General features: G+C 74.4%; 56 protein-coding genes and 3 tRNA genes (2 of these 59 running past the window's edge). 29 read left to right on the top strand and 30 right to left on the bottom strand.

The window, feature by feature from the left end; translation table 11 throughout:
- The 3 genes in view from HLA93_RS08660 to argS are tightly spaced (each overlapping or abutting the next) and all read right to left on the bottom strand, a layout consistent with a single transcriptional unit that may run on beyond the window.
- On the bottom strand, positions 1-249 hold the beginning of the coding sequence (locus tag HLA93_RS08660; protein ID WP_222193991.1) for a homoserine dehydrogenase. The gene continues 1,047 nt to the left of window position 1, outside the view; only the first 249 of its 1,296 coding nucleotides appear in the window; the start codon lies at positions 247-249; its stop codon lies beyond the left edge, outside the window.
- Positions 246-1,739: a diaminopimelate decarboxylase gene (gene lysA, locus HLA93_RS08665; RefSeq protein WP_222193992.1), complete on the bottom strand. Its 1,494-nt coding sequence runs from the start codon at positions 1,737-1,739 to the stop codon at positions 246-248. The genes HLA93_RS08660 and lysA overlap by 4 nt, the downstream gene beginning before the upstream one ends.
- Positions 1,736-3,397, bottom strand: coding sequence for an arginine--tRNA ligase (gene argS, locus HLA93_RS08670; RefSeq protein WP_222193993.1), 1,662 nt, complete (start codon positions 3,395-3,397; stop codon positions 1,736-1,738). Before argS ends, lysA begins: the two co-directional genes overlap by 4 nt.
- Before the next feature lie 217 nt (positions 3,398-3,614).
- On the opposite strand from argS, the gene HLA93_RS08675 reads away from it, so the two are divergent.
- From HLA93_RS08675 to HLA93_RS08685, 3 genes are all read left to right on the top strand, one after another.
- Positions 3,615-4,475, top strand: a complete 861-nt coding sequence (locus tag HLA93_RS08675; RefSeq protein WP_222193994.1) for a DUF3105 domain-containing protein — start codon at positions 3,615-3,617, stop codon at positions 4,473-4,475.
- Positions 4,476-4,517: 42 nt separating this feature from the next.
- Complete coding sequence (locus tag HLA93_RS08680) at positions 4,518-5,201, top strand: DUF305 domain-containing protein (protein WP_222193995.1); 684 nt, start codon at positions 4,518-4,520, stop codon at positions 5,199-5,201.
- 103 nt (positions 5,202-5,304) lie between these two features.
- A tRNA-Arg gene (locus HLA93_RS08685) sits at positions 5,305-5,376 on the top strand.
- A gap of 76 nt (positions 5,377-5,452) precedes the next feature.
- Here HLA93_RS08685 and HLA93_RS08690 read toward each other — a convergent pair.
- Positions 5,453-7,090: an ABC-F family ATP-binding cassette domain-containing protein gene (locus HLA93_RS08690; protein WP_222193996.1), complete on the bottom strand. Its 1,638-nt coding sequence runs from the start codon at positions 7,088-7,090 to the stop codon at positions 5,453-5,455.
- A gap of 56 nt (positions 7,091-7,146) precedes the next feature.
- Entirely contained in the window at positions 7,147-8,181 is a 1,035-nt protein-coding gene (locus HLA93_RS08695) for an adenylate/guanylate cyclase domain-containing protein (RefSeq protein ID WP_246626143.1), read from the bottom strand.
- 509 nt (positions 8,182-8,690) lie between these two features.
- Here HLA93_RS08695 and HLA93_RS08700 point away from each other — a divergent pair.
- From HLA93_RS08700 to HLA93_RS08720, 5 genes are all read left to right on the top strand, one after another.
- Entirely contained in the window at positions 8,691-9,605 is a 915-nt protein-coding gene (locus HLA93_RS08700) for an ABC transporter ATP-binding protein (RefSeq protein ID WP_308128018.1), read from the top strand.
- Positions 9,605-10,372, top strand: coding sequence for an ABC transporter permease (locus tag HLA93_RS08705; RefSeq protein WP_222193997.1), 768 nt, complete (start codon positions 9,605-9,607; stop codon positions 10,370-10,372). Before HLA93_RS08700 ends, HLA93_RS08705 begins: the two co-directional genes overlap by 1 nt.
- Before the next feature lie 244 nt (positions 10,373-10,616).
- Positions 10,617-14,531, top strand: a complete 3,915-nt coding sequence (locus tag HLA93_RS08710) for a multifunctional oxoglutarate decarboxylase/oxoglutarate dehydrogenase thiamine pyrophosphate-binding subunit/dihydrolipoyllysine-residue succinyltransferase subunit (protein WP_222193998.1) — start codon at positions 10,617-10,619, stop codon at positions 14,529-14,531.
- 23 nt (positions 14,532-14,554) lie between these two features.
- A complete protein-coding gene (locus HLA93_RS08715; protein WP_222193999.1) occupies positions 14,555-14,740 on the top strand; it encodes a DUF6104 family protein in 186 nt (61 codons plus the stop codon).
- A gap of 123 nt (positions 14,741-14,863) precedes the next feature.
- On the top strand, positions 14,864-15,568 hold the full coding sequence (locus HLA93_RS08720; RefSeq protein ID WP_222194000.1) for a metal-dependent hydrolase: 705 nt from the start codon (positions 14,864-14,866) through the stop codon (positions 15,566-15,568).
- A gap of 25 nt (positions 15,569-15,593) precedes the next feature.
- Here HLA93_RS08720 and HLA93_RS20880 read toward each other — a convergent pair whose 3' ends face one another.
- The gene (locus tag HLA93_RS20880; RefSeq protein WP_308128019.1) at positions 15,594-15,977 is read right to left on the bottom strand and encodes a S26 family signal peptidase; all 384 of its coding nucleotides are present in this window, start codon (positions 15,975-15,977) and stop codon (positions 15,594-15,596) included.
- A gap of 50 nt (positions 15,978-16,027) precedes the next feature.
- Here HLA93_RS20880 and sodN point away from each other — a divergent pair, with 50 nt between their 5' ends.
- The 6 genes from sodN (at position 16,028) to HLA93_RS08755 (ending at position 20,759) form a co-directional block, all read left to right on the top strand.
- Positions 16,028-16,432: a superoxide dismutase, Ni gene (gene sodN, locus HLA93_RS08730; RefSeq protein ID WP_222194002.1), complete on the top strand. Its 405-nt coding sequence runs from the start codon at positions 16,028-16,030 to the stop codon at positions 16,430-16,432.
- 143 nt (positions 16,433-16,575) lie between these two features.
- Positions 16,576-17,808, top strand: a complete 1,233-nt coding sequence (locus HLA93_RS08735; RefSeq protein ID WP_222194003.1) for a PP2C family protein-serine/threonine phosphatase — start codon at positions 16,576-16,578, stop codon at positions 17,806-17,808.
- Between the two features lie 76 nt (positions 17,809-17,884).
- Entirely contained in the window at positions 17,885-18,550 is a 666-nt protein-coding gene (locus tag HLA93_RS08740; protein WP_222194004.1) for a phosphatidylserine decarboxylase, read from the top strand.
- An 11-nt stretch (positions 18,551-18,561) separates the two neighbouring features.
- Entirely contained in the window at positions 18,562-19,359 is a 798-nt protein-coding gene (gene pssA, locus HLA93_RS08745; protein ID WP_222194005.1) for a CDP-diacylglycerol--serine O-phosphatidyltransferase, read from the top strand.
- The gene (locus tag HLA93_RS08750; RefSeq protein WP_222194006.1) at positions 19,356-19,847 is read left to right on the top strand and encodes a GNAT family N-acetyltransferase; all 492 of its coding nucleotides are present in this window, start codon (positions 19,356-19,358) and stop codon (positions 19,845-19,847) included. Before pssA ends, HLA93_RS08750 begins: the two co-directional genes overlap by 4 nt.
- A gap of 129 nt (positions 19,848-19,976) precedes the next feature.
- Positions 19,977-20,759, top strand: coding sequence for an HAD-IIA family hydrolase (locus HLA93_RS08755; RefSeq protein WP_222194007.1), 783 nt, complete (start codon positions 19,977-19,979; stop codon positions 20,757-20,759).
- Between the two features lie 125 nt (positions 20,760-20,884).
- Here HLA93_RS08755 and HLA93_RS08760 read toward each other — a convergent pair whose 3' ends face one another.
- Positions 20,885-21,367 carry a hypothetical protein gene (locus HLA93_RS08760; protein ID WP_308128020.1) on the bottom strand — a complete coding sequence of 161 codons (483 nt, stop codon included), beginning with the start codon at positions 21,365-21,367 and terminating at the stop codon, positions 20,885-20,887.
- A gap of 78 nt (positions 21,368-21,445) precedes the next feature.
- Here HLA93_RS08760 and HLA93_RS08765 point away from each other — a divergent pair, with 78 nt between their 5' ends.
- The gene (locus tag HLA93_RS08765) at positions 21,446-22,402 is read left to right on the top strand and encodes a diacylglycerol/lipid kinase family protein (RefSeq protein WP_222194008.1); all 957 of its coding nucleotides are present in this window, start codon (positions 21,446-21,448) and stop codon (positions 22,400-22,402) included.
- A gap of 441 nt (positions 22,403-22,843) precedes the next feature.
- Positions 22,844-23,095 (top strand): WhiB family transcriptional regulator, encoded by a 252-nt coding sequence (locus HLA93_RS08770; RefSeq protein WP_222194009.1) that lies wholly within the window; start codon positions 22,844-22,846, stop codon positions 23,093-23,095.
- A 101-nt stretch (positions 23,096-23,196) separates the two neighbouring features.
- On the opposite strand, the gene HLA93_RS08775 is transcribed toward HLA93_RS08770, so the two are convergent.
- Positions 23,197-24,675, bottom strand: coding sequence for a sensor histidine kinase (locus HLA93_RS08775; protein ID WP_222194010.1), 1,479 nt, complete (start codon positions 24,673-24,675; stop codon positions 23,197-23,199).
- Positions 24,676-24,761: 86 nt separating this feature from the next.
- Between HLA93_RS08775 and HLA93_RS08780 the strand changes: the two genes are divergently transcribed.
- Positions 24,762-25,259 carry a GNAT family N-acetyltransferase gene (locus HLA93_RS08780; protein WP_222194011.1) on the top strand — a complete coding sequence of 166 codons (498 nt, stop codon included), beginning with the start codon at positions 24,762-24,764 and terminating at the stop codon, positions 25,257-25,259.
- Between the two features lie 24 nt (positions 25,260-25,283).
- Here the strand turns inward: HLA93_RS08780 and HLA93_RS08785 are convergent, their stop codons facing one another.
- Together HLA93_RS08785 and HLA93_RS08790 are read right to left on the bottom strand one after the other, a co-directional pair.
- Entirely contained in the window at positions 25,284-25,565 is a 282-nt protein-coding gene (locus HLA93_RS08785) for a biotin/lipoyl-binding carrier protein (RefSeq protein WP_246626144.1), read from the bottom strand.
- A gap of 46 nt (positions 25,566-25,611) precedes the next feature.
- Positions 25,612-26,658, bottom strand: coding sequence for a biotin carboxylase N-terminal domain-containing protein (locus HLA93_RS08790; RefSeq protein ID WP_222194012.1), 1,047 nt, complete (start codon positions 26,656-26,658; stop codon positions 25,612-25,614).
- A gap of 236 nt (positions 26,659-26,894) precedes the next feature.
- On the opposite strand from HLA93_RS08790, the gene HLA93_RS22510 reads away from it, so the two are divergent.
- Positions 26,895-26,969: a 50S ribosomal protein bL37 gene (locus tag HLA93_RS22510; RefSeq protein WP_014742531.1), complete on the top strand. Its 75-nt coding sequence runs from the start codon at positions 26,895-26,897 to the stop codon at positions 26,967-26,969.
- Positions 26,970-27,049: 80 nt separating this feature from the next.
- Here the strand turns inward: HLA93_RS22510 and rsrA are convergent, their stop codons facing one another.
- Entirely contained in the window at positions 27,050-27,418 is a 369-nt protein-coding gene (rsrA, locus tag HLA93_RS08795) for a mycothiol system anti-sigma-R factor (protein ID WP_222194013.1), read from the bottom strand.
- The gene (locus tag HLA93_RS08800; protein WP_222194014.1) at positions 27,415-28,107 is read right to left on the bottom strand and encodes a sigma-70 family RNA polymerase sigma factor; all 693 of its coding nucleotides are present in this window, start codon (positions 28,105-28,107) and stop codon (positions 27,415-27,417) included. Before HLA93_RS08800 ends, rsrA begins: the two co-directional genes overlap by 4 nt.
- Before the next feature lie 256 nt (positions 28,108-28,363).
- Between HLA93_RS08800 and ybaK the strand changes: the two genes are divergently transcribed.
- Complete coding sequence (ybaK, locus tag HLA93_RS08805) at positions 28,364-28,840, top strand: Cys-tRNA(Pro) deacylase (RefSeq protein WP_222194015.1); 477 nt, start codon at positions 28,364-28,366, stop codon at positions 28,838-28,840.
- 46 nt (positions 28,841-28,886) lie between these two features.
- On the opposite strand, the gene HLA93_RS08810 is transcribed toward ybaK, so the two are convergent.
- Positions 28,887-30,446, bottom strand: a complete 1,560-nt coding sequence (locus HLA93_RS08810; RefSeq protein ID WP_308128021.1) for a fused MFS/spermidine synthase — start codon at positions 30,444-30,446, stop codon at positions 28,887-28,889.
- A 20-nt stretch (positions 30,447-30,466) separates the two neighbouring features.
- The gene (locus HLA93_RS08815) at positions 30,467-31,213 is read right to left on the bottom strand and encodes an SOS response-associated peptidase (RefSeq protein WP_222194016.1); all 747 of its coding nucleotides are present in this window, start codon (positions 31,211-31,213) and stop codon (positions 30,467-30,469) included.
- A 178-nt stretch (positions 31,214-31,391) separates the two neighbouring features.
- On the opposite strand from HLA93_RS08815, the gene HLA93_RS08820 reads away from it, so the two are divergent.
- From HLA93_RS08820 to rsgA, 3 genes are all read left to right on the top strand, one after another.
- On the top strand, positions 31,392-32,861 hold the full coding sequence (locus tag HLA93_RS08820) for an NAD-dependent succinate-semialdehyde dehydrogenase (protein ID WP_222194017.1): 1,470 nt from the start codon (positions 31,392-31,394) through the stop codon (positions 32,859-32,861).
- 85 nt (positions 32,862-32,946) lie between these two features.
- Positions 32,947-34,236, top strand: a complete 1,290-nt coding sequence (aroA, locus tag HLA93_RS08825) for a 3-phosphoshikimate 1-carboxyvinyltransferase (RefSeq protein ID WP_222194018.1) — start codon at positions 32,947-32,949, stop codon at positions 34,234-34,236.
- A 40-nt stretch (positions 34,237-34,276) separates the two neighbouring features.
- The gene (gene rsgA / locus HLA93_RS08830) at positions 34,277-35,293 is read left to right on the top strand and encodes a ribosome small subunit-dependent GTPase A (protein ID WP_246626145.1); all 1,017 of its coding nucleotides are present in this window, start codon (positions 34,277-34,279) and stop codon (positions 35,291-35,293) included.
- A gap of 92 nt (positions 35,294-35,385) precedes the next feature.
- Here the strand turns inward: rsgA and HLA93_RS08835 are convergent, their stop codons facing one another.
- Together HLA93_RS08835 and HLA93_RS08840 are read right to left on the bottom strand one after the other, a co-directional pair.
- Complete coding sequence (locus tag HLA93_RS08835) at positions 35,386-36,117, bottom strand: peptidase E (RefSeq protein WP_222194019.1); 732 nt, start codon at positions 36,115-36,117, stop codon at positions 35,386-35,388.
- Positions 36,118-36,163: 46 nt separating this feature from the next.
- Positions 36,164-36,700, bottom strand: coding sequence for a DUF2087 domain-containing protein (locus HLA93_RS08840; RefSeq protein ID WP_222194020.1), 537 nt, complete (start codon positions 36,698-36,700; stop codon positions 36,164-36,166).
- A 63-nt stretch (positions 36,701-36,763) separates the two neighbouring features.
- Between HLA93_RS08840 and HLA93_RS08845 the strand changes: the two genes are divergently transcribed.
- Positions 36,764-36,946: a DUF2795 domain-containing protein gene (locus HLA93_RS08845; protein ID WP_222194021.1), complete on the top strand. Its 183-nt coding sequence runs from the start codon at positions 36,764-36,766 to the stop codon at positions 36,944-36,946.
- Between the two features lie 155 nt (positions 36,947-37,101).
- Positions 37,102-37,920 (top strand): histidinol-phosphatase, encoded by an 819-nt coding sequence (hisN, locus tag HLA93_RS08850; RefSeq protein ID WP_222194022.1) that lies wholly within the window; start codon positions 37,102-37,104, stop codon positions 37,918-37,920.
- Positions 37,921-37,930: 10 nt separating this feature from the next.
- Here the strand turns inward: hisN and HLA93_RS08855 are convergent, their stop codons facing one another.
- The 3 genes from HLA93_RS08855 to HLA93_RS08865 all read right to left on the bottom strand — a co-directional run bounded on the left by HLA93_RS08855 (position 37,931) and on the right by HLA93_RS08865 (position 40,388).
- Positions 37,931-38,110: a hypothetical protein gene (locus tag HLA93_RS08855; RefSeq protein WP_222194023.1), complete on the bottom strand. Its 180-nt coding sequence runs from the start codon at positions 38,108-38,110 to the stop codon at positions 37,931-37,933.
- A gap of 98 nt (positions 38,111-38,208) precedes the next feature.
- Entirely contained in the window at positions 38,209-39,594 is a 1,386-nt protein-coding gene (locus HLA93_RS08860; RefSeq protein WP_222194024.1) for an FGGY family carbohydrate kinase, read from the bottom strand.
- Between the two features lie 92 nt (positions 39,595-39,686).
- A complete protein-coding gene (locus HLA93_RS08865) occupies positions 39,687-40,388 on the bottom strand; it encodes a GAF and ANTAR domain-containing protein (protein WP_222194025.1) in 702 nt (233 codons plus the stop codon).
- A gap of 182 nt (positions 40,389-40,570) precedes the next feature.
- On the opposite strand from HLA93_RS08865, the gene HLA93_RS08870 reads away from it, so the two are divergent.
- The 3 genes from HLA93_RS08870 to HLA93_RS08880 all read left to right on the top strand — a co-directional run bounded on the left by HLA93_RS08870 (position 40,571) and on the right by HLA93_RS08880 (position 43,416).
- Positions 40,571-40,798 (top strand): hypothetical protein, encoded by a 228-nt coding sequence (locus HLA93_RS08870; protein ID WP_222194026.1) that lies wholly within the window; start codon positions 40,571-40,573, stop codon positions 40,796-40,798.
- Positions 40,799-40,882: 84 nt separating this feature from the next.
- Positions 40,883-42,280 (top strand): cystathionine beta-synthase, encoded by a 1,398-nt coding sequence (locus tag HLA93_RS08875; RefSeq protein WP_222194027.1) that lies wholly within the window; start codon positions 40,883-40,885, stop codon positions 42,278-42,280.
- Positions 42,277-43,416 (top strand): cystathionine gamma-synthase, encoded by a 1,140-nt coding sequence (locus HLA93_RS08880; RefSeq protein ID WP_222194028.1) that lies wholly within the window; start codon positions 42,277-42,279, stop codon positions 43,414-43,416. The genes HLA93_RS08875 and HLA93_RS08880 overlap by 4 nt, the downstream gene beginning before the upstream one ends.
- Before the next feature lie 67 nt (positions 43,417-43,483).
- Here the strand turns inward: HLA93_RS08880 and map are convergent, their stop codons facing one another.
- Positions 43,484-44,254, bottom strand: coding sequence for a type I methionyl aminopeptidase (gene map, locus HLA93_RS08885; RefSeq protein WP_222194029.1), 771 nt, complete (start codon positions 44,252-44,254; stop codon positions 43,484-43,486).
- 45 nt (positions 44,255-44,299) lie between these two features.
- On the opposite strand from map, the gene HLA93_RS08890 reads away from it, so the two are divergent.
- Positions 44,300-44,569, top strand: a complete 270-nt coding sequence (locus HLA93_RS08890; RefSeq protein ID WP_222194030.1) for a helix-turn-helix domain-containing protein — start codon at positions 44,300-44,302, stop codon at positions 44,567-44,569.
- Positions 44,570-44,639: 70 nt separating this feature from the next.
- Positions 44,640-45,515: a glycosyltransferase family 2 protein gene (locus tag HLA93_RS08895; RefSeq protein WP_222194031.1), complete on the top strand. Its 876-nt coding sequence runs from the start codon at positions 44,640-44,642 to the stop codon at positions 45,513-45,515.
- Here HLA93_RS08895 and HLA93_RS08900 read toward each other — a convergent pair.
- The 10 genes from HLA93_RS08900 to HLA93_RS08945 all read right to left on the bottom strand — a co-directional run.
- Complete coding sequence (locus HLA93_RS08900; protein WP_222194032.1) at positions 45,500-45,685, bottom strand: ferredoxin; 186 nt, start codon at positions 45,683-45,685, stop codon at positions 45,500-45,502. The two genes, HLA93_RS08895 and HLA93_RS08900, sit on opposite strands and share 16 nt — an antisense overlap.
- Entirely contained in the window at positions 45,682-46,974 is a 1,293-nt protein-coding gene (locus HLA93_RS08905) for a cytochrome P450 (protein ID WP_308128023.1), read from the bottom strand. Before HLA93_RS08905 ends, HLA93_RS08900 begins: the two co-directional genes overlap by 4 nt.
- An 83-nt stretch (positions 46,975-47,057) precedes the next feature.
- Positions 47,058-47,930, bottom strand: a complete 873-nt coding sequence (locus tag HLA93_RS08910) for a polysaccharide pyruvyl transferase family protein (RefSeq protein ID WP_222194033.1) — start codon at positions 47,928-47,930, stop codon at positions 47,058-47,060.
- A 66-nt stretch (positions 47,931-47,996) separates the two neighbouring features.
- Entirely contained in the window at positions 47,997-48,284 is a 288-nt protein-coding gene (locus HLA93_RS08915; protein ID WP_222194034.1) for a GNAT family N-acetyltransferase, read from the bottom strand.
- Positions 48,285-48,332: 48 nt separating this feature from the next.
- Entirely contained in the window at positions 48,333-49,493 is a 1,161-nt protein-coding gene (galK, locus tag HLA93_RS08920; protein ID WP_222194035.1) for a galactokinase, read from the bottom strand.
- Positions 49,490-50,647 (bottom strand): galactose-1-phosphate uridylyltransferase, encoded by a 1,158-nt coding sequence (gene galT / locus HLA93_RS08925; RefSeq protein ID WP_222194036.1) that lies wholly within the window; start codon positions 50,645-50,647, stop codon positions 49,490-49,492. The genes galK and galT overlap by 4 nt, the downstream gene beginning before the upstream one ends.
- 119 nt (positions 50,648-50,766) lie before the next feature.
- Positions 50,767-50,843, bottom strand: a tRNA-Met gene (locus HLA93_RS08930).
- Positions 50,844-50,959: 116 nt separating this feature from the next.
- Positions 50,960-53,104: a DEAD/DEAH box helicase gene (locus HLA93_RS08935; RefSeq protein ID WP_222194037.1), complete on the bottom strand. Its 2,145-nt coding sequence runs from the start codon at positions 53,102-53,104 to the stop codon at positions 50,960-50,962.
- A gap of 271 nt (positions 53,105-53,375) precedes the next feature.
- Positions 53,376-53,452 (bottom strand) — tRNA-Met (locus HLA93_RS08940).
- An 88-nt stretch (positions 53,453-53,540) separates the two neighbouring features.
- A protein-coding gene (locus tag HLA93_RS08945) for a UPF0182 family membrane protein (RefSeq protein WP_246626278.1) crosses the window boundary here: on the bottom strand, positions 53,541-55,691 show its 3' portion. 846 nt of this gene lie beyond the right edge of the window; only the last 2,151 of its 2,997 coding nucleotides appear in the window; its start codon lies beyond the right edge, outside the window; the stop codon is at positions 53,541-53,543.

Below are 55,691 nucleotides of genomic sequence, written 5' to 3' on the forward strand. Positions count from 1 at the left end.
CTCGATCCCGCCGATCACCTCCACGACCAGGTCGACGTCGGGCCGGGTGACCAGGCCCTCGGCGTCGGTGGTGAGCAGGTCTGCGGGGACCTCGGGGTGCCGGTCGGGACGGCGGACGGCGACACCGGCCACCTCCACCCGGCGGCCGATCCGGGCGGCGAGGTCGTCGGACTGCTCGGACAGCAGCCGCAGCACGGCCCCGCCCACGGTGCCGCAGCCCAGCAGGGCCACCTTGAGGGAGTCACTCACGACTGGGCTCCAGCGGGGTGCTCGGGGGCCGGCTGGTCGATCGCCGGACTCGGGGCGGGCAGGTCGGCCAGGACGGCGTCCAGGGCGAACACGTCCGACAGCGTCTGCCGCCGGACGATCTCGGTGGCGGCGCCGTCGCGGACGGCGACCACCGGCGGCTTGAGCAGGTAGTTGTAGTTGCTGGCCATCGACCAGCAGTAGGCGCCGGTGGCGGCGACCGCGAGCAGGTCGCCGGGCTGGACGTCGGAGGGCAGCCACAGGTCGCGGACCAGCACGTCGCCGCTCTCGCAGTGCTTGCCGACCACCCGGCACAGCGCCGGCGGGGCGTCGGAGTCGCGGTTGGCCAGCACGCAGGTGTAGCTGGCGTCGTAGAGGGCGGTGCGGATGTTGTCGCTCATCCCGCCGTCGACCGAGACGTAGTTGCGCACCAGCGGGGTGCCCGGGGCGCCGCTCGAGCCCAGCCGGACCGGCTTGATGGTGCCGATCTCGTACAGCGTCACGGTGCCCGGCCCGGCGATCGCGCGGCCCGGCTCGACGGCCAGCCGGGGCACCGGCAGCCCCAGCGCCGCGCACTCGGCGGCGATGACCGACCGCAGCTTCACCGCGACGTCCTCGGGGGTGACCGGGTCGTCCTCGGCGAGGTAGGCGATGCCGAAGCCGCCGCCCAGGTTCAGCTCACCGAGCACCTCACCGGTGGCCTGGTGCACCTGGCCGAGCAGCCCGACCACCCGGTGGGCGGCGGCCTCGAAGCCGGCGGTGTCGAAGATCTGCGAGCCGATGTGGCTGTGCAGGCCGGCCAGGTGCAGCGCCGGCTCCCGGATCACCCGGACCGCCGCGGTCAGCGCGTCACCGGTGGCCAGCGAGAAGCCGAACTTCTGGTCCTCGTGCGCGGTGGCGATGAACTCGTGGGTGTGCGCCTCGATGCCCACGGTCGACCGGATCAGCACCGGCACCGGGGCCCCACCGGCGGCCACCCGGGCCTCGGCCAGCGGGACCAGGCGGTCGATCTCGTCGAAGGAGTCGAGCACCACGTGCCCGATCCCGACGTCGACCGCGAGCTGCAGCTCGACCAGCGACTTGTTGTTGCCGTGCAGCGCGATCCGCTCGGCCGGGAAGCCGGCGGCCAGCGCCACCGCCAGCTCGTTGCCGCTGCAGGCGTCCAGGTGCAGGCCGTCGTCGGCGATCCAGCGGGCGACCTGGCCGCAGAGGAAGGCCTTGGAGGCGTAGTGCACGTCGGCGCCGGTGAAGGCGGTGGCGAAGTCCGCGGCCCGGCCGCGGAAGTCGTCCTCGTCCAGCACGAACAGCGGGGTGCCGTGCGCGCGGGCCAGGTCGGTCACCCGGCGCCCGCCCAGCTCCAGCTCGCCGTCGACCCGGCGGGCCGACCGCGGCCAGACCTGCGGGTCCAGCGCGCCGAGCTCGGCCGGGGCCGGCCCGGCGGCCGGCGGCGGGGCGATGTTGCCGTGCAGCGGACCTGCCGGGTGGGCCCTCACATCCGCTCCGGGGCGCTGACACCGAGCACGGCCAGGCCGTTGCGCAGGACGGTGGCGGTCGCGGCACACAGCCACAGCCGGGAGGTGGTCAGCGGGGTGGCCTGCTCGTCGGCGCGCGGCAGCACCCGGCAGGTGTCGTAGAACCGGTGGTAGGTGCCGGCCAGCTCCTCCAGGTACCGGGCCACCCGGTGCGGGGCGCGCAGTTCGGCGGCGGAGGCGATCACCCGCGGGAACTCGCCCAGGGCGGTGAGCAGGTCGCCCTCCCGCGGGTGCTCCAGCAGACCGGCCTGCACGTCGGCGGCCTCCCCCAGCGGCAGGCCGAGGTCGGCGGCGTTGCGCAGCACCGAGGAGATCCGGGCGTGCGCGTACTGCACGTAGAAGACCGGGTTGTCGTTGGTCTGCCGGCTCCACAGGTCCAGGTCCAGGTCGATCTGCTGGTCGACCGAGGCCCGGGCCAGCGCGTACCGGGCGGCGTCGGCGCCCACCGCGGCGACCAGGTCCTCCAGCAGGACGACGGTGCCGGCCCGCTTGCTCATCCGCAGCGGCTCGCCGTCCCGGACCAGGTTGACCAGCTGGCCGATCAGGATCTCCAGGTTCGTGTCCGGGTCGTCTCCGAGCGCGGCCACCAGCGCCTTATACCGGCCGATGTAGCCGTGGTGGTCGGCGCCGAGCATGATCACGACCTTGTCGAAGCCGCGCTCGCGCTTGTCCAGGTAGTAGGCGCAGTCGGCGGCGAAGTAGGTCGTCTCACCGTCGCCCTTGACCAGCACCCGGTCCTTGTCGTCGCCGAAGGTCGTCGTCCGCAGCCAGACGGCGCCGTCGGCCTCGAAGACGTGCCCCTGCTCGCGCAGCCGGGCGATCGCCTTCTCCAGCGCGCCGGTCTCGTGCAGCGTGCGCTCGGAGAAGTAGACGTCGAACACGACGCCGAAGTCGGCCAGCGTCCGCTTGATCTCGGCGAACATCAGGTCGACGCCGAGCACCCGGAACCGCTCCTGCTGCTCGGCGTCGGGCAGCTCCAGCACACCGGGCTCCGCGGCGACCACCTGGGCGGCGATCTCCCCGATGTAGTCCCCGGCGTAGCCGTCCTCGGGCACCGGGCGCCCGTGCGCGGCGGCCAGCAGGCTGAGGGCGAACCGGTCGATCTGCGCGCCGGCGTCGTTGAAGTAGTACTCGCGGGTGACGTGGGCGCCGCTGGCGGTCAGCAGCCGGCCGAGCGCGTCACCGACCGCGGCCCACCGGGTGCCGCCGATGTGCACCGGGCCGGTCGGGTTGGCGGAGACGAACTCCAGGTTCAGCCGCTGGCCGGCGAGCACCTCGGTGCGCCCGTAGGCCTCCCCCGCGGCGACCACCCGGACGGCGATCTGCCCCAGCGCGTCCTTGGCCAGGGTGATGTTGAGGAAGCCCGGGCCGGCCACGTCCACCGACGCGACCCCGTCGTGGTCGCGCAGCCGGCCGGCGAGCACCTCGGCGACCTCCCGGGGCGGCCGGCCGGCGGTCTTGGCCAGCCGGAGGGCCACGTTGGTGGCGTAGTCACCGTGCTCGGGGTTGCGCGGGCGCTCGATCACGACGTCCTCGGGGACGGCGACGGCGAGGTCGCCGCGCTCCACGGCCGCCGCGACAGCGGACCGGACGACGTCACTGAGCTGCTCGGGTGTCACCGTTCGATCGTACGGAGCGGGGCATCCCCGTTCCGAGCTGCCCGGTCGCCGTCCCACACGGTGAGCACGGCGACACCCGCGCCGCCACTCGACGGCCGGGTCCGCACAGGCCGGCGACCTACACTCGCTCGCGCCGTACGGGACCCGCCCGGCACGGACGCACGGCGCGCCGACACCCGGCGCACCCGCACGCGACGGACAGCAACGAGGAGCGGCAGTGGCCAAGGACCCCCAGCCCGAGAACGGCCGCGGAGCAGGCGGCGCGTCCCGCGGAGGGTCCGGCTCCAGCCGCTCCGGTGGCGTGCCGGGCAAGGGCGCCGGCGGCCGCAGCACGTCGTCCCGCGCCACCGGCCCACAGGGCAAGGGGCGCACCCGCCCGCCGGCCAACGTGGTCACCCAGCAGAAGCCGTGGGGGCTGATCGCCGCGGCCGTCGCCGTCGCCGTCTTCGCCGCGGCGGTGCTCACCTACGCCGTCCTGCAGGTGAACGAGTCCAACGCCAACCGGGTCACCAGCATCGACCAGCTCGCCGACCTCCGGTCCTACGAGTACGCGGCCGGCCAGGAGCACGTGACCACCGACGTCGACTACACCGAGTCCCCGCCGGTCGGCGGGCCGCACGACGGCGAGTGGGCCGACTGCACCGGCACCGTCTACGACGTGGACATCCGGCACGAGAACGCGGTGCACAGCCTGGAGCACGGGGCGACCTGGATCACCTACGACCCGGAGGCGATCAGCGACGCGGACCTCAGCACCCTCGAGGAGCTGGTGGACGGCCGGTCGGGGCTCATGCTCTCGCCCTACGCCGGGCTCGGCTCGACCATCAGCCTGCAGTCGTGGAACCACCAGCTGTCGGTGGACTCGGCGGCGGACGAGCGGGTGGAACAGTACGTCGACTTCATGACGTTCAACTCCGAGATCGAGGGCGCCTACCCCGAGATCGGCGCCAGCTGCGAGAACCCGCTGTTCATCACGGACCCGATCGTGGAGGGCGACCCCAGCCGGGGCACCGACGCGATGGTCACCGACGCCCCGACCACGACGGAGCCGGCCGCGGAGGAGACCAGCACCCCGTGACCTCGTCGCGGGCCCGCCACCAGCCGAGCACCTGAGGTGACCATGACCGACCCCGCCACCCCCGCCGCACCGCCGGCCCCCCGGCGGCGCGGCTGGACGACCGCGGTCCTGGTGACGGTGATCGCGCTGGGCATGCTGGTGGCCGGTGGCGGGCTGGCGGTGGCGCTGGGCATCGGCCGCACCGCGGAGCCCACCAGCGACTCGGTGGACGCCGGGTTCTCCCGGGACATGTCCCGTCACCACCTGCAGGCGGTGGAGATGGCCAACCTGGCGCTCACCCGCAGCGAGGACGCCGAGGTGCGGCAGCTGGCCTTCGACATCTCCGCCACGCAGACCAACCAGGCGGGCCGGATGCAGGGCTGGCTGTCGCTGTGGGGCCTGCCGGTGACCGGCGGGGAGACGATGGCCTGGATGACCGGCGAGATGGCGGGGCACGACATGGCCGGGCACGGGTCGGGCGGCGCGGTGATGCCGGGGATGGCCACCGAGGCCGAGCTCGCCGAGCTGCGGTCGCTGTCGGGCACGCCGTTCGACGTGCTGTTCCTGCAGCTGATGATCCGGCACCACCAGGGTGGGCTGGAGATGGCCCAGCAGGGCGCCGAGCGGGCCGAGGTGGCGGCGGTGCGCGGCCTGGCCCGGTCGATCGCGGAGACGCAGTCGGCCGAGACGACCACCATGGCGACGATGCTCCGCGAGCGCGGTGGGGTGCCGCTGCCGGCTCCCTGACCACGGGCCGGGGCCGCTGCCGGGAGCCCCGGCGCCGACTGGTAACGTGCCAACGGCGCCGAGGGAGACCCGGCGCCGGCACCACAGCGACACCGCGGAACGAGCCCCCGTAGCTCAGGGGATAGAGCACTGCCCTCCGGAGGCAGGGGCGCAGGTTCGAATCCTGCCGGGGGCACACAGCCCAGCTCGTACCGCACTCCCCCGCCCGCCCAGGACCTCGGTCCGGGCGGGCGGTGTCGTACCCGGCCCGGTCAGCCCTCCTGGACGCGCCCGCCGGCCACCGCGAACCGCCGGGTGGTGTGCACCGCCTCGAGCATCCGGCGGTCGTGGGTGACCAGCAGCAGCGTGCCGGTGTAGTCGGCCAGCGCCTGCTCCAGCTGCTCGATCGCGGGCAGGTCCAGGTGGTTGGTCGGCTCGTCCAGCACGAGCACGTTCACCCCGCGGGCCTGCAGCAGGGCCAGCGCCGCCCGGGTCCGCTCCCCCGGGGAGAGGGTGCCGGCCGGCCGGACGACGTGGTCGGCGCGCAGCCCGAACTTGGCCAGCAGCGTGCGCACGTCCGCGTCGGGCAGGTCGGGCACCTCGGCGCCGAACGCGGCCGACAGCGGCTCGTCGCCCAGGAAGAGCCCGCGCACCTGGTCGACCTCGCCCAGCCGCACACCCGACCCCAGCGACGCTGTCCCCTCGTCCAGCGGCAACCGGCCCAGCAGCGCGGCCAGCAGCGTGCTCTTGCCCGAGCCGTTGGCCCCGGTGATCGCCACCCGGTCGCCCCAGTCGACCTGCAGGTCGACCGGTCCCAGGGTGAAGGCGCCGCGGCGGACCACCGCGCCGCGGAGCGTGGCGACCACGGCACCGGCCCGCGGGGCGGCGGCGATCTCCATCCGCAGCTCCCACTCCTTGCGCGGCTCGTCGACCACCTCCAGCCGCTCGATCCGCCGTTCGGTCTGCTTGGCCTTGGCCGCCTGCTTCTCCGAGGACGACCGGTTGGCGGCCTTGACGTGCTTGTCGCCGTCCTTGGACTTCTTGATCGAGTCGCGCACGCCCTTGGCCATCCAGTTGCGCTGCATCCGCGCCCGGGCCTCCAGCGAGGCCTTCGTGTCGGCGAACTCCTCGTACTCCTCGCGGGCGTGCCGGCGGGCGACCTCCCGCTCGGTCAGGTAGGCCTCGTACCCGCCGTCGTGCACCCGCACGAGCTGCTGGGCGAGGTCCAGCTCGACCACCCGGGTGACGGTGCGGGCGAGGAACTCGCGGTCGTGGCTGACCACCACGACACCGGTGCGCAGACCGGTGACGAACCGCTCCAGCTGCTCCAGGCCGGCCAGGTCCAGGTCGTTGGTGGGCTCGTCGAGCAGCAGGACGTCGTAGCGGGACAGCAGCAGCGACGCCAGCCCGACCCGGGCGGCCTGCCCGCCGGAGAGCCCGACGGTGGCGGCGTCCAGTGCGACGCCCGGAGCGACCGAGGCGACCACCGCCTCGGCCCGCTCGGCCAGGTCGGCGCCGCCCAGGGCCAGCCAGCGCTCGAGCGCGTCGCCGTACCGGTCGTCGGCGCCGGGAGCGCCCGCGGTCAGCGCCTCGGTGGCCTCCTCCATCGCCTGCTCGGCGGCAGCGACCCCGGTCCGGCGGGCCAGCAGGTCCAGCACGCTCTCCCCCGGCCGCCGGTCGGTCTCCTGGGGCAGGTAGCCGACGGTCGCCGACGGCGGGCTCAGCGCGATCTCCCCGGACTCGGCCGGCAGCACCCCGGCCAGGGTCTGCAGCAGGGTCGACTTGCCGGCACCGTTCACCCCGACCAGGCCGACCACGTCGCCGGGGGCGACGACGAGGTCGAGGTCGGTGAACAGGACCCGGGCGCCGTGACCGGCGGCCAGTCCACGGGCGAGCAGCGTGGCGGACACCTGCTCATGGTCCCGATCACCGCCGGCGCGGTGCACGCGGGTGCCCGTGCGGAGGCTCAGGGCGGGGCGCCACCCGGCGGCGGGTCCGCACCGGGGGCGTCGTCGCCGGGGGCGTCGTCGCCGGGCCCGCCGTCCCCGAGCACGTCGTCGGCGATCTCGTCGAGCAGCGCCTCGAACGCGGCCACCCCGGGGGCGGCGCCCTCCTCGGCGCCCCGGCGGCGGACCAGCCAGGGCTGCAGGTGGTCGTAGCCGCGCACCGACACCCGGCGCAGCGGCCGGACCCGGTAGTCCCGCACCCCGCGCAGCTGCCGGGCCAGCTCGTGGTCGACCAGCACGGTGGAGGGCCGGGCCAGCGAGGTCAGCCGGCTGGCCAGGTTCACCACCGGCGAGTAGACGTCCCCGAGCCGGGTGAGCACGGTGCCGAACGCAGCGCCGACCCGCAGGGGTGGCCGGTCGGCCGCAGCCCACTCCTCGGGCAGGCGCAGCGCGATCTCCACCGCCGCGACCGGCTCCTCGCAGGTGAACAGCACCCCGTCGCCCACCGTCTTGACCACCCGGCCACGGTGCCGGGCGATCACGTCGGCGGCCGTGCCCTCGAAGTCCTCGACCATGGCGCCCAGCTCGCGCCCGCCCATCCCCCGGCTGCGCGAGGTGTACCCGACCAGGTCGGCGAAGCCCACGGCCAGCTCCCGCCGGTCGACCGTGCCCGGAGCGGCCAGGAACAGCCGGCCGGCGTTGGCCGCGAGGTGCCGTCGCCAGACGTAGTCCTGCAGCTCGCTCATCAGCGGCAGCAGCAGCTCGGTGGAGCGGACGACGTCGGCCTCCACGTCCGGCCGGGCGTCCTCGCCCTCCGCGGCCGCCGTGACCAGTGCGGCCAGCATGTCGGTCTGCCAGTCCGCCAGCCGGGACAGCGACTGGCCCATCGCCCGGGCGATGGACGCCTCCGCACCGGGCGCGACGAACCCGGAGTCGATCAGCGCCGACAGCCGGGCCAGGGCGGTGACGTCGGCGTCGGTGAACGCCGGGTCGTCCTCGGGGACGTCGGCGAAGCCCAACGCCCGCCACAGCCGCTGGGTGCGCTCCGCCGGCATGCCGGCCAGCTCGGCGACCTGGTGCCGGGTGTAGCGCCGCGGCCCCTCGAGGAGCAGTCGCTCGAGGGACTCGCGGGGGTCGGGGCCGCCGGTGGGGGGACCTGGTCGCGCGTGCGGCAGCGGTCAGCCCGTCGTCTGCACGACGAGGACGGCGGCCCACGGCGCGGCGTCCGGGTGCACCGGACCCGGCCGGCCGCGCGGCGAGCGGACCTCGGGCGAGCTGGCGGGCACGGGACCTCCTCGCTGGCGCTCGCCGGCACCGGCCCTGCCGCTGCCGTGCTGGTCCGGTGGCCGAGCGGCTGGCTCGCCCACCGGCGCGGAACCTACCGAAGGACACCGGTCCACCCTGTGCCGGGGGTCACGGTCGGGGGCTCGCCGGGGCGCGGCGAGTGCTGGCCGCAGACCCCCGGGGTGCGCTTGGATGACCGCGGTGCCGGACCCGCCGGCGGGACGAGGGGGACGAGATCAGCAGCGCCAGAACGGCCGCCGTCGAACCCGTCCGGGTCGACGTGCACGGCCTCACGAAGACCTTCGGCAAGGTGCGCGCGGTCGACGACCTGAGCTTCACCGTCGAGCCGGGGCAGGTGACCGGCTTCCTCGGGCCCAACGGCGCGGGCAAGACCACGACCCTGCGCATGGCCCTGGGCCTGATCACGCCCGACACCGGCACCGCGACGTTCAACGGCGTCCGGTACGCCGGGCTGCCCGCCCCGATGCGCCAGGTCGGCGCGGTCCTGGAGACCGCCTTCCACCCGGCGCGCAGCGGCCGGGACCACCTGCGGGTCTACTGCCGGGCCACCGGCCTGCCGGTCGGCCGGGCCGACGAGGTGCTCGACCAGGTCGGGCTGGGCCCGGCGGGGCGGCGCCGCGCCGGCGGCTACTCCCTCGGCATGCGCCAGCGTCTCGGGCTGGCCACGGCCCTGCTGGGCGACCCGTCCGTGCTGGTGCTCGACGAGCCGGCCAACGGGCTGGACCCCGAGGGCATCCAGTGGCTGCGCGGCTTCCTGCGCCACCTGGCCCACGACCAGGGGCGCACCGTGCTGGTCTCCAGCCACCTGCTGTCCGAGGTCGAGCAGACCGCGGACCGGGTGGTGATCGTCGGCGCCGGCAGGCTGGTGCGCCAGGGGTCGCTGGCCGAGCTGCGGGCCGGCAGCGCCGGCAGCGTGCTGGTCCGCAGCCCGCAGGTCGCCGCGCTGGCCGACCTGCTGCGCGGCGACGGGACCAGGGTCGAGCTCACCGACGGCGCCCCGGACGGGGTGACGGTCAGCGGGCTCACCACCGACGAGGTGGGCCGGCGGGCCTTCGCCGCGGGGATCGAGCTGCACGAGCTCCGGTCGCACACCAGCGGGCTCGAAGAGGTCTACTTCCGGCTCACCGCCGGCCAGGAGCAGTACGCCGCCCGCACCGAGCAGGGAGCAGCCTGATGGGCACCGTCCTCACCCGGCTGGTCCGTGCCGAGTGGGCGAAGCTGTTCAGCACCCGCGTCTGGATCGGGCTGCTGGTCGGCGCCTGCGTGCTCTCCGGTGCCTTCGCCGCGCTGTTCACCGCCTTCGCCGGCAACCCCGACAGCGGGCTGCCGCCGCTGGACTCCCCCGAGTACGGGCAGCTGGCCTTCTCCCTCGCCACCAACGCGACGGTGATCTCCGTCGTCCTGGGCATCATCGGGATCACCCAGGAGTACCGGCACCGGACCGCCACGCCGACGTTCCTCGCCACTCCCCAGCGCGGCCGGGTGGTGATCGCCAAGCTGCTGGCCTACGCGGTCGCGGGCATCGGGCTCGCGGTCGTCGTCTGCGCCGTCACCACCGCGGTGGTCCTGCTCTACGGCAACGCCCGCGGCAACGCCCCCGACCTGTCCGGCGACAACCTCCGGGTGCTCGCCTTCGCCGGCCTCGCCCTGGTCATCTACACGGTGATCGGCGTCGGGCTGGGCGCGCTGCTGAAGAACCAGGTCGGGGCCATCGTCGCCGCACTGGTCTACCTGTTCGTGGTCGAGCCGCTGCTGCGCAGCGTCCCGGCGACCGCCGGCGCCTACAAGTGGCTGCCCGGCGGCGCGCTGGAGGCGATGACGGCCACGTTCCAGGGCCCGGACCTGCTCGAGCAGTGGCAGGGCGCCCTGCTGCTGCTCGGCTACGGGCTGGCCGCCGCGTTCCTCGGCACGCTGCTGGCGGTCCGGCGGGACGTGGTCTGACGGGTCGCCCCACCGGCACGCCGGGCGCTCCGGCCGACCACTCGCCCTGGTCCCCGGCGCCCGCCCCGGTGGACCCGGCGGTACCGGATCTGCGTCGTCCCACCGAGCCGCGTGGTCTCCGGGTGACCTGCGACACGTGCGCCACCCCACCGAGCGCCGACCCCACCCGACGGGTGGGGCGTAAAGTCGGCACCCGGTCCAACGACGTCCCTCGACGAAGAAGGCACTCGACCCCGTGTCAAGCGTGAGCTCATCCCAGCCGTCCGCCTCCAACAGCAACCCGGTGGCCGGCTTCGGCACCAACGAGTGGCTGGTCGAGGAGATGTACCAGCAGTACCTCGCCGATCCACGCAGCGTGGACCAGGCCTGGCACGACTTCTTCGCCGACTACCGCCCGGGCAGCCCGGTCACCGACGGGCAGGACCGCGACACGCCGTCCGTCCAGGCGTCCTCCGCTGCCGCGCCGTCCTCCCCTGCGCCGAGCGCGCCCACCCCGGCGTCACCCCCGGCCGCGACCTCCTACGCCTCCCCGGCACCCGCCCGCGAGGTGACCCCGCCGGCCGGCCGGAACGACGCGCCGGCGGCGGCAGCCCCGCAGCAGCCGGCGCCCGAGCCCGCCCGGCCGAGCAGCCCAGCGGAGAAGCCCAGCGCCACCCCGCCGGCCTCCCGAGCCACCCCCGTCGACGCCCGATCGGAGGGCACCGTGGTCAACCGCGCTGCCGAGCGCGCCTCCCAGCAGCAGCCGGCCGCCCCGGCCAAGCCGACCCCCAAGCCCGGCGCCACCCGGCCGGCCGGTGAGGACGGCGGGCCCAAGCGCTCCCCGCTGCGCGGCGCCGCCGCCAGCGTCGTGAAGAACATGACCGCCTCGCTGACGGTGCCGACCGCGACCAGCGTGCGCGCCGTGCCGGCCAAGCTCCTGGTCGACAACCGGATCGTCATCAACAACCACCTGGCCCGCGCCCGCGGCGGCAAGGTGTCGTTCACCCACCTGATCGGCTATGCGCTGGTCCGCGCGCTGGACGACTTCCCGAACATGAACGCGGCGTTCGCCGAGGTCGACGGCAAGCCGACGCACGTCCAGCCCGAGCACGTCAACTTCGGCCTGGCGATCGACCTGCCCAAGGCCGACGGCTCCCGGTCGCTGGTGGTCGCCTCCATCAAGGGCGCCGAGGAGATGGACTTCGCCGCCTTCTGGGGCGCCTACGAGGACATCATCCGGCGCGCCCGCGGCGGCAAGCTGACGATGGACGACTTCTCCGGCACCACGATCAGCCTCACGAACCCCGGCACCATCGGCACCAACCACTCGGTGCCGCGGCTGACCACCAACCAGGGGACGATCGTCGGCGTCGGGGCGATGGACTACCCGGCCGAGTTCCAGGGGATGAGCCCCGAGGCGCTGGCCGAGATGGCCGTCTCGAAGATCATCACGCTGACCTCCACCTACGACCACCGGATCATCCAGGGCGCGGAGTCCGGCGACTTCCTGCGCCGGATGCACCAGCTCCTGCTGGGCCAGGACGGGTTCTACGACGAGGTCTTCCGCTCGCTGCGGGTGCCCTACGAGCCGGTGCGCTGGGTCCCGGACAAGCGGGTCAGCCACGAGGGCCAGATCGACAAGAACGCCCGGGTCATCGAGGTCATCGAGGCCTACCGGCGCAACGGCCACCTGATGGCCGACACCGACCCGCTGGAGTTCAAGGTCCGCACCCACCCCGACCTGGACATCGTCCAGCACGGGCTGACCCTGTGGGACCTGGACCGGCAGTTCCCGGTCGGCGGCTTCGCCGGCGAGCGGACGATGCTGCTCCGGGACATCCTCGGCGTGCTGCGCAACTCGTACTGCCGCACCGTCGGCATCGAGTACATGCACATCACCGACCCCGAGGAGCGCAAGTGGCTCCAGGAGCGGATCGAGGTCAAGCACGACCAGCCGACCCGGGACAAGCAGAAGCGGGTGCTCAACCGGCTCAACGCCGCCGAGGCGTTCGAGACCTTCCTGCAGACCAAGTACGTCGGCCAGAAGCGGTTCAGCCTCGAGGGCGGCGAGTCGGTCATCCCGCTGCTGGACGAGGTGCTCACCTCCTCCACCGAGCACGGCCTGGACGAGGTCGCGATCGGCATGGCCCACCGCGGCCGGCTGAACGTGCTGGCCAACGTCCTGGGCAAGAGCTACTCGAAGATCTTCGGCGAGTTCGAGGGCAACATCGACCCGGGCACCGTCCAGGGCTCCGGAGACGTGAAGTACCACCTGGGCGCCGAGGGCAGCTTCGAGCACGGCGGCCGGTCCATCTCGGTCTCGCTGGCCAGCAACCCCAGCCACCTGGAGACGGTCAACCCCGTCCTGGAGGGCATCGTCCGGGCCAAGCAGGACATGATCGACAAGGGCGAGGGCGGCTTCACCGTCCTGCCGGTGCTGCTGCACGGCGACGCGGCGTTCGCCGGCCAGGGCGTGGTGCAGGAGACGCTCAACCTCTCCCAGCTGCGCGGCTACCGCACCGGCGGCACCGTGCACGTGGTGATCAACAACCAGGTCGGCTTCACCACCAGCCCGGCCCAGTCGCGCTCGACGCTGTACTCCACCGACGTGGCGCGGATGATCGGCGCCCCGGTCTTCCACGTGAACGGCGACGACCCGGAGGCGTGCGTCCGGGTGGCGAAGCTGGCGGTCGACTACCGGCAGGAGTTCCAGAAGGACGTCGTCATCGACCTGGTGTGCTACCGCCGCCGGGGCCACAACGAGGGCGACGACCCGTCGATGACCCAGCCGCTGATGTACGACATCATCGACCGCAAGCGCTCGGTCCGGAAGCTGTACACCGAGGCGCTGGTCGGCCGGGGCGACATCACCCTGGCCGAGGCCGAGGAGGCGCTGAAGGACTACCGCGGGCAGTTGGAGCGGGCCTTCGCCGAGACCCACGACGCCCGCGACGCCTCGGCCCCGGAGCCGGTCATGGACCCGCGCTCGCCGCAGGAGGCGACCGTGGACACCGCGATCACCCCCGAGGTGCTCAAGACCGTCGGCGACGCGCACGTCTCGCTGCCCACCGACTTCACCGTGCACCCCAAGCTGCAGCGGATGCTGGAGCGGCGGGCCGCGATGGCCAGCGAGGGCGGCATCGACTGGGCGATGGGCGAGCTGCTGGCCTTCGGCTCGCTGCTCATGCAGGGCGTCCCGGTGCGGCTGGCCGGCCAGGACTCCCGCCGCGGCACCTTCGTCCAGCGGCACTCGGTGCTCATCGACCGGGACACCGCGGCGGAGTACACGCCGCTGCTGAACCTGACCGAGGACCAGGCGAAGTTCTTCGTCTACGACTCCCTGCTGAGCGAGTACGCCGCGCTCGGCTTCGAGTACGGCTACTCGGTGGCCAACCCCAAGGCCCTGGTGCTCTGGGAGGCCCAGTTCGGCGACTTCGTCGACGGCGCGCAGATGGTCATCGACGAGTTCATCAGCTCCGGTGAGGCCAAGTGGGGTCAGCGCTCCGGCGTCGTCCTGCTGCTGCCGCACGGCCTGGAGGGCCAGGGCCCGGACCACTCCAGTGGCCGGATCGAACGGTTCCTGCAGCTGTCGGCCGAGAACAACATGACGGTGGCCAACTGCTCCACCCCGGCGAACTACTTCCACCTGCTCCGCCGGCAGGCGCTCTCGGAGGTGCACCGCCCGCTGGTGGTGTTCACCCCCAAGTCGCTGCTGCGCGCCAAGGTCGCGGTCAGCCCGGTCGAGGACTTCACCGAGCAGCGGTTCCGCCCGGTGCTGCCCGACCCGGGTGTCGGCGGCCGGCAGCTGGACGGCCAGGCCGTCCGCCGGGTGCTGCTGTGCAGCGGCAAGGTCAGCTACGAGCTGCTCGCCCAGCGGGAGTCCCAGGGCAACACCGACACCGCGGTGCTCCGCGTCGAGCAGCTCTACCCGCTGCCGGCCGAGGAGATCGCCGAGGCGCTGGCCGCGTACCCGAACGCGACCGACGTCGTGTGGGTGCAGGAGGAGCCGGCGAACATGGGTGCCTGGCAGTTCATGGCCTGCAACCTCCCCGAGCAGCTGCCCACCGGGCGCACCCTGCGCCGGGTCTCCCGCAAGGCGTCGGCCAGCCCGGCCGTGGGCTCGGCGAAGGTGCACGAGGTCGAGCAGCGGCAGCTGGTCGCCCAGGCCTTCGCCGACTGAGGCAGCTGAGCAGGACACCGACGATGTACTTCACCGATCGCGGCCTCGAGGAGCTGGCCGGCCGGCGGGGCGAGGAAGAGGTCACCCTCGCCTGGCTGGCCGACCAGCTGCAGGCCTTCGTCGACCAGCACCCCGACTTCGAGGTGCCGATCGAACGGCTGGCCACCTGGCTGGCCCGGGGCGGGACGGACGACGACCTGGACGACTGAGGGAGGACCACCCTCCCCCGGCGCACCTCGCACGCTCGACGTGGGCCGGGAGGGTGGTCGTTCCAGCCAGTACACCTAGCGCGCCTGCTGGGCAGCTGCCCACGGTGGCGGCACGCTGGGTGGGTGCTCGGTCACTCACACGCCCTCTCCGGCTTGGCCGTCGGCGCCGCGACCCTGCCCTGGGCGCCGGTGGACGGCACGGTGGCCCAGGTCGCCTGGGTCTCCGCGGTCGGCGGGTTCGCGATGCTGCCCGACCTGGACCAGCAGGGCTCGACCATCTCCCGCATGTGGGGGCCGCTGACCGACGCCCCGTCGGGGGTGGTCAACGCGATCGCGCGCGGCCACCGCTGGGGCACCCACGACGCCGTCCTGGCGCCGGCGGTGTTCGGGCTGATCGCCCACGCGGCGGCCTGGCAACACTGGTCCAGCCTGTTGTTGCTGGCGCTGGCCATCGGCCTGGCGCTGCGGGCCCTCCACTTCGTCATCCCCGGCCGGGCCGAGAACACCGTGATCGGCAACCTGCTGCTCTCCTGGGGCGGCGCCTGGCTGTTGCTCGAGCACAGCCCCAGCCCCGGCTGGCTCCCGCTGGCCGTCGCGGCCGGCGTGCTGGCCCACATCGCCGGTGACTGGCTCACCCGGGAGGGCGTGCCGGTGCCGGTCTTCTGGCTGGTCCGCCGCAGCCGGCTGGCGCCGGTGCACCTGCGCACCGGTGCGGTCGTGGAGAAGGCGGTGCTCGTCCCGCTGTTCGCCGTGGCGACGGTGGTGCTGCTCTACCGCAACACCGACGCCCGGGACCTGGTCGACCCTCTGCTCGCCCAGCTGGGCTGACTCTCCGGGGGCACCGACGGCCGGCTCAGGGAGCCGTCGGAGGTGGCGGGGGCAGCCGCCCCGGACGCGGGCGCAGCCGGGCCACCACCCGGCCCAGCACCACCGCCGGCCCGAACGCCCGTGAGTCGTCGGTCACCAGCGGGTTGTCGCCCTCCACCCAGTGCCCTCCGGGAGTCGGGTGCCGCACCCGTTTGACCACCAGCAGCTCCGGCCGGGACGGGAAGCGCGCGAGCACCACGTCGCCGGGGCGCACCGCCGCCCCGGGCCGCAGCCGGCGGACGAGCAGCCGGTCACCGTGCCGCACCGTGGGCGACATCGAGGGCCCGCTGACCCGGGCCAGCACCCAGCGGGTCGCCAGCCCGGGGACGTCGTCCGGGCCGCGACTGCTCGACGTGTTCGCGCTGATCACCGCGGGTAGGGTCGCAGAAGATCCATCCCCACGAACCCGGAGGCACCCCCATGCGTCTGTTCCGCATGTTCTCCGCCGTGGAGGCCACCGCACACTGCGACCTCCCCTGCGGCGTCTACGACCCGGCCCAGGCCCGCATCGAGGCCGAGTCGGTGAAGGCCATCCAGGAGAAGTACCAGAGCAACGAGGACCCGGTCTACCGGACCCGGGCGATCATGATCAAGGAGCAGCGGGCCGACCTGGTCAAGCACCACCTGTGGGTGCTGTGGACCGACTACTTCAAGCCCCCGCACTTCGAGAAGTACCCGCAGCTGCACGAGCTGTTCAACAAGGCGACCAAGCAGGCCGGCGCCGCCGGCGGCAAGGGCAGCATGGACCCGGCCGAGGGTCAGAAGCTGCTCGACTACATCGCCGAGATCGACAAGATCTTCTGGGAGACCAAGGCCGCTGCCTGACGAAGGCCCGCTGTTTCCCCACCGCACGCGCGGGGGAACACCGTGGCCGGACTGCCGGGTCGCCCTCCGGGGTGGCCCGGCAGTGTCGTCTCTGTCGCCGGGTCCAGGTGGCAGGAGTCCACCGAGACCCTGGAGATCCACGCGTGAGCCCCCGATTCGACCTGCGTGCGCTGCTCGAGCGCGTGGAGGCAGCAGCCCCGGTCGACGCCGTAGCCGCGGTCGCGGACTCCCTCGCCGAGCTCACCGGGGCGACCGAGGTCTCCTTCCTGATCGCCGACTTCAGCGGGCACGCGCTGGTCCGGCTGAGCACCTCGACGCGCACGCCGGACGGCCCCCGGGTGCGTGGAGCGGAGTCGGCAGAGACGCTCCCGCTGGAGGGCACCGAGCACGCCGAGGTGCTGCGCACCCAGCGGGCCGCCGTCTCGGTGACCGAGCACGGCGTGCGGATGATCGTCCCGGTCACCGACCGCGGCGACGCGATGGGCGTGCTGGAGCTGCTGCTGCCCGAGCATCCCGACGCGCAGGTGCAGGCCGACGTCCGCGCCGCCGGGCACGCACTGGCCTACGTGGTCATCGCCAACCGCCGGCACACCGACCTGTTCGAGTGGGGCCAGCGGACGACGCCGTTCTCCCTCGCCGCGGAGATCCAGCGCCGGCTGCTGCCGCCGGCGTTCACCTGCGAGGCCGGCCAGTTCACGCTGGCCGGGTGGCTGGAGCCGACCGCCACCGTCGGTGGGGACACATTCGACTACGCCCTGGACCGCAGCTCGCTGCAGCTGTCGATCACCGACGCCGTCGGCCACGAGGTCGGAGCGGCCCTGCTGGCCACCCTGCTGGTCGGCAGCCTGCGCAACGAGCGCCGTCGTGGGCTCGACCTGGCCGGGCAGGCCCGCACCGCCAACGACGCCCTGGCCGCCCACGCCGCCCCCGGCCAGTTCGTCACCGGTCAGCTGCTGCGGGTCGACCTGGACGCCGAACGTGCGCAGGTCGTCAACGCCGGCCACCCCCTCCCGTTGCGGCTGCGCGACGGCGTGGTCGAGGAGGTCGAGCTCGCCGTCGACCTGCCCTTCGGCGTGGAGCAGGGCACGGAGTTCCGGTTGCAGGAGTTCCCGATGCGTCCCGGCGACCGCTTCGTCTTCGTCACCGACGGCATGCAGGAGCGCAACGCCGCCGTACTGGACGTCGCGGCGGCCCTGGCCGGCACGGCCGCCCTGCACCCGCGGGAGGTCGTGCACGCCCTCGGCGCCGCGGTCATGCGGGCGACCGGGGGCGAGCTGCGGGACGACGCGACGGTGGTGTGCCTGGACTGGTACGGCGGGCCGCAGCGCCGGCGGGACAGCGACGGCGGAGCCAGCGGGCACCTCGCGTCGAGCTGACCGCCGCCGCCCGCACCGGGCCGACCACCGGCTCCGACAGGGCCGGGCGGCCGCCTCCCGGTAACCTCGGTCTGCGATGCGCATCGACCGGGCCGGCTGGCCCTTCCTCGCCGTTCCGCTGGGCCTGTCAGCGGCGTTCTCCGCCATGGGCCGGGCCACCGGTCGGCGGGCGGCTCGTCTCGCGGCGTGGCCGTTCCTGGCCCTGTCCGCGTACATGGCGGTGTTCTTCCGCGACCCGCAGCGACGGTGCGACGAGGTGCCCCCGGCCGACGGGGACGTGGTCTCCCCGGCCGACGGCGTGGTGATGGTGGCCGGCGAGCCGCAGCCGGGGGTCGCCCCGGAGGGGAACTGGCAGCAGGTGAGCGTCTTCCTCTCCGTCGTCGACGTGCACGTCAACCGCGCCCCGTACCGGGGCGAGATCACCTCCTCCACGTACACGCCGGGCAGCTTCCTGGCCGCGTACCGGGCGGAGAGCGCGCACCGCAACGAGCGCAGCGAGCTGTGGGTCCGCGACGGCGACCGCACGGTGGTGTTCCGCCAGATCGTCGGGGTGCTCGCCCGGCGGATCGTGACCCGGGTGGTGCCCGGTGACCGGGTCGCCACCGGCCAGCGGATCGGCCTGATGAAGTTCGGCTCCCGGATGGACGTCTTCGTGCCGCCGGAGTGCACGGTCCTGGTCAGCAAGGGGCAGCGGGTGCGGGGCGGCGAGACCGTCATCGCCCGCTGGCCCGGGTCCAGCTGAGGAGCGGGCAGATGCCAGGCAGGCGCACGACCACCGTCGAGTTCGTCCGGGGGTCGGTGCGGGGCGGCCGACGGCGGGCCCGCTCGTGGCTGCCCAGCCTGTTCACCCTCGCCAACATGATGTGCGGCTTCGCCGCGATCCTGGTCGCCTTCCGCGGTGAGTACCGGCTGGCGTGCCTGCTCATCGCCCTGTCGGTCGTCTTCGACATCGCCGACGGCGCGGTGGCCCGGCTGGTGGGCGCGGTGTCGCCGTTCGGGCTGCAGTTCGACTCGCTGGCCGACCTCGTCTCCTTCGGGCTGGCACCGGCGCTGCTGGCCTTCGCGCTGTTCTCCGACGGCCGCGACGAGCTGGACCCGCTGGGCTGGGTGGCCTGCTTCCTCTGGGTGGCCTGCGCGGCGATCCGGCTGGCCCGCTTCAACACCACGATCGACCCGACGGCGGACAAGCGGTGGTTCACCGGGCTGCCCAGCCCCGGTGCGGCCGGCGTCGTGCTGGCCAGCGTCTTCGCCTTCGCCGACCAGATGCAGGGCCGGGACCGGATCTGGGTGCTGCTGGTGGTCGTCGTCCCCGGGCTGCTCATGATCAGCAACGTGCGCTACCGGTCGTTCCGGTCGCTGGTCAGCCCGAAGAGCGGCAAGCCCTACGGCCTGGTCGCCACCGTGCTGCTCGTGGTCGTCGGGCTGCTCACCGTCCCGACGCTGACCTGCTGCGTGGTCGCCTACAGCTACCTGGTGTCGCCGCTGGTCATGCCGGTGCTGACCCCGCTCGGCCGGCTCGTCCCGGCCCGGGTGAAGGAGGTGCTCTCGTGAGCGTCCGCCGGGTGCGACCGGACGACGTCCCCACCGTGCTGCGGCTGGTGCGGGAGCTGGCCGCCTACGAGGAGGCCGAGCACGAGGCACAGATGACCGCCGGCCAGCTGCACGAGGCGCTGTTCGGCGCCGCGCCGGCGCTGTTCGGCCACGTGGCGCTGACCCCGGACGGCGAGGTCGCCGGGTTCGCCCTGTGGTTCCTGAACTTCTCCACCTGGCGCGGCACCCACGGCATCTACCTCGAGGACCTGTTCGTCTCCCCCGCGCACCGGGGCACCGGGCTGGGCCGGGAGCTGCTGCGCACGCTGGCCCAGGAGTGCGTCGAACGCGGCTTCTCCCGGCTGGAGTGGACGGTGCTGGACTGGAACACCCCGTCGATCGAGTTCTACCGGGCGGCCGGGGCGGTGCCGATGGACGAGTGGACGGTGCACCGCCTGACCGGGGACGCGCTCGCCGCGTTCGCGGCCGACGTCCGCGCCCCCGGCTGAGCCCCGGGACGGCATGATCGGCACGGCTACAGACCAGCGCCGGTCGTGCCGATGCACGTCTGGCCGGCCCACCACGGACCGACTCCACCCGAGTGACCGAGGCCCCACCCGAGCGACAGGAGAGACGGCGTGACCACCGAGCGCGGCGAGTCCCAGTGCTGGCTGACCGACATGGACGGCGTGCTGGTGCACGAGGGCCACGCCCTGCCGGGGGCCGCCGACTTCCTGGCCCGGCTGGTCGAGCGGCAGCGCCGCTTCCTGGTCCTGACCAACAACTCGATCTTCACCCCGCGGGACCTCTCCGCCCGGCTCTCCCGCAGCGGGCTGGAGGTGCCCGAGGAGGCCATCTGGACCTCGGCGCTGGCGACCGCGGACTTCCTGTCCCAGCAGCTGCCCGGCGGCTCCGCCTACGTCATCGGTGAGGCCGGCCTGACCACGGCGCTCTACGAGGCCGGCTACACGCTGACCGACACGGCGCCGGACTACGTCGTCCTGGGCGAGACCCGCACCTACTCCTTCGAGGCGATCACCCGGGCCATCCGGCTGGTCGGCGCCGGCGCACGGTTCATCGCCACCAACCCCGACGTCACCGGCCCCTCCCCCGAGGGCCCGCTGCCGGCCACCGGCTCGGTCGCCGCGATGATCACCAAGGCCACCGGCGCCGAGCCCTACTTCGTGGGCAAGCCCAACCCGATGATGTTCCGCAGCGCGATGAACCGCATCGAGGCCCACTCGGAGTCGACCACGATGATCGGCGACCGGATGGACACCGACGTCGTCGCGGGCATCGAGGCCGGGCTGGACACCGTGCTGGTGCTGACCGGGTCCACCCGGGCCGAGGACGTCAGCCGCTTCCCGTTCCGGCCCAGCCGGATCCTGCCCTCGATCGCCGACGTCATCGAGCTGGTCTGAGGAAGGGCCCCTCGCCCGTCGGCCCTGCGGCAGGACCCCGCCGCGAGTGGAAGGACCCCGTCCTCCTCATCCCTCGCACGCTCGGGACGAGCCTCGGGACGGGGCCGGGCAGCAGGGTCCGTCGACTAACGCTCGAAGAAGGCCAGCCGGGCCTCGGGGGTGGCCAGCAGGTAGAGCTCCACGGCGACCAGCGCCAGCACCGGTACACCGATCAGCGGCTGGCCGGCCTGGAACGCCGTCGTGTAGCCGAAGACCCCGAGCAGCAGCTGCAGGGCCACGACGGGCCCGCGGGCCCAGCCCGACACCCGCCAGAGGCCGACGGCCGCGGCGCCGAGCAGCGCGGCCCCCAGCCCCACGTAGACCACCTCGGCCAGGGCGCGCCCGACGCTGTCCGGAGAGCTGGTGATCGTCAGGACGAGCAGCACCCCGGCGAGGACGGCGAGGACGAGGGCCTCCACGGCCACCACGAGCGCCGCCCGGCGGACCGCGGCCGGCGCCGGCTCGCGCACCCGCTCCGGGCGAGGTGCGGAGGGCTGAGCTGCGCCGCCGAGCAACCCCTCCGCACGGGGTCGACGACGCCCGGGAGCGTCCTCCTGCTGGCCTGGCACGGCGCCGAGGTTACGCCGGGGGCCCCCGGCGGGACGTGCTGCACCACCCGTCGGCCGGCGCTGGTTATGTTGGTCGGCATGCGTGGGCTGCTGGTGGCGAACCCGGCGGCCACGACGACCACCCGCAAGGTGCGTGACGTGCTGGTCCGCGCACTGTCCAGCGAGCTGAAGCTCGACGTCGCCGAGACCGAGCGCCGCGGTCACGCCCGCGACCTCGCCGCCCAGGCCGCGGCCGACGGGGTGGACGTGGTGGTGACCCTCGGCGGTGACGGCACGGTCAACGAGGCGGCGAACGGGCTGCTGCAGCGGGGGCCCGGGCCGGACGTGCCGGCGCTCGCCGTCGTCCCCGGTGGCTCGACGAACGTGTTCTCCCGGGCACTGGGCCGCAGCCGGGACCCGGTGGAGGCGACCGGCGAGATCATGGACTCCCTGCGCGCCGGCCGCACCCGGTTGGTGTCGCTGGGCACCGTCAGCGCGCGCACCGGCGAGACCGAGGACTGGTCGGCACCCCGCTGGTTCGTGTTCGCGGCCGGGATGGGCTTCGACGCCGACGTCATCTCCCGGGTGGAGGCCCAGCGCGCCCGGGGACGACGGTCGACCGGCGCACTGTACGTGCGCGCGGGCGTCAACGCCTTCCTGCTGGGCCGGGACCGCCGACGGCCACCGATGACCCTCCAGCTGCCCGGGGAGCCGCCGGTGGACGGGCTGTTCCTGGCGCTGGTGTCCAACGTCAGCCCGTGGAGCTACCTCGGCGCCCGGCCGATCGTGCCGAGCCCGGAGGCGTCGTTCGACACCGGACTCGACGTCTTCGCGATGGGCCGGGTCGGGGTGGCCCGGATGCTGCACCACCTGCGGCAGACGATGTCGGCCCGACCCGACGCCCGCGGCCGCGGGGTGCACCGCTGGCACGACCTCGGTCAGCTGACCCTCACCGCCGCGCGACCGCAGGGCTGGCAGGTGGACGGCGACCACCTGGGCACCGCCACCGCGCTGCGGGTGCGGTCGGTCCCAGAGGCGCTGCGCGTCGTCGTGTGACGGCGGCGCTGCGCGTCGTCGTGTGACGGCGGCGCTGCGCGTCGTCGTGTGACGGCGGCGCTGCGCGTCGTCGTGTGACGGCGGCGCTGCGCGTCGTCGTGTGACGGCGGCGCTGCGCGTCGTCGTGTGACGGCGGCGCTGCGCGTCGTCGTGTGACGCAACACGCGGGCCTGCACCCCGCTGGGTGATGCACGGTCCGCACCGCTCGGGTAGGAACGAGTGGCGGGGTCACCACGGGCGTGGTGAGGTTGCTCACGAGCCCCGCTGAACGCCCGGCGAACTGCTTGACAGTGCGTCGTCTCGTGAAACCATCACAAGCAAGCAACCTGCTGGTAACAAGCAGGCGGTCGCCGTGCGTCGCGCTGATCAACAAGCGCACCGACCCGCGGAGCGGTCCGAGGACCGTCGACCGACCAAGACGAGATCGAGGAGTACACCGCCATGGACTGGCGCCACCGCGCGCTCTGCCGGGACGAGGACCCGGAGCTCTTCTTCCCGATCGGGACGACGGGCCCGGCGGTCGTCCAGATCGAGCAGGCCAAGGCTGTGTGCCGTCGGTGCCCGGTCGTCGAGTCCTGCCTGGACTGGGCACTGAGCTCTGGCCAGGACTCCGGTGTGTGGGGTGGCCTCTCCGAGGACGAGCGCCGCGCCCTCAAGCGCCGCACCGCGCGCACCCGGGTCCGCACCGCCTGAAGAAGGACCCCCTTCCTCCCCACCACGAGCTCCGCTCGCGGCGGGTCCCTGGAAGGGGGCCGTAGAGAGAGCCGCTCCCTTCGGGAGCGGCTCTCTCTGCTTCAGCGGCGGGGGCGGCCGGCGCCGGGCAGGCTGAGCACGGCCTCGGTGCCCGGGCCACCCCCGGCCGGCGGGCCCATCTCCAGCGTCCCGTGCAGCTCGCTGGTCACCAGAGTGCGGACGATCTGCAGGCCCAGCCCGGTGCTCGCGGCCGGGTCGAAGTCCGCGGGCAGGCCCCGGCCGTCGTCCCGCACGCGGACGACCAGGTCGTCGCCGTCCCGCGCGGCGTGCAGCACGATGGTGCCGGGTTCCCCGTCGAAGGCGTGCTCGGCGGCGTTGTGCAGCAGCTCGGTCACCGCCATCACCAGCGGCGTCGCCGCGGCGGCCGGCAGCTCGCCGAAGGCGCCGTCGCGGGTGAACCGGGCCGGCCGGCCGACGGCCGTCACGTCGCCGAGCATCGGCAGCACCTGGTCCAGGACGTCGTCCACGTCGACGACGTCCTCCCGGCTGCCGGCCAGCGTCTCGTGCACCACCGCGATCGAGGCGACCCGCCGCACCGACTCCTCCAGGGCGGCCCGGGCCGCCGGCTCGGTCATCCGCCGGGCCTGCAGCCGCAGCAGGGCGGCGACGGTCTGCAGGTTGTTCTTCACCCGGTGGTGGATCTCCCGGATGGTCGCGTCCTTGGTCATCAGCGCGCGGTCCCGGCGCCGGACGTCGGTGACGTCCCGGACCAGCACCAGCGCGCCCTCCTCACCGCCGGGCGTCTGCAGCGGCAACGCCCGGACCAGCATGGTGGCCGCGTCGTTCTCCACGTCCATCGGCTCCGGGAAGCGGCCGGCGACCGCCGCGTCGATGCTGGCCGCTACCGCCTCACCGGCGACCCGGTCGGCCGACACCCCGCGGGTCACCTCGGCCAGCGGTGAGCCGACCACGTCGCCGGTCAAGCCCATCCGCCGGTAGGCCGACAGCGCGTTGGGGCTGGCGTAGACGGCGGTGCCGGAGGCGTCCAGCCGGACCAACCCGTCGCCGACCCGGGGGCTCATCTCGGCGTCGTCCAGCATGCGCGGTGGGAACGTGCCGGAGGCCACCATCAGCGTCAGGTCGGCGGCGATGTCGAGGTAGGTCAGCTCGAGCGTGGACGGCGAGCGGGTCGCCGCCAGGTTGGTGTCCTTGGCCAGGACGGCGACCACCACGCCGTCGTGCCGCACCGGGATGACCTCGCGCCGCAGCGGCGCGGCACCGGACCAGTCCGGCTCCCCCTCGGTGATCGGGCGGCCCTCCCGTTGGGCCTGCAGGAAGGGCTCGACGTCCGCGCCGGTGACCTCGCTGCCGATCAGGTCGTCGGGCTGGCTGGTGGGCGCGGTCAGCGGGCGCACCTGCGCCACGCACCACCAGGCGCCACTGCGCAGCGGCACCCACAGGGTCAGGTCGGCGAAGGAGAGGTCGGCCAGCAGCTGCCAGTCGGCGACCAGCCGGCGTGCGTGGTCGACCTGGGACGGGCTCGCCGAGCCGCGGGTGAGACGTTCGGACAGGCTGCTCATCGTCCTCCGAGCCTACGGCCCGGTCCCGGGCGCACCCGAGCCTGCGCGGGGGGAGCGGTACGGGGTCCGCTGTCTACCCTGCTGGCGTGGTCTCCCCCGCCCTGCTCGTCGGCCCCGCCGGGCCCGCCGACTTCCCCCGGATCGCCGAGCTGACCGTCGGCGTCTACACCGCCGAGGACCTGGTCTCCCCCGGTTACGTGCCGCAGCTGGCCGACGTCGCCGGACGCGCCGGGCGGGCCGATCTGCTGGTGGCCCGCGACCCCGGCGGGCACATCGTCGGCAGCGTCGCGCTGGTGCTGGAGGGTGACTTCGGTGAGGTCACCGAGTCACCGGACGAGGCGGCGTTCCGGATGCTCGCCGTCGACCGCGCGGCCCGCGGCCGTGGGGTGGGTGAGGCGCTGGTGCGCGCCTGCCTGGACCGGGCGCGTGCCGCGGGACGACACCGGATGGTGCTGTCCACCGGGGACCGGATGCACGCGGCGCACCGGCTCTACGAGCGGCTGGGCTTCAGCCGGCTGCCCGAGCGGGACTGGACGCCGGTGCCGGGCATCGACCTGTGGGTCTACGCGCTGGAGCTGCGCTGACCGACCCCGCTGCCCGGGCCGCCGCTACCGCTGTGCGGGGACGACGGTGGCGATGAGGTCGCCCTCCTGGAGCACCTCGCCCTCCACCACGTGCAGCTCGGCGACGGTGCCGGCGAACTCGGTGAGCACCGGGATCTCCATCTTCATCGACTCGAGGATCACCAGCGTGTCACCGGCGGCGACCTCGGCCCCGGGGGCGACGAGCACCTTCCACACGCTGGAGACCATCTCGGCGTGGACCTCCTGGACCGCCACCGGTGCCTCCTGTTCCGCGAGCTGCACCGCCGGGCCCGACGGCGTGCTCATCCAAGCACGCGCCGGGGGCGGCCCCGACGCGTGATCGGCAGCCCGGTCAGGACGGGTCGGGCACCAGGGCGCCGGCGATCCGGTGCAGCACCTCGCAGACGGCGGCACCGTCGTGCGGTACCCCGGTCTCGGGGAGGCCGCTGAGCAGCTCGGTGGCCTCCCGGGCGGCGGTGGGGGTGTCGGGGGCCGCCGCGCTCACCGTGGCCAGCAGCGCGTCGTACCAGCCGTCCAACCGGTCACCGGGGTCGTAACCGCTGACCGCCACCACCTCGGTGTCGCCGGCCTCCCGGCCCGGGGGCCGGTCGGGCAGCGGGCCGGTCACCCGCCCGGCGGTGCCCGGCGGCAGCGTGGAGCGCAGCTGGACGGCCAGCGCCGCCCGCGGCGCGGCCGGCTCGGCGTCCGGGCGGCTGCCCGCACCGGCACCGACGGCGCTGCGCAGGCTGAGCTCGACGGCGTCCACGCCGTGCGCGCGCTCCAGCACGGCCATGTCCAGGGAGAAGCCCGCGGCGACCTCGGCGAGTTCGCCGTCCGGGTCGATGCCCACGGTGACCAGCCCCCGCCAGCCGACCTCGGACAGCCGGCGGGCCGCGGCGGGCAGCGGGCCGAGCCCGGCGGGCGGGGTCCAGGAGAGGCGTGGGGTGCCGCCGGCGCGGTCGCGCAGCACCGGGGTCACGTGGTGCAGCCCCTCGGCGGTGACCCAGGCGAGGAAGCCGCGCTCGCTGGCCGGCTCGACCCCGTCACCCCCCAGGCGCTCGAGCACCTCGGGGTCGGGCCCCACCCAGGTCAGGCCGGCGGCGGCCACCGCGGCGGCCAGCCGGGCACTGCCGGCCAGCACCGGGGGCACCGGCAGGACCGCGTCCACGCGCGTGCGGCGAGCGGCCTCCACCAGGCGTCGCTCGTCCAGGTAGGACTCGGTGGCGGGCGCGGGCCCCAGCAGCACGGACTCGTCGGCCATCCGCACGTGCCGGGCATCGCGCTCGGCCTCCGAGCACACGGCCACCGACTTCACGCCCAGCCGCCCGCAGGCGCGGATCACCGCGCAGGCCATCGGCCCCCGGCCGGCGACCAGCACGCTCTCCACTGCCTGGACCACGTCGTCCCCCGTCCCCGGCTCCCGCCGGACTCGCGCCCCTGAGCCGGCCCGTGCACCCCACACGGGCACGTGCCGACCCGTGAGACCCTTGCAGGGTCAGCTTGGCCGGTCGAGGGGCACCCCGCATCCCGCAGGGGCCCCGCGCCGGCCCGATCAGCAGCTGGGCACGGCCCCCGACGAGCGCACGGCCCGCCGGGAGCACGACCCCGCCGAGAGCACGTGAGAGGAGGGCAGCGATGTCCAAGCGTGGACGCAAGCGGCGTGCCCGTAAGAAGAGCGGCGCCAACCACGGCAAGCGCCCCAACGCCTGACCACAGCGACGAGGCCCCGTCCTCGGCCCCCGAGACGTCTCGGGTGCCGAGGACGGGGCCTCGTCGTCGTCCTGGGCGGACTAGGCGCGCTCCTCCGGGAGCCGCTCGGTGTAGGTCTCCACGCTGGCCCGCTCGACGCGCACCTGGGTGCCGTCCTCCTCGAAGGAGACGCTGGTCAGCTGGACCTTGATCCGGTCACGCAGGCCGACCGGCGGGGGGTCGCCACCGCAGCGGCGACGGACCAGCGCCTTGAACTCCTGCTCGATGCCGAACTGCCGCAGGCAGGGCGAGCAGTCCTCGAGGTGCTCGGCGATGACCGCGCGGCGGGCGTCGTCGGTCTCGTGGTCGAGGAACTCGAAGACGTGGGACAGCACGTCGTCGCAGGAGGTGATGTCGTCCGCGTGGTCCGGGACGTCGTGCCGCGCGCCGTCGTGAGCGTCGGTGCTCATGAGCGGGTCGCCTCCTCCGCGGCCCCGGCACGGACGAAGCCGCGCTCCCGGGCGTAGTCGGCCAACAGCTTCTGCAGACCGCGACGGCCGCGGTGCAGGCGGGACATCACCGTGCCGATGGGCGTGCCCATGATCTCGGCGATCTCCTTGTAGGCGAACCCCTCCACGTCGGCGAGGTACACCGCGAGCCGGAAGTCCTCCGGCAGCTGCTGCAGCGCCTCCTTGATGTCGGAGTCCGGCAGGTGGTCCAGCGCCTCGATCTCGGCCGACCGCAGCCCGCTGGAGGTGTGCTCCTCAGCGGCGTAGAGCTGCCAGTCCTGCACCTGCTCGGTGGGGTACTGCTGCGGCTGCCGCTGCTTCTTGCGGTAGCTGTTGATGTAGGTGTTCGTCAGGATCCGGTACAGCCACGCCTTGAGGTTGGTGCCCTCGGCGAACTGGTGGAAGGCGGAGTAGGCCTTGACGAACGTCTCCTGCACCAGGTCCTCGGCGTCGGAGGGGTTGCGGGTCATCCGCAGCGCCGCCGGGTACAGCTGGTCCAGGTAGGGCAGCGCGTCCCGCTCGAACCGGGCGTCGCGCTGGGCCCTGGTCTCGGCGAGCTCGGAGCGGCTGCCGTCGGCGCGCGCCTCGGGGGTCTGCTCGGGTGCCCCCGTCTCGACGACGGGGCTGTCGACAGCGGGATCTTCGGGCACCGACCGTCCTCTCTGCGGCGCCCGGGAACGGGCGACCACGTCGGTCGATCCTAGCCGGGAACGGACCGGTCGGCCGGGGGGACGGCGGACGGGCGCGGACCCGCGCGCGATGCGCGCCGGGGCGCCCGGGACTGTGCTGCTCACGGTCGGTGCAACGGCAGCCGTGCGGGCTCGATTCCCCGATGCGGCCGGAGATCGGGCGGGCCCCACCACGCGGGCCTCCCGCGCCTGCCCGGCGGGCCTAGGCTGCTGCGCCGTGGCGGCGACACCGGCGGTGCGGGCTCTGGAGAAGGCCCAGGTCACCTGGACCCTGCACGAGTACGACCCCTCCGACGGCGCGGACGGGCACGGCTGGGGTGAGGCGGCCGTCGCCGCCCTGGGCGCAGACCCGGCGCGGGTGTTCAAGACCCTGGTCACCCGGGTCGACGGTGCGCTCACGGTCGCGGTCGTCCCGGTCAGCGGCCACCTGGACCTCAAGGCCCTGGCCGCGGCGGCCGGTGGCCGCAAGGCGTCCATGGCCGAGCCCGTGGACGCCGAGCGCGCCACCGGCTACGTGCGCGGCGGGATCAGCCCACTGGGCCAGCGCAAGGCGCTGCCCACCGTCGTCGACGAGAGCGCGCTGGACCTCCCCACCGTGCTGGTCAGCGCCGGGCGCCGCGGGCTGCAGGTCGAGCTGGCGCCGGCCGACCTGGTCCGGCTCACCCGGGCGCGCACCGCCGCCGTCGCCCGCTGACGGAGGGCCCCGCGAGCTGGCAGCGGGCCCCTGCACGGGGCCGGGGTCAGCGGGCCGCGGTCGGGTAGGGCGTGAGCAGCTGGTCGACCGGCGCGAAGTCGTCGGTGAGCACGCCGGCGTCCCCGACGAACTCCTCGAGCTCCGCGCCCTCGGCGACCTGCCAGGCCAGTCCGCGGTCGGCCATCGCCGCGGCGATCTCCGCCGCCGGCAGCGGGCGCTGGGAGGCCACCGCGACCACGTTGCCGCCGTCCTCCCCCGCCAGCACCGGCGCGCGGGCCAGCAGCAGCACGTGGTCGAAAACCTGCTGCACCGTCGCGAGCTCCGCACGGACGAACGACAGCGGCGGGTGGTCGATGAGGTTCACCGCGTAGACGCCGTCGGCGGCCAGCGCGTCGTCGACCAGCCGCAGCGCCTCGACCGTGGTCAGCTGCCACGGCACCGACAGCCCGCCGAAGGCGTCGCCGACGACGAGGTCCCGCCCGCCGGCGGCCTCGTCGTCCAGCCCGACCCGCGCGTCGCCGACCCGCACCCGCAGCTCCGCGGAGGTCTCCAGGCCCAGCTCCTGCTCGTCGATCGCGACGACGCCGGGGTCCACCTCCAGCACGAGGCTCCGGGTGCCGGGCCGGACCTCGGCCAGGTAGCGGGGCAGGGTCAGCCCTCCCCCACCCACGTGCAGCGCCGAGAGCGGCTGACCGGCCGGTGCGATCGCGTCGGTGACCGAGGCGATCGCCTGGACGTAGGAGAACTCCAGGTGCGTCGGGTCGGCCAGGTCGACGTAGGAGTGCCGCAGGGTGTCCAGCAGCAGCACGCGACCGGCGTCCCGCTCGGGGTCGGCCACCACCCGGGCGCAGTGGTAGGCGGTCTCCCGCTCGCAGGGCGTCGGCGCGACGGCCGCCAGCACCGGCGCGGCCAGGGCCAGGGCCAGCAGGCCGACCGGCAGCCGGCCGGCCACGCCCGGCGTCCGGCGCCGCAGGAGCACCGACAGCGCGACCCCGACCAGGACGACGAGCAGCCCGGTGCCGACGAGGATGACGCTGCTGGGCAGCACCGCCACCAGCACGAAGCCGGTCGCGAACGTGGCCACGATGCCGCCGATGGTGCCGATCCCCGACAGCCGGCCGACCACCGAGCCGGTCTGGGCCAGGCTGCCCAGCTGCAGCGCGACCACCATCGGCGGGACGGCGGACAGCAGCGCGGCCGGCACCACGACGGCGACCGCGGCCAGCAGCAGCACGTTGCCCGCGGCGGCACCGGTGAGCAGCTCCCCGGCGAAGCGGACCAGCGGCAGCACGGCGACGACCAGGGCGCCCCCGGCGACCATCAGCGGTGCGATCAGCCGGCGCGGGTCGGTGCGGTCGGCGGTCGCCCCGCCGGCCCAGGCGCCGACCGCGATCGCGGCCAGGGCGAACCCGATGACCGCGGTGCTGGTCTGCAGCGTGATGCCGACGTAGGGCGCGATCAGCCGGAGGCCGACGATCTCCAGCACCAGCACCGCCCCGGAGGACAGGAAGGTCACGCCGGCGGCGATCCAGTCGGGCAGCGCCCGGGACCCGGGCGCGGGCGATGGGTCCGCCGGGGCGGTCGGGTCGGGGTCCAGCGGGCTCACCTCGGGGATCGGGGGGACGGTCAGAACAGGGCCGGCTGGTCGGCCGGCTCGCTGACCGACTCGACCCGGGCGGTCAGCTGCGGCCCGTTGTTGGCCACGTTGCCCACCGCCGGGCCGACCGGACGGATCTCCAGCCGCTCGACCACCTCGGCCGGGGTGGGCTCGGCCAGCGCGGCGACGTCCTGCTGGGCCGGGTCCAGCCAGTCGGCCCAGCGGTCCCGGGGCAGCACCAGCGGCATCCGCGGGTGCACCTCGGCGAGCGCGCCGACGGCCGGTGCGGTGACCACGGTGCAGGTGTAGAGCCGGTCCTCACCCCGGCCCCACACCTCCCACAGGCCGGCGAAGGCCAGGCCGGAGCCGTCCTCGGGGGTCACGTAGAAGGGCTGCTTGCCCGGCCGGTCCTGCCGGGGCGCCCACTCGTACCAGCCGTCGGCGGGGACCAGGCAGCGCCGGGTGGCCGCCGCAGTGCGGAACGCCGGCTTCTCGGTCAGCGACTCGACCCGGGCGTTGAGCATCCGGTTGCCGATCGACACGTCCTTGGCCCAGGACGGCACCAGCCCCCAGCGGACCACCCGCAGCTCGCGGTGCCCGCCGCCGGTGAGCGCGCCCTCGGCGTCCCGCTCCTTCTTGTGCCGGACGACGTACACGTCCTTGGTGGGCGCGACGTTGTGGTCGGCCGGCAGCGGGGACTGCCCCTCGGCGACGACGGCCTCGAACTCCAGCACCAGGTCCTCAGGACGGCGGCTGGCGGCGTAGCGACCACACACGGCGCTCTCCTCCCCGGCCGCCCGGGGAGGGCGGACCACCTCCGAGCGTAGGGGCGGCCACCGACGTCCTGCGGCGGCAGCCGCAGGAGGCCCGGGGTGCAGGAGCGCCCCGGAGAGGGGTAGGACGGGGACAGCAGACCCGACGAACCGCGACGACGCACCACGGAGGGCACATCTCGTGACGACCACCCAGGCTCCCTCGACCGAGCAGCCGAAGACCGCCGGCGACGCAGGGGCGCGCCCCTACGCCACGGTGAACCCCTACACCGGGGAGACGGAGCGGGAGTTCCCCTTCCTGGAGACCGACGCCATCGACGGCGTGGTCGCCCGGGCCCACGCCGCGTTCGGGGACTGGCGCCGCCGGTCGGTCGCCGAGCGCGCCGCCGTGGTCGGCCGGGCCGCGGAGCTGATGCGCGAGCGGCAGGACGAGCTCGCCGCGCTGATCACCCGGGAGATGGGCAAGCGCATCCAGGAGGCCGCCGGTGAGGTGCAGCTGGCCGCCAGCATCCTCGAGTACTACGCCACCAACGGCCCGCGCTTCCTGGAGCCCAAGCCGATCGACGTGATGGGCGGCGGCGAGGCCGAGGTGGTCAACGAGCCGATCGGCGTCCTGCTGGCGATCGAGCCGTGGAACTACCCGCTGTACCAGGTGGTGCGGGTGGCCGGGCCGAACCTGACCCTGGGCAACACGATCCTGCTCAAGCACGCGGAGAACAACCCGCAGTGCGCGCTGGCCCTGGAGCAGCTGTTCCGCGACGCCGGCGCCCCCGAGGGCGTCTACACCAACCTGTTCCTGCGGATCGCCGACGTCGAGCAGGTCATCGCCGACCGGCGGGTGCAGGGCGTGACGCTCACCGGCAGCGAGCGGGCCGGGGCGAGCGTGGCCCAGCTGGCCGGCAAGCACCTGAAGAAGTCGGTGCTGGAGCTGGGCGGCAGCGACCCGTTCATCGTGCTGGACGCCCCCGACCTGGGCCGCACCGTGAAGGCCGCGACCATGGCCCGGATGGCCAACACCGGTCAGGCCTGCATCGCCGCGAAGCGGATCATCGTGCTCGACGAGGTCTACGACGAGGTCGTCGCCGGCCTGCAGCAGGCGTTCGCCACCTTCACCCCCGGCGACCCGGCCGACCCGGCGACCACCCTGGGGCCGCTGTCCACCGAGCGCGCCGCGCAGGACCTCGCCGCGCAGATCCAGGACGCCGTGGACAAGGGCGCCACCGTGCTCGCCGGCGGCGGGCGCCCCGAGCACGACGGGGCGTTCGTCGAGGCGACGCTGCTGGCCGACGTCACCCCGGAGATGCGCGCCTACCACGAGGAGCTCTTCGGTCCGGCGGCCGTCGTCTACCGGGCGAAGGACGCCGACGAGGCCGTCGCGCTGGCCAACGACAGCGACTTCGGGCTCTCGGCGGCGGTCTACAGCGGCGACACCGAGCGGGCCCGCGAGGTGGCCGACCGGCTGGAGTCGGGGATGGTCTGGATCAACCAGCCGTCGGGCTCCTCCCCCGAGCTGCCCTTCGGCGGGGTCAAGCGGTCCGGCTACGGCCGGGAGCTGTCCGAGCTGGGCATGTTCGAGTTCGCCAACCGCCGCCTGGTGCGCACCATGCCGCCGAAGAAGCAGGCGGCCCCCGCCCAGCACGTCGGCGGCTGACGAGGAGCTCCGGGGGCTGCCGCGGCAGCCCCCGGAGCTGCCCGCGCTGCGGCCAGCAGGTCCGGACGCCGCCCGGCAGGGCAGGATGAGCGGCATGGTCGAGGTCTGGCGGACGCCGTCGCGGCACGCCCCCGTGGACGCCGTCGTCACCCTGCCCGGCTCGAAGTCGATCACCGCCCGCGCCCTGGTGCTGGCCGCGATCGCCGACGGGCCCAGCCGGCTGGTCCGCCCGCTGCGCGCCCGGGACACCGACCTGATGGCCGCCGGGCTGCGCGCCCTCGGCGTGCAGGTCGACGCCGACGGCGACGACTGGCTGGTCACCCCCGCCGAGCTGCGCGGACCCGCCGAGGTCGACGCCGGCCTGGCGGGGACGGTGCTGCGCTTCCTCCCGCCCGTGGCGGCACTGGCCACCGGCCCGGTGCGGCTGGACGGCGACCCGCGGCTGCGCGAGCGGCCGAACGCCGGGCTGATCGCCGGACTCCGGGACCTGGGCGTCGAGGTCGAGGACGGCGGCCGCGGCCGGGCGCCGTTCACCGTGCACGGCACCGGAGCGGTCCGCGGTGGCGCGGTGACCGTGGACGCCAGCGAGTCCAGCCAGGTGGTCTCCGGGCTGCTGCTGGCCGCCGCTCGGTTCGACGCCGGGATCGACCTGACCGTCGACGGCAGCCTCCCCTCGCTGCCGCACGTGGCGATGACCGTCCGCACGCTGGCCGAGCACGGGGTGGCGGTGACCGCCACCGACCGCGGCTGGCAGGTGGCGCCCGGCCCGGTCCGCGCGCTCGACCGGGTCATCGAGCCGGACCTGTCCAACGCAGCACCGTTCCTGGCCGCGGCGCTGGTCACCGGCGGGCGGGTGACCGTCCGCGACTGGCCGGGCGACACCACCCAGCCCGGCGCCCAGCTCGACCGGCTGCTCACCGCCATGGGCGCCCGGGTCCAGCGCACCGACGGAGGGCTGCAGGTCACCGGTGGCCCGCGGATCGCTCCGCTGCAGGCCGACCTCGGCGACGTCGGCGAGCTCACCCCGGTGCTCGCCGCGCTCTGCGCGCTGGCCGACGGCCCCTCGCGACTGACCGGCATCGGGCACCTGCGCGGGCACGAGACCGATCGGCTGCAGGCGCTGGACGAGGTGCTCAGCGCCGTCGGCGCCCGGGTCGAGCAGCTGCCCGGCGGCCTGGTGATCACCCCCGGGCCGCGTCGTCCGGCCCGGCTTGACTCCTACGCCGACCACCGGATGGTGCACGCGGCGGCGCTGCTCGGGCTGGCCGTCGACGGCGTGGAGGTGACCGACCCGGCCGCGGTGACCAAGACGCTGCCGGACTTCCGCGAGCGCTGGGCCGGGTTGCTCGGCGAACCGGCCGGGGTGGGCCGTTGACCGCCGGAGCCCCGACGACCAGTGGCCGGACGGGTTCCCGATGAGCCGCCGGATGGACAAGCGGTCCGACGAGGACGACGTCCGGGTCCGGGCGACCCGGCACGGTTCGCGCCCGCGCACCCGCACCCGGCCCGCGCACGAGGACGCCGCCCCCGGTCTGGTGATCGCGGTCGACCGCGGCCGCATGCAGGTCCGCATCGAGGGCCCCGACGGCGCACCGGTCGAGGTGACCGCCATGCGCGCCCGCGAGCTGGGCCGGCACGGGGTCGTGGTCGGCGACCGGGTGCGCATCGTGGGCGACACCTCCGGCCGCGCGGACACCCTGGCCCGGATCGTGGTCATCGAGGACCGGGTGACGTCGCTGCGCCGCACCGCCGACGACACCGACCCGACCGAGCGGATCGTGGTCGCCAACGCCGAGCTGCTGGTGGTCGTCACCTCGGTCACCGACCCGGACCCCGCGCTGGGCTTCCTGGACCGCTGCCTGGTGGCCGCCTACGCCGGTGGCCTGGCGCCGCTGCTCTGCCTGACCAAGACCGACCTGGCCAGCCCGCAGCCGCTGCTGGACCGGTACGCCGGCCTGGAGGTCGAGGCGGTCCCGATGTCCCGGGAGGCGTCGCTGGACGAGCTGCTGGAGCGGCTGACCGGGCGGATGAGCGTGCTCGTCGGCCAGTCCGGGGTCGGCAAGTCGACACTGGTGAACCGGCTGGTGCCGGACGCGTTCCGGGCCACCGGCGACGTCAGCAAGATCGGCAAGGGCCGACACACGTCGTCCTCGGCGGTGCTGCTGGACCTGCCCGGCGGGGGCACCGTGATCGACACCCCGGGCATCCGCTCGCTGGGGCTGGCGCACGTCACCGCCCAGGACGTGCTGGCCGCCTTCGACGACCTGGCCGAGGCGGCCGTCGACTGCCCGCCCGGCTGCGGGCACACCGCCGAGGACCCGGACTGCGCGCTGGACGCCTGGGCCGCCGACGGCCCACCCGCCCGGGCCGAGCGGCTGGGCAGCTTCCGCCGGCTGATCACCGCCGTCGGTCAGCTGGCCCCCGGCCACTGACGAAGGACCCCCTCGCCCCCCACCCCTCGCTCCGCTCGGGGCGGGCCCCTGCGAGGGGGCCGGACAGCGAGTGCTGACAGTCGGTGGGGCGGTCAGAGGGCCCGCGGGGTGATCGGCCGCTCGACGACGCCGTCGGCGCCGTCCGGGTCGACCCGCCAGGCGCGGGCGCCCGGGCGGACCGTCACCGCCTCGACCAGCTCGGTGCCCAGGTAGTGCAGGCCCACGCCGTCCTCGGTGGCCAGGCCCCCGGGCAGCTCCCCCGCCGCCACCATCCGGCGGTACGCAGCCCGGCGCGGCTGCTCGGCGGAGTCGTCGTGCACCGCGTTGCTGTGCGGCAGCAGCGCCAGCCCCTCGGTGAACGGCGCCAGCCGCTCCGACCAGGCGTCGGTCGGCCCGCCCACGTGCCAGCACAGGCTGCCCGCGCTCGGGCCGGCCAGCAGGACCCCGGCGTCCCAGCACTCCCGCAGCACGTCGGGGAGGCCGTGCGCCCGCCAGACCGCCATCAGGTTGACCACGCTGCCCCCCTCGACCAGGACGACGTCCTGGGTGAGCAGGTGGCCGCGCACGTCGGGCACGCTCGGCTGCGGGAAGAGGGTCAGCACGCTGAGCACGACGTCGTCCCGGCCGCCGAAGACCCGCTGGTACGCCGAGACCGCGGCCGGGTCGTCGCCCACCGCCGTCGGCACGTAGCAGAGCCGCACCGGACCCTCCGTCTGCCGCCGTTCCGCACCCAGCGCGAGCACGTGCTCCAACAGGGGCCGGTTCCCCCGCTCACCCGGCCGTGGCGTCAGCACGCCCGAGAAGGCGAACACCTGCCTGCGCACCCTGGTTCCTCCGTTCTCCGCCCGGACACCCCGTGTCCCGGCCGACTCAGACCTCGACGTAGCCGCCGCTGCGCCAGTAGACCCCCGACTCGCGCGTCAGCAGGCCCTCGTCCACCAGGTATCGGCGGAGCGCGGCCACGTCGGGGTGCCAGGCGGCCAGCAGTGCGTTGACCTCCCGCTCGGGGTACCGGACGCCGGGCTCGAACACGTGCACCAGGTGCCCGAGCACCACCAGCCGCTTGTTCCGCTGGGCCGGGACGGAGACCAGCCGCCCGTCCCGCAGGAAGGCCCGCAGCACCGCGTCCTGCTCCGGGTCCGCCGACAGCGGCTCGACCGGGGGTGCGGTGGCGGCGGCGGTCCGGGCAGCGGCGCCGAACTCCTCGGTGTGCAGGGCCAGGACGTGCCCGTCGCGGTGCACCAGACCGGCGCGGGCCAGCCGCCGGGCGGCCAGCGCGACGTCCTTCAGCGACAGGCCCGACACCTGGGCGACGTCCTCGATCGTGCCCGCGCCCAGCGCCAGCGCCGCGACCACCTTCAGCCGCACCGGGTCCGCGAGCAGCCCGACGATCGTCCCCGCCTCCATCCCCCGACGGTATCCGGGCGCGCGCACGCATCCCCGTCGCACCCGCGGGGTAGGTGGCCGGTCATGGTGAGCCCGATCGACATCCAGAAGGCCCTGTCCGGCATCGACTACCCCGCGAAGAAGGACGACGTGGTGAAGCACGCCGAGTCCAACGGCGGCAGCGACGACGTCCTCGAGGCCCTCAAGGGCATCGACGACCAGGAGTACGACACCCCCGCGGCAGTGAGCAAGGCCGTCTTCGACTGAGGAAGGGCCCCTCTCCCCCACCCCTCGCAGGCTCGGGGCAGGCCCCTGGGAGGGGGCCGTTCCAGCGCGTCACCGGGCCCCTGTGGGGACGCCGGTCCAGCACGTCGCCGGCGGCGGTCGGGGGCCGGGCGGCCCCCGACCGCTAGGTTCGGGCCATGACGGCTGGCCAGCGGGGGTACAACGAGGACATGCGCCTGGCGCACGTACTGGCCGACCAGGCCGATGCGATCAGCCTGGACCGCTTCCGCGCGCAGGACCTCCGGGTGGAGACCAAGCCGGACCTGACGCCGGTCACCGACGCCGACCGTGCCGTCGAGGAACAGCTCCGCAGCACACTGGCCCGCGCCCGGACCCGGGACGCGGTGCTCGGCGAGGAGTTCGGCAGCACCGGCCGGGGTGACCGCCGGTGGGTCATCGACCCGATCGACGGCACGAAGAACTTCGTCCGCGGGGTGCCCGTGTGGGCCACCCTCATCGCGCTGCTCGACGGCGACGTGCCGGTGGCCGGGCTGGTGTCGGCGCCGGCGCTGAACCGGCGGTGGTGGGCAGCAGCCGGCACGGGGGCCTGGACCGGACGGCGGCTGGAGAACGCCACCCGCTGCACCGTCTCGCGGGTCGGCGGCCTGGCCGACGCGAGCCTGTCCTACTCCAGCCTGTCCGGCTGGGAGGAACGCGGTCGGCTCGACCCGTTCCTCGACCTCACCCGGGCGGTGTGGCGCACCCGCGCCTACGGCGACTTCTGGAGCTACATGATGGTGGCCGAGGGCGCGGTCGACGTCGCCTGCGAGCCGGAGGTCTCGCTGTGGGACCTGGCCGCCCTCGACGTGATCGTCCGCGAGGCCGGCGGCACCTTCAGCGACCTGGACGGCAACGCCGGTCCGGCCGGGGGCAGCGCGGTGGCCAGCAACGGCGTCCTGCACGCCGAGGTGCTGACGGCGCTCGCCCCCCGGGAGGGACGAGCGCCGTCGGTGTGACCCGGTCCGGTCAGCGCACCGGGCCGGAGCCGCCGCGGCCGCCCTGCAGGCGCCGCCGCACGTCGTCGATCTTCGCCCGGTTCTTCGGGTCGCTGGCCAGCTGCTGGGCCTTCTCCGTCGCCTGACGGATCACCTGCTTGCCCTTCGGGCTGTTCGCGAACTGCATGACCTTGCCCATCAGCGACGCCATGACGCGTCCACCCCCTGGTCGTCCGGCGAGCCCCGGTGGGCTCCGCTCGTCGCGTCAACGGTGCCAGCCGCGCCGGCGTTCCGCCCGTCGACCGCGGCTCAGCCGGCGGCCCGGGCCCATCGTTCCCGGACCTGCCGCATCTCCGGGCCCCGTGGCTCGACGACGGGTCCGGTCGCACGCCGGGGAGCCAGCTGCTCCCCCACCCCGCGGGCCGCGAGCACGGCGGCACCGGCGGCGGAGGCGCTGCGCACCTGGACGTGCTGCACCGCCCGGCCCAGCACGTCGGCCAGCAGCTGCTGCACCCCGGCGTCCCGGGCACCGCCTCCGGTGAGCACGACCAGCTCGTCGCCGGGCGGGTCCAGCAGGTCCAGCCCGGCGGCGATGGCGCAGGCCACGCCCTCCAGCGCCGCGCGGGCCAGGTCCGCCCGGGTGGTGCCGTCGGACAGCCCGGTCCACCCACCGCGGTCCTCCGGCCCGGCGACGCCCCCACGTTCGCCGGTCAGGAAGGGGCGGAAGAGCACACCGCCGGCCCCCGGCTCCGACGTGGCCAGGCTGCCGGCGAACGTCGTCCAGTCAAGGCCGAGCACCGACCGCACCCAGCTCCACGCCGTGCCCGCGTTCTGCAGCGCCGCCATCGCGTACCAGCCGTCCCCGGCGTCGGCGTAGCAGTGGACGACGGGGTCGGGCACCGGTCGCGGCATCACCCCGGGCCGGATCACCTGGGCACCCGAGCCGAGGTTGACCTGCACGCCGCCGTCGGTGCCGGCGGCCAGCAGGGCCAGCGGGGTGTCCGCCCCGCCGACCACCACCGGCACCTCACCGACCGGCAGCCGCGCCGTCCCGACGACCTCGTCCCCGGGCCGGACCACCGGCAGCAGGCCGGGGTCGATGCCAGCCGCCGCGACGGCCGGTGCCGACCACCGCTCGCCGGGCACGTCCCACAGCAGCGTCGCCGCGGCGTCGCTGCGATCGGTCACCGCCGGGTCGGCACCGGGCACCAGCGTGGCCCGCACCGCGTCCTTGGGCAGCAGCACCGACGCCGCGCGCGCGACCGAGTCGGGCCGGTGCCGGGCCAGCCAGGCCAGCATCGGTCCGGTCATGCCCGGGGCCAGCGGGTTGGCCAGCGCCGCCCGGTCCGCCACCGGCAGCTCCCGCCAGCGGTCGAGCTCGCCGACCGCCCGGCGGTCGGGCCACAGCAGGGCGGGGGCCAGCGCCGTCCCGGACCCGTCCACCAGGACGGCGCCGTGCATCTGCCCGGACAGCCCCAGCGCCGTGACCGCCCGGCCGCGCAGCTGCCCGGACAGCGCGACCAGGGCGTCCTCCAGGGCGCGCCGCCAGCCGGACACCTCGGCCTGCGCCCAGCCCGGCTGCGGGCGGTCGACCGGGTACGCCGCCTCCGCCTCGGCCACGACCGCGCCGTCCGGGTCGAGCGCCGCGAGCTTCAGCCCGCTGGTCCCCAGGTCCGCGCCGAGGACGACGGTCATCGGCGGCCGGCCACCGCTGCGGGCCCGCGGAGGAGGGGTCGCTGCGTCATGCCCCGATCCTGTCCCCCCGGTCGCCACCGCCGCGCGCCGGCTCAGCTGCCGCGCAGCACGCCGGTGGCGGTCAGCTCCTCGGCGATGTCGCGCAGCTTGACGTTGCTGCGCTGCGAAGCATGGGTGAGCAGGGTGAACGCCTGCTCGGGGGTGACCTTGTAGCGCTCCATCAGGATGCCCTTGGCCTGCTCGATGACGGCACGGGAGGCCATCGCCCGGCGCATGTTCTCCACGTCGTCGGAGGCCCGCGCGCTGCTCTCGGCGTTCCCGACGGCGATGGCGACGAAGCTCGCCACCTCCTCGCCCAGCCTGATGTCCGCCGTCCCGAACGCGCCCGGCCGAGTCGCGTAGTTGTTCAGCGCGCCGATGGTCGCGCCCTGGAAGGGCAGCGGGACCGACAGCGAGCTGCCCACCCCGCGCTCAGCCGCATGCCGGGCGTAGTCGGGCCACCGGTCCTCGGCGGCCATGTCGGTGACGACGAACAGCTCCCCGGCCCGGCCGGCGTCCAGGCAGGGGCCGTGGCCCCGCTGGTACTGCAGTTCGTCGGCGTCCATGGCGATCTGCCCGTCGTATGCCGCGGTGAACGCGCGGTCGCCCCGGATGAGCGTGATCGAGGAGGCCTCGGCTCCGGGGATGGCACGGCGGGAGATCTGGACGATCTCGGTCAGCACGTCGGGCAACTCCCTGCCCACGAGCACGACGCCGGCGAGCTCCTGGTGCAGCGCGCCGAGGCTCTCGATCATCGTGTCGTGGTCCCTCTCCAGTGCGACGGGTGGGCCGTTGCGTCGACCGCCGCCTCGGGCCGGGGGTGAGCCCGGTCCGGCCGAGCGTATACGCCGTAAATGGTCCGACCGCACTCCCAGACATCCCGACCGCGCGCGGTAGTCGGTTGCCCGCGACCCGGCCGAGGGAACACGGTCCGCGGGTGACCACGACGGCGACACCGGGCCAGCTCCACCCCGGGGGCGCGTGCTGCGGCCCTGCCGGCCCGGCGACCTCGAGCAGGTGGGTGCACTGCTCTTCGGCCCGCACGGCATGCACGGCCCCTCCCGGCTGCGACCGGACGTCCACCCCCGGCCGGGACGCCGACTCCTGCGCGGCGCTCTTCCCGCCGCTGCGGGCCGACCTGCCCACCTGCCACCTGCCGTACTGACGCACACCGCGGCGTCTGGTGGGATGGTCGGGTACGCCGGTGCGCGCGATCCGCCGCCGGCCCACCCGCAGAGCAGGAGACCCCGTGCAGTACGCCGAGTCCGTCGTCGAGCTGATCGGCGACACCCCGCTGGTCCGGCTCAACCGCGTCACCGCCCACCTGGGCCCGGACGCGCCGCTGGTGCTGGCCAAGGTCGAGTACGTCAACCCGGGCGGCTCGGTGAAGGACCGGATCGCGCTGCGGATGATCGAGGCCGCCGAGGCGTCCGGGGCCCTGCAGCCGGGCGGCACGATCATCGAGCCGACCAGCGGCAACACCGGCATCGGCCTGGCCATCGTCGCCCAGACCCGCGGCTACAAGTGCATCTTCGTGTGCCCGGACAAGGTGGGCCAGGAGAAGATCAACGTGCTGCGGGCCTACGGCGCCGAGGTGCACGTCTGCCCCACCGCGGTCGACCCGGCCGACCCGCGTTCGTACTACTCGGTCTCCGACCGACTGGCGCGGGAGACCCCCGGTGGCTGGAAGGCCGACCAGTACGCCAACCCGGACAACCCGCGCTCGCACTACGAGACGACCGGGCCGGAGATCTGGGCGCAGACCGAGGGGAAGATCACCCACTTCGTCACCGGCGCGGGCACCGGCGGCACCATCTCCGGCGTCGGCCGCTACCTCAAGGAGGCCAGCGGCGGCCGGGTGCAGGTGATCGGCGCAGACCCGGAGGGCTCGGTCTACTCCGGCGGCACCGGCCGGCCCTACCTGGTGGAGGGCGTGGGTGAGGACTTCTGGCCCGAGGCCTACGACAAGTCGATCGCCGACGAGATCGTCGCGGTCTCCGACGGTGACTCCTTCGCGATGACCCGGCGGCTGGCCCGCGAGGAGGGCCTGCTGGTCGGCGGCTCCTGCGGGATGGCCGTGGTCGCGGCGCTGCGGGTCGCCGAGCGGCTCACGAAGGACGACGTCCTCGTGGTGCTGCTGCCCGACGGCGGCCGGGGCTACCTGAACAAGATCTTCAACGACAAGTGGATGGCCGACTACGGCTTCCTCACCGAGCCCGGCGGCGAGACCGTCGGCGAGCTCCTGTCGACCAAGGCCGGCCCGACCCCGGCGCTCGTGCACACCCACCCGACCGAGACGGTGCGCGACGCGATCGACATCCTGCGCGAGTACGGCGTGAGCCAGCTGCCGGTGGTCAAGGCCGAGCCGCCGGTGACCGCCGGTGAGGTGGTCGGCTCCGTCGCGGAGAAGACGCTGCTGGACGCGTTGTTCAGCGGCCGGGCCACCCTGTCCGACCCCGTCGAGCGGCACATGTCCGCGCCGCTGCCGATCATCGGCTCGGGCGAGCAGGTGACCGCGGCGGTGAGTGCGCTCGGCGACGCCGACGCGCTGCTGGTGCACGTCGACGGCAAGCCGGCCGGTGTCGTCACCCGGCAGGACGTCCTCGGCCACCTCGTCGGCCTGCCGGCGCCTACGGTGCAGTCGTGACCGGTTTCAACACGCGCGCCATCCACGCCGGGCAGGACCCCGACCCCGCCACCGGTGCGGTGATCCCGCCGCTGCACCTGACCACCACCTACAAGCAGGACGGCGTCGGCGGCCTGCGCGGCGGCTACGAGTACAGCCGCAGCGCCAACCCCACCCGGGACACCCTGCAGACCGCGCTCGCCTCTCTGGAGCAGGGCACCCGCGGGATGACGTTCGCCTCCGGGCTGGCCGCCGAGGACACCCTGCTGCGCACCGTGTGCCGGCCCGGTGACTCGGTGGTGCTCGGCGGCGACGCCTACGGCGGCACCTACCGGCTCATCTCCCGGGTGCTCGAGCCGTGGGGCGTCACGCACACCCCGGTCGACCTCAACGACCTCGACGCCGTCCGGGCCGCGGTCGCGCCGGAGGACGTCCGGGTGATCTGGTGCGAGACGCCGAGCAACCCGCTGCTCAACGTCTCCGACATCGCCGCGCTGGCCGAGATCGCGCACGCCTCGGGCACCCTGCTGGTCGTCGACAACACCTTCGCCAGCCCCTACCTGCAGCAGCCGCTGACGCTGGGCGCCGACGTCGTCGTGCACTCCACGACGAAGTACCTGGGCGGGCACTCCGACGTCGTGGGCGGGGCGCTGGTGGTCTCCGACGCCGACCTCGGCGAGCGGCTGGCCTACCACCAGAACGCGATGGGCGCGGTCAACGGCCCCTTCGACGCCTGGCTGGTGCTGCGCAGCCTCAAGACCCTGGGCGTCCGGATGGACCGGCACAGCGCGAACGCCGGCCGGATCGCCGAGTGGCTGCTGGAGCACCCCGCCGTCGGCGACGTCCTGTACCCGGGCCTCCCGCAGCACCGCAACCACGAGATCGCAGCGAAGCAGATGTCCGGCTTCGGCGGGATGATCTCGTTCCGGCTGAAGGCAGGCGAGGAGGCGGCGCTGCGGGTGTGCGAGCGCGCCCAGCTGTTCACCCTCGCCGAGTCCCTCGGCGGGGTGGAGTCGCTGATCGAGCACCCGCACCGGATGACCCACGCCAGCGCCGCCGGCTCCCCGCTGGAGGTGCCCGCCGACCTGGTCCGCCTGTCGGTCGGCATCGAGGACGTCGACGACCTGCTCGCCGACCTCGACCAGGCCCTCGCCTGATCGCCGTTGTGCGCTCGCTGTCGGTTCCTCGGCTGGGAAGCGACGGTGAGCGCACACCGGCGGAGGGTCATCGAGGGGCGGTCAGGATGCGGGGGCCGTCGGCGGTGACGGCGACGGTGTGCTCGACGTGGGCGGCGCGGCTGCCGTCGGCGCTGCGCAGCGTCCAGCCGTCGGCGTCCACCCGGTAGTCGTCGCTGCCGCCGGCGAGGAACCACGGCTCGATCGCGATGACCAGCCCGGCGCGCAGCGGCACCCCTCGACCGGCACGGCCCTCGTTGGGCACGCTCGGTGCCTCGTGCATGGACCGGCCGACGCCGTGGCCGCCCTGGTCGGTGTTGATGCCGCAGCCCCCGGCCCGGCCGACCGCACCGATGGCGGCGGAGACGTCGCCGATCCTGTTGCCGACCACCGCAGCGGCGATGCCGGCGGCCAGCGCCCGCTCGGTGGTCTCCACCAGCTGGAGGTCCTCGGGGCGAGGGGTGCCGATCGGGTAGGTGCGGGCGGCGTCGCCCACCCAGCCGTCGAGGCTGGCACCGGCGTCGACACTGAGCAGGTCGCCGTCCTCGAGCTCCTGGGACGTCGGGATGCCGTGCAGCGCGACGTCGTTCACCGACAGGCAGAGCACGCCGGGGAACGGCGGGGTGCTGCGCAGCGGCGCGTAGCCGAGGAACGGAGAGGTCGCGCCGGCGTCGGCGAGGACCTGCCGGGCGACGGCGTCCAGCTCGGTCAGCCGCACCCCTGGTGCGGCCAGGGCGTGCACCGCGGCGTGCATGTCGGCGACCACCGCCCCGGCGGCGCGCATGGCGTCGATCTCCCCGGGTGTGCGCAGCTCGATCATCTGGATTCCTTCCGGGATTGATATCCCGGTATTACTATCACGGCCATGGTCCGACCGCCGCTGAGCCCCGAGGAACGCGAGCGCGGCCGCCGGCTGGGTGGCCTGCTCCGTGCCGCGCGCGGCGAGCGGTCCCCCGCCGAGGTCGCCGCCTCCTCCGGGGTGAGCCTGGAGGCGCTGCGCAAGATCGAGTCCGGGCGCGTGCCGACCCCGGCCTTCTTCACCGTCGCCGCGCTGGCCGGCGCGCTCGACCTGCCCCTCGACGACCTCGTCGCCGCGTTGCACACCCCGGCCGAGGGCACCGCCCTCACCGCCTGACGTGGCCGGTCGCACACGCCCACCACCGGCGTCCACGTGCGCCCGCCGGACGGGCGGGTAGCTCCTCGTCGTGACAGAGCACCGGGTCAGCGTCGTCATCGCCACCATGGACCGGCGCGAGTCGCTGCTGCGTTCCCTCGACCGGCTCGACACCCCCGGCGGCCCACCGGTGATCGTGGTGGACAACGCCTCCGCCGACGGCACCGCCGCCGCCGTCCGGGGCGCCCACCCCCGCGTCGACGTGCTCGGGCTCCCGGCCAACGCCGGCGCGGTGGCGCGCAACCGCGGTGTGGAGGCCGCCGGCACCCGGTACGTGGCCTTCGCCGACGACGACTCCTGGTGGGAACCGGGCTCGCTCGAGGCGGCGGCCGACCTGCTCGACGCCCACCCGGAGGTGGCGGTGGTCGTCGGCCGGGTGCGGATGGCCGCCGACGGCAGCGAGGACGCCGTGACCGGCAAGCACCGCGCCGAGGTGCTGGGCCGCTCCCCCGCCGGCCCGCTGGTGCTCAGCTTCCCGGCGTTCGCCGCGGTCGTCCGCCGGGACGCCCACCTGGCCGTCGGCGGCTTCTCCCCGTTCCTGTTCTTCGGCGGCGAGGAGCACCTGCTCGCCCTCGACCTCGCCGCCGCGGGCTGGCAGCTGGTGTTCACCGAGGACGTCGTCGCCTGGCACGACCCGGCGGGCCCCGACCGGCCGAGCCCGGCCCGCTGGGCGCTGCAGACCCGCAACGACGTCCTCGTCGACTGGCTGCGCCGGCCCCTGCCGGTGGCGCTGGCCGCGACCGGCCGGCTGGCCTCCCGGGCCGCGCGGGACCACGCGGCCCGGCGGGCGCTGGCCGGGGTGCTCCGCCGGCTCCCCGCCGCGCTGCGTCGGCGACGGCCGGTGCCCGCCGAGGTGGAGCGCCGCTTCGCCACCGCGCTGCGGCCGCTGGCTCAGTCGAGGAGCTGAAGGGCCCCGGTCGGGCAGGCCCGCACCGCGGTCTCCACCGCGGCCAGGTCGGTCGGCTCACCGACCTGCAGGCGGCCGTCCGCGTCGAGCTCGAACACACCGGGCGCCTCGAGCTCGCACACGCCGGCGCTCATGCAGACCTCGCGGTCGACCACCACCCGGGCCGTCACGCCTCCGTCAGCCGGGCCGGCAGCCGCTTGAGCCCGTTGACGAACGAGGACTGCAGCCGGGCCGGCGGGCCGATCACCTCCAGGTCGGGGAGCTGGTCGGCGAAGGCGCGGAAGGCCACCCCGATCTCCCGGCGGGCCAGGTGCGCGCCCAGGCAGAAGTGCGGGCCGCGCGAACCGAACCCGACGTGCGGGTTGGGGTCGCGGGACAGGTCGAAGCGGTGCGGGTCGGGGAAGACCGCCGGGTCCCGGTTGGCCGCTCCGTAGAACAGCAGGAACTTCGACCCGGCCGGGAACCGCTGCCCGGACAGCTCGACGTCCTGGGTCGCCGTGCGGCGCATCCAGGTGATCGGGCTGGTCCAGCGCACGACCTCCTCCACCGCGGTCCGGGTGAGACCGGGGTCGGCCGCCCAGCGGTCCCGCTCGACCGGGTGCTCGGACAGGGCCAGCACGCCCTGGGAGATCGCGTTGCGGGTGGTCTCGTTGCCGGCGACGAGCAACAGGATGAAGAACGAGGCGATCTCCTGGCGGGTCAGCCGCTCGCCGTCCACCTCGGTGCTGACCAGCGCGGTGGTCAGGTCGTCGGCAGGGTGGGCGTGCCGCTGGGCGGCCAGCCGCGCCATCAGCCCGGCCAGCTCCTCCCCCGCCGCCAGGAAGGCGGTCACCATGAGCGCCTCGTCCTGGACGAGCTCCGGGTCGCCGCCGGAGAGGATGACGGTGGAGTGCCGGAGCACCATCGCCCGGTCGTCCTCCGGGATGCCCATCATGTCGCAGATGACCCGCAGCGGGATCGGTGCGGCGAGGTCCCGGACCACGTCGATGGTGCCGTCGCCGTCCGCCGCGGTGCGCCGCGCGCGGGCCACCACGTCGTCGACGACCGCCTGCACCGAGCCGACCAGCTGCTCCAGCACCCGCGGGGTGAACGCCTTGGCCACGATCCGCCGGATCTTGCCGTGGCGCGGGTCGTCCATGCTGATCAGCGAGCCGTAGAACTCGTTCATGTCCGGGGGCATGTCCGCGATCGACACCGCGCCGGCCCCGGAGGAGAACAGCGCCGGCTGGCTGCTGATGGCCGCCACGTCGGCGTGGCGGGTCACCGCGTGGTACCCGGCACCGGGCTCGATGAAGGGGACGACGGGTTCGGCGAAGAAGGCGAACGGGCGGTCCCGGCGCAGCCGGTCGAAGACCGCGTGCCGCTGCTGCGGCGGAGCTCCCCAGAAGACCCGGTCGGACAGGTCGACGGCGTCGAGGTCGACGGCGTCCGGGTCGGGGTGCAGGGTGGGAGTCGACACGGAGGCCTCCCCGGGGGGACGGTGGTGGTGCCCCGACGCTAGCCCAGGAGTGGCCCGCGCCACACCCCTCCCTGCGGCGGCCCTCAGTCGCCGGCGAGCAACCCGGTGAACCACTCCCGCGCCGCGGCGTTGCCCGTCGCCCCGCGCTGCCGCGCCCCGGCCAGCTCCTCGGTGAGGGTGCCCGACAGGGCGTGCTCCAGGGCGGCGTCCAGGGTCGTCGGGTCGACCTCACCGGCCCGCAGCACGATCGGCCAGCCCAGCGCGGCCGCCTGCGCGCTCACCTTGGCCCCACCGGCGATGGCGTCGCAGGCGATCACCGGCTTGCCGTGCGCCAGCCCGAGCACCAGGGCGTGCAGCCGCATGCTGACCACCACGTCCGCCCGGCGGATCAGCGCCTCGACCTGCAGCGGGAAGCGCTCGTGCGGCTTCTCGAAAAGGTCCATGGTCAGCTCGAACCACGGGATTGCCCGGGCACCCAGCCAGCCCTCGATCGCCGCCCGCACCTGGGCCGCCTGGCTGCGGTCGCCGTACTCCTCCTGCGGGGGCGCGAACGCGACGGCCACCACGGGCACGTCCGGCGTGGTCGTGCCGATCGCCAGGTCCGGCCGGGAGATGCCCGGGGCGTCCCGCTCCCAGACCTGGTCGAACAGCGCCCGCCCGGCGTCGGAGACCACCGAGACGTTGACCGCCCAGCGCTGCGCACCGGCGAAGGCGGTGGTCAGCTCGCGCAGCAGCGGTGTGTCCGAGAGCGGGCCGCTGACGAAGACCAGGTGGGTGTAGTCGGCCGGGTCGAGCTCCCGCCAGTCCGGGCCGCGCTGCAGGTAGGGCGCCCAGGCCACGTCGTGCTCGACGCCGGCCTCGGTGAGCCAGTCGACGACGACGTCGGCCCCCAGCTCGTCGCCGATGGTGGCGATCACCTCGTCGAAGCTGAACCAACCGGTGACCAGGACGCGCATGCCCTCAGCTTCTCAGGCGCACCGCGCGCGCCTGCAGCGGCCTCAGGCGGCCGCTGACCCGTCGCCTCAGGACTCGGCGGCGACCAGGTCCCGGTACTCCGGGTGCCGCTCGATCCAGCCGCGCACGAACGAGCACATCGGGACGACGGAGCCGCCCTGGGCCCGGACGTCGTCCAGGGCGCCGCGGACGAGCGTGCTGCCCAGCCCGGAGTGCCCCTCGTCGCTGTCGACCTCGGTGTGGGTGAACACCAGCTGGTCTCCGCGGCGCTGGTAGGCGGCGACGCCGAGCAGGCGGTCGCCGTCCCGGATCTCGTAGCGGCTGTCCTCGGGGGCGTTGCTGACCGTCGGCTCCATGCCCCTCCGAACTCCCCTCCCGGCCGGGGTGTTCCCCGGCCGGGAGCCTCAGGACAGCCGGCGGGCCGCCGGCCCGGAGGTGACCGTCAGGATCCCCGGGAGGGTCAGCTCCCGCTCCCGGCAGGCCGCCACCACGGCCGCCCCGACGGCCTCGGCGTCGGCGGCACGGATGAGCGCGATGGCCGAGCCGCCGAACCCGCCTCCGGTCATCCGGGCCCCCAGCGCGCCGGCGGCGCGGGCCGCCTCGACCACGACGTCCAGCTCCACGGCCGAGACCTCGTAGTCGTCGCGCAGCGAGGTGTGCGAGCCGTCGAGCAACGGGCCGATCTCGGCCACCCGGCCGGCCCGGACCAGCTCGACGACCTCGTCCACCCGCTGGTTCTCGGTGACCACGTGCCGGGTGCGGGCCTGCAACCGCGGGTCGCTCAGCCGGTCGACGTCGGCCGGGGTGGCGTCACTGAGCCACTCCAGACCGAGCTGGCGGGCCGCCTCGTCGCAGTCGGCTCGACGCTTGGCGTACTGCCCGTCGGCCAGCGTGTGCTTGACCCGGGTGTCGATGACCATCAGCTCCAGGCCGGCCTCGGCCAGCCCGAGCTGCACCGGCTCGGTGCGGAAGTCGCGGGTGTGGATGAGCAGGGCAGAGCCCTCCTCGGCCAGCAGCGCGACCGTCTGGTCCATCCCCCCGGTCCCGGCGCCGACGACCTCGTTCTCCGCCCGGATCGCGGCCTGGATCAGCAGGTGCCGGAGCTCCGCGGCGTCGTTGCGGCCGGCCAGCTCGGCGGCGGACAGCGCCACCGCCGCCTCCAGCGAGGCCGAGCTGGACAGCCCTGCCCCCAGCGGCACGTCGCTGCTCACGGACACGTCCAGGCCCGGGACGTCGACCCCGGCCTGCTGCAGCGCCCACAACGTCCCGGCGGCGTAGCCGGCCCAGCCGGACACCTCACCGGGGCCGAGGTCGGCCAGTGTGCCCTCGAACGGCTCCGCATCGGGGTCACTGCTGCTGATCCGGACCCGGTCGTCGTCCCGGCGGCGCACGGCCGCAGCGGTCACCCGGGTGAGGGCCATCGGCAGGCAGCGCCCGCCGTTGTAGTCGACGTGCTCACCGATCAGGTTGACCCGTCCGGGCGCGGTCCAGACGCCGTCCGGCTCGCCGGCCCACGTGGACCGGAGCTCGGCGACGGCCAGGTCGGCCTGCTCCTGCGCGGTCACGAGGCCACCTCGCGCAGCCGCTCGGCGATCCGCTCCGGCGTCGTGTCGTTGATCCAGGCGCCCATGCCCGACTCCGAGCCCGCCAGGTACTTCAGCTTGCCCGGTGCCCGCAGCAGCGAGAACAGCTGCAGGTGCAGCCGGCCCAGCTCGCGGTCCTCGCCGGTGGGCGCCTGGTGCCAGCCGGAGATGTAGGGCACCCGCTCCACGCCAGGGTGGAAGCGGTTCACCCGGCGCAGCAGCTCCTGGTAGACGACGGCCAGCTCGGCCTTCTCCGCGTCGTCCAGGGCAGCGAGGTCGGGGACGTCGCGGTGCGGGGCGAGGTGCACCTCCACCGGCCAGCGGGCCGCCCGGGGCACGTAGGCGGTGAAGTGCTCACCGGCCAGCACCACCCGGGTGCCCTCGGCCTGCTCGGCAGCGAGCACGTCGGCCAGCAGGTTGCCGCCGGTCGCCTGCCGGTGCCGCCGGGCCTGCTCGAGCAGCTGCCCGGACCGCGGCGGCACGACCGGGTAGGCGTAGACCTGCCCGTGCGGGTGGGTGAGGGTCACCCCGATCTCCTGGCCGCTGTTCTCGAACACGAAGACCTCGGCGACGCCCGGGTCGGCCGAGTGGGCCGCCGTGCGCTGCGCCCAGGCCTCGACGATGGTGCGCATCCGCGCGGCCGGCAGGTCGACGACCGCGGCGTCGTGGTCGCTGGAGAATACGACGACGTCGCAGTGCCCGTAGGCGGGCCGGTCGGCGGGGCCGAACGGCGCCACGGGGCCGTCCTCGGCCGGACCGACGGTCAGCGGCGCGAAGCTCGGGAACCGGTTGGCGAAGACGGCGACGTCGTACGCGCTGTCGGGCACCTCGGTCGGCCGCTCGGGGTCCAGCGTCGGGTCCAGCGGGCAGTCCGCGGCGCTGGGCAGGAAGGTCCGGTTCATCCGGTGCCCGGCGATGGTCACCCACTCACCGGTCAGGACGTCGTAGCGGATCTCCCCGGCGTGCGGCGGCTCGGGCAGCGGGCGGACGTCAGCGGTCTCGTGCACCGGCCCGGCGGTGGCCTGGTCGTCGAAGTAGAGGATCGGCCGGCCGTCGGCCAGGGTGCGCTCGGTGACCCGCCCGGGCCACTGCTGCCCCCCGCCGGTGGTCTGTCCCGCCGTCGGTCCCGCGTCCATCCCTGTCGGTCCTCCTGTCGCCCTGCGCTGCCCGGTGCGGCCGCAGTCAGAGTCTGCACAGGCGGCCGCACACACGGACGGAGGGCCCGGTCACCTTGACGGTGACCGGGCCCTCCGGTTGGTAGCGGGGACAGGATTTGAACCTGTGACCTCTGGGTTATGAGCCCAGCGAGCTACCGAGCTGCTCCACCCCGCGTCGCAGGAGCAACGTTACCCCACGCCCCGCGCGGCTCGCACCGGGCCCCCCAAGGCGCCGTCGAGGGCTGCTCACGGGGCCACCGGTCACAGGGCCACCGGCCACAGGGCCACCGGTCACAGGGCCACCGGCGTGCCGGGCCGGGCCGTCAGTGCGTCGGTCAGCAGCGCGACGAGCGCCTCCAGCTGGACGTCGGCCGACGGCGACAGCTCCTCGTCCGACCCGTCCAGCGCCCGGGCCGCCAGGCCCGCCTTGCTGTCGATCAGCTCGGCGATGCGGGCGTCCATCGTCTGCGCGGCGATGATCCGCCACGCGGTCACCGGCTCGGTCTGCCCGATCCGGTGGCTGCGGTCGATGGCCTGGGTCTGCTCGGCGTCGGTCCAGGACAGCTCGGCCAGCACCAGGTCGGAGGCGACCTGCAGGTTCAGCCCGACACCCGCCGAGGTCAGCGAGCAGACCGCGACGGCCACCTCGGGGTCGTTGACGAAGGCGTCGATGTTCCGCTGCCGCGCCCCGGGCGTCTGGTCACCGCGGATGGAGGCGAACCGCACACCCTGCTTGGTGAAGGTCGCCTCCGCGGTGTCCATCACGTCGATGTGCTTGGCGAAGAAGACGACCTTGCCGGCGCTGCGGGCCAGCTGCGCCGCGTAGTCGGCGGCCAGGCCGGCCTTCGCCTCACCGATGCGCCGCATCATGCTGAAGACGTTCTCCCCGGCCTTGGTCGAGGTCGAGTCCTTCAGCTCCACCCGGGCCACCCGGCGCACCAGGTCGGCGTCGATGCCCTCGACCCGCTCGTCGGCCGGACGGTTGGCCAGCGCGGTCTCGTACCGCTCCACCATGCGCCGGGCGAGGTCCCGCTCGGCGGCGCGGATCGACCGCCCGGCCGGCCCGTCCAGCTCGACCGGGAGGTCGGCGATCCGGCGGGCCGGGATGTCGGCGGCCACGTCCACCTTGCGGCGGCGGACGATGCCCAGGTCGATCACGCTCTGCCGTGCGGCGGGGTAGAAGCCGGCGTCGGCGGGGGTCAGCCCGGTCTCCTCCAGCGCGTCGATCAGCTCACCGAGCGGCTTGCTGTCGTCGATCCAGCCGAGGAACTGCCAGATGGCCCGGAAGTCGTCGATGTCGTTGATCAGCGGGGTGCCGGTGAGCGCCATCAGCAGCGGCTTGGCACCGCGGGACCGGATGCGCTCGGAGAGCTCGAGGACGTGCTGCGAGCGCTGCGACGTCCGGTTCTTGATGAAGTGCGCCTCGTCGACCACCATGCCGCGGAAGCCGAAGTCGCCCAGCCACCCGACGTGCCGGTCCAGCACCTCGTAGTTGACGACGACGATGTCGGCGAAGCCGTCGAGCGTGTGCCCGTCACCCTGGATCACGGTGGCCCGGCGGTGCGGGGTCCACTGGCCGGCCTCGCGTGCCCAGTTGGTCTTGACCACGTTCGGGACCACGACGAGCAGCGGGTACGCCCCTGCCGCCTCCGCGGCCAGCAACGACTGGGCCGTCTTGCCCAGGCCCGGCTCGTCGGCGAGCAGGAAGGTCCGGTGCCCCGCCGCGGCCGCCGCGACGACCTGGCCCTGGTGCGGCATGAGGTCCCGGCCCATCGGGGTGAACCGGTCGGACGGCGCCGGGAGGGCCATGCACGCCGGGGCTCCGCCACCGGCGCGCTCGAAGGAGCTCAGCAGCGGGCCCAGCAGCTCCCAGCCGGCGAGCCGGCGCGGGCGCGGGGTGTCCTGCCGGGCGGCGGAGAAGTCCGGTGCGAGAAAAGGGTTCGCCATCTGTCGGGAGATGACCGACTGCGGCACCACCTGGCGCTCCGGCGCGACCGCGGCGGCGACGGGCTGCGGGGCAGGAGCCTCCTCGGCGGGCACCTCGACCCCGATGTCGGCCAGCAGCTCGCGCTTGAGCGACCGGGCCGCGGCCGAGACGACGGCGTCCTCGGACAGCAGCGCGAGGAGCGCAGGGTCCCGCACGGCGGTCTTGGCCAGGATCGTCCCGATCCCGTCGAGGCGCTTGAGCTGCTCGCCCCGGCGGGCCTCGCTGAGGGTGTCGTCGCTGCGGACCCGGGTGTGCTCCTCGCGCACCAGCAGTGCCACGACCTCGAACTTCGCGCGCACCCCGGGCGTGACCCGGCCCTTCTGGACGGCCGCCTCCACCTCACGGACGGTGCGGGCGAGCGCCGAGACGACGTCGCCGTCCCGGACCCGCCGCTGGTTCCGCGGGGCGCCACGGCGAGTGCCCGTCGGGGACTGGCCTCGTCGAGCCACAGACTCCTCCTCTGAGATGCCCCGGCACGGCGGCCGCGGCGGGGATGCCGCACACGCCACCGCGACCGGGCGGTGACCGTCGCCCGGAACGGGTGACGACCCTCGCCGGAGCAGGCCGAGCTGGCCGCTGGCGAGGAACGCGCCGACCTCGGCTCCGCTAGGACCGAGGGCGCCGGGCCCGATGCCCGTCCGCGCCCCGGACTGCACGCCGATGAGATCGGTCGCACCAACGAAAGCGGCCCCCACAGGTGCTGTGGGGGCCGCTTCGTCGTGGTAGCGGGGGCAGGATTTGAACCTGCGACCTCTGGGTTATGAGCCCAGCGAGCTACCGAGCTGCTCCACCCCGCGTCGGTAGGACAACCATACCGCACTCCGGGGCAGCGCCGCCGAGGGGGTGGTCACAGGCGCCGGGAGCCCCCGTGACCACCGCCGGCGATCAGCCGGTGGGCGATGCCGGAGCCGCCTGCCCGGTGGCGGCCTGATAGGCGTCGACCGCGGCCTGCAGGTCCTCCAGCGCCTGCCCCTGTCCGCTGAAGTCACCGGAACGCTGTGCCGCTTCGAGCGCAGCCAGTGCGTCGTTGATGGCGGCGACGGCCTGGTCCGCCGTCGCAGCCCCGGCGCCCCCGCCGTCGTCCGCCGGCGGGGCCGTCGGCGGGATGTCCTCGCCAGGCGTGTCGTCGGCCCCGTCGTCCTCGACGTTCTCGCTGTCCGGTGCCGCCTCCCCGGCCCCGGCACCGAAGACCTGCTCCAGCGCCTCGGCCAGGGTGTTGGCGTAGCCGATCCGGTCCTGGTAGTTCACCAGCACCTTCTGCAGCAGCGGGAAGCCACCGTCACCGGTGCCCTGCACGTACAGCGGCTCCACGTAGACCAGGCCGGCGTCGCCGATCGGCAGGGTCAGCAGGTTGCCGAACACCGGCTCGGAGTTGTCGCTGTTGAACAGCGTGAGGTCCGGCCGCACCTGGTTGTTCGACTCGAAGGCGTTCTGCACCTGCTGCGGGCCGCGGTACGGGGTGTTGCCCGGCAGCCGCAGCACCTGCAGTTCCCCGTAGCTCTGCGGCGCCGAGGACGCGGAGATGAACGAGGAGAGGTTGTCCCGCTGGAACGCGTTGAGCGCGCTGGTCAGCTGGAACGTCGCCTCTTCGTCACCGGGCCGCTGCGCCAGGATGTAGTACGGCGGCTGCGCCTCGTCGATGTCCTGCGTCGGGTCGTTCGGGACCTGCCACCGGTCGTTCTGGTTGTAGAAGTCGACCGGGTCGGAGACGTGGTACCGGGTGAGCACGTCGCGCTGCAGCTTGAACAGGTCCTCCGGGTAGCGCACGTGGCTGATGAGCTCCTCGCTCATCTCGCTCTGCGGCTGGACCACGTTCGGGAACGCGTTCATGTACGTCTGCAGGACCGGGTCGGGGTTGGCGTCCTGGTCCCAGGCGTACATCGTCACCGTGCCGTCGTAGGCGTCGACCGTCGCCTTGACCGAGTTCCGGATGTAGTTGAACTGGTCGTTGGGCAGCGCCGTCGTGCCGGTGCCGGTGAGCGCGTCGGCAGCGGCCTCGCCCAGCTCCATCTGCTCGGCGTAGGGGTAGGCGTCGGAGGTGGTGTAGCCGTCGAGGATCCACTGCACCCGGCCGTCGATCACCGCGGGATAGGGGTCGCCGTCCACCGTGAGGAAGGGCGCGGCCTTCTCCACCCGCTCCAGCGGGTCGCGGACGTACAGCACCTTGGACTGGTCGTTGACCGCGCCGGAGAGCAGGAAGTTCCGCTCCCGGTAGTAGATGGCGTAGGTCAGCTGCCGGAAGAAGCTGCCGATCGACACCCCACCCTCGCCGTCGTAGGTCGAGTTGATCTGACCCTCGCCCGAACCACCCTCGGGCTGGTCGAACTCGCGCGGCGCGGTGCCCTCGGGGGCGCCGACCACGGAGTAGACGTCCTGGCCGCCGACGTTGAGCAGCTCGCCGTAGTAGATGCGGGCCTGGTCGACGTCGATGTCACCGGTGGTCGGCAGGTTGCCGGTGGTGAAGTCCGGCTCGCCACCCTCCTGGCCGGCGACCACCTGGTTCGCCGGGGCGGCGACGAACCCGTTGCCGTGGGTGTAGACGGTGTGCCGGTTGATCCAGCTGCTCTGGTTCTCGCTCAGCCCCGTCTGGTCGAGCTCACGGACGGCGACCACGTAGTCCTGCAGCTGGCCGTCGATCTCGTACCGGTCGATGTCCAGCTTCTCCGGGAAGCCGTAGACGTTGCGGATCTGCTGGCGGGCGGTGAACGTCGCCGACAGCACGTTGGGGTCCAGCAACCGGGCGTTGGAGATCGTGGGCGAGTCGGCCAGCTCGGCCAGCGCCGCCTGGGTGTCGGCGTTGTCGGTGACGTCGGCCTCGCCCTCCTCGCCACCGCTGGTGGTCTGGCCCTGGGCGTAGTCGACGTACTGGACGTCGGAGAGCCCGTAGGCGTCGAGGGTGGAGCTGATCGCCCGCTCGATGTACTCCTGCTCCCGCTGGTCGGCCGAGGGGCGGACGACGAACTGCTGCACGATCGCCGGGTAGGCCACCCCGATCACCAGACTGGAGGCCAGCAGCAGCACCAGCGCCGCGGCCGG

Source organism: Modestobacter italicus (assembly GCF_019799965.1).
Taxonomy (GTDB): Bacteria; Actinomycetota; Actinomycetes; order Mycobacteriales; family Geodermatophilaceae; genus Modestobacter; species Modestobacter italicus_A.

Bases quoted from the DNA above. Each gene is read 5' to 3' on its own strand.
- HLA93_RS08680 (WP_222193995.1), top strand. From the start codon at position 4,518: ATGACCGACCCCGCCACCCCCGCCGCACCGCCGGCCCCCCGGCGGCGC.
- HLA93_RS08695 (WP_246626143.1), bottom strand. From the start codon at position 8,181: ATGCCGGCGGAGCGCACCCAGCGGCTGTGGCGGGCGTTGGGCTTCGCC.
- HLA93_RS08705 (WP_222193997.1), top strand. From the start codon at position 9,605: ATGGGCACCGTCCTCACCCGGCTGGTCCGTGCCGAGTGGGCGAAGCTG.
- HLA93_RS08715 (WP_222193999.1), top strand. From the start codon at position 14,555: ATGTACTTCACCGATCGCGGCCTCGAGGAGCTGGCCGGCCGGCGGGGC.
- sodN (WP_222194002.1), top strand. From the start codon at position 16,028: ATGCGTCTGTTCCGCATGTTCTCCGCCGTGGAGGCCACCGCACACTGC.
- HLA93_RS08740 (WP_222194004.1), top strand. From the start codon at position 17,885: ATGCGCATCGACCGGGCCGGCTGGCCCTTCCTCGCCGTTCCGCTGGGC.
- pssA (WP_222194005.1), top strand. From the start codon at position 18,562: ATGCCAGGCAGGCGCACGACCACCGTCGAGTTCGTCCGGGGGTCGGTG.
- HLA93_RS08765 (WP_222194008.1), top strand. From the start codon at position 21,446: ATGCGTGGGCTGCTGGTGGCGAACCCGGCGGCCACGACGACCACCCGC.
- HLA93_RS08770 (WP_222194009.1), top strand. From the start codon at position 22,844: ATGGACTGGCGCCACCGCGCGCTCTGCCGGGACGAGGACCCGGAGCTC.
- HLA93_RS08775 (WP_222194010.1), bottom strand. From the start codon at position 24,675: ATGAGCAGCCTGTCCGAACGTCTCACCCGCGGCTCGGCGAGCCCGTCC.
- HLA93_RS08785 (WP_246626144.1), bottom strand. From the start codon at position 25,565: ATGAGCACGCCGTCGGGCCCGGCGGTGCAGCTCGCGGAACAGGAGGCA.
- rsrA (WP_222194013.1), bottom strand. From the start codon at position 27,418: ATGAGCACCGACGCTCACGACGGCGCGCGGCACGACGTCCCGGACCAC.
- aroA (WP_222194018.1), top strand. From the start codon at position 32,947: ATGAGCGGCATGGTCGAGGTCTGGCGGACGCCGTCGCGGCACGCCCCC.
- rsgA (WP_246626145.1), top strand. From the start codon at position 34,277: ATGAGCCGCCGGATGGACAAGCGGTCCGACGAGGACGACGTCCGGGTC.
- HLA93_RS08840 (WP_222194020.1), bottom strand. From the start codon at position 36,700: ATGGAGGCGGGGACGATCGTCGGGCTGCTCGCGGACCCGGTGCGGCTG.
- HLA93_RS08845 (WP_222194021.1), top strand. From the start codon at position 36,764: ATGGTGAGCCCGATCGACATCCAGAAGGCCCTGTCCGGCATCGACTAC.
- hisN (WP_222194022.1), top strand. From the start codon at position 37,102: ATGACGGCTGGCCAGCGGGGGTACAACGAGGACATGCGCCTGGCGCAC.
- HLA93_RS08855 (WP_222194023.1), bottom strand. From the start codon at position 38,110: ATGGCGTCGCTGATGGGCAAGGTCATGCAGTTCGCGAACAGCCCGAAG.
- HLA93_RS08860 (WP_222194024.1), bottom strand. From the start codon at position 39,594: ATGACCGTCGTCCTCGGCGCGGACCTGGGGACCAGCGGGCTGAAGCTC.
- HLA93_RS08865 (WP_222194025.1), bottom strand. From the start codon at position 40,388: ATGATCGAGAGCCTCGGCGCGCTGCACCAGGAGCTCGCCGGCGTCGTG.
- map (WP_222194029.1), bottom strand. From the start codon at position 44,254: ATGATCGAGCTGCGCACACCCGGGGAGATCGACGCCATGCGCGCCGCC.
- HLA93_RS08890 (WP_222194030.1), top strand. From the start codon at position 44,300: ATGGTCCGACCGCCGCTGAGCCCCGAGGAACGCGAGCGCGGCCGCCGG.
- HLA93_RS08910 (WP_222194033.1), bottom strand. From the start codon at position 47,930: ATGCGCGTCCTGGTCACCGGTTGGTTCAGCTTCGACGAGGTGATCGCC.
- HLA93_RS08915 (WP_222194034.1), bottom strand. From the start codon at position 48,284: ATGGAGCCGACGGTCAGCAACGCCCCCGAGGACAGCCGCTACGAGATC.
- galT (WP_222194036.1), bottom strand. From the start codon at position 50,647: ATGGACGCGGGACCGACGGCGGGACAGACCACCGGCGGGGGGCAGCAG.